This window comes from Pantoea sp. Fr+CA_20 (assembly GCF_024520835.1).
Lineage (GTDB): Bacteria > Pseudomonadota > Gammaproteobacteria > Enterobacterales > Enterobacteriaceae > Pantoea > Pantoea allii.
Map to the genome: position 1 here is coordinate 1 of NZ_JALNPN010000005.1, position 57671 is coordinate 57671.

Genomic DNA, 57671 nt, shown 5'->3' on the forward strand with positions numbered 1-57671 from the left:
GTGGTGGGTGATGACGGGTTCGAACCGCCGACCCCCTCCTTGTAAGGGAGATGCTCTACCAACTGAGCTAATCACCCCCGCTGTGTGGAGTCGCATTATAGGGATAGTTGATTTTGAGTCAACGCTTTTTAAAACATAATTGTGCGTTCGGTTTAATTTTAAACATCCCGTAGCGATTTTATCCAATGTGCTGGTTTTCTTAGCAGAAATATAGGGTTTGCTGGCGCTCAGCTGCCTTGCATGCATTGAGGATTCATCATCAGATGCTAGAATATGCGCACTCTTTTCGCGTCTAACCTGTTTTTTGTCATCCAGACAACGAACCTGCGCATTTAAGGCAATACTGAATGAAAATCAAAACTCGCTTCGCGCCAAGCCCCACCGGCTTCTTACATGTAGGTGGCGCGCGTACCGCCCTCTACTCATGGCTCTTTGCCCGTCATCATCAGGGCGAGTTTGTGCTGCGCATTGAAGATACCGATCTTGAGCGTTCAACACCGGAAGCCATTGAAGCCATTATGGATGGGATGAACTGGCTGAGCCTGGATTGGGATGAAGGTCCTTATTACCAGACTAAACGTTTCGATCGCTATAACGCCGTTATTGATGAAATGCAGGAAGCGGGTACGGCTTATAAATGTTACTGCTCCAGAGAGCGTCTGGAAGCGCTGCGTGAAACGCAAATGGCTAACGGTGAAAAACCGCGTTACGACGGCCGTTGCCGCGACAGCCATGAACATCATGCCGATGATGAACCGCATGTGGTGCGCTTCCGTAATCCACAAGAGGGATCGGTTATTTTTGATGACCAGATTCGTGGCCCGATTGAGTTCAGCAATCAGGAGCTTGACGATCTGATAATCCGTCGCACCGATGGCTCACCGACGTATAACTTCTGCGTCGTGGTCGACGACTGGGATATGGGCATTACCCATGTTGTGCGTGGTGAAGATCACATCAACAACACCCCGCGCCAGATCAATATTCTCAAGGCTATCGGTGCACAGGTACCGGTTTATGCCCACGTTTCTATGATCCTGGGCGACGACGGTAAAAAACTGTCTAAGCGACATGGTGCGGTAGGCGTCATGCAATACCGTGATGACGGCTATCTGCCAGAAGCCTTGCTTAACTATTTAGTACGTCTGGGCTGGTCTCATGGCGATCAGGAAATCTTCTCTGTCAAAGAAATGACAGAGCTGTTTAGCCTGGACGCGGTCAGTAAGTCCGCCAGCGCCTTTAATACCGAAAAGCTGCAGTGGTTAAATCATCACTACATCAACGCGCTGCCGCCAGAATATGTGGCAACACATCTGCAATGGCACATCGAACAGCAGAATATTGATACCCGCACTGGCCCGGAGCTGGCGAAGCTGGTGACCTTGCTCGGTGAGCGCTGTAAGACGCTGAAAGAGATGGCGGCGTCATGCCACTATTTTTATCAGGACTTTTCAGAATTCGATGCCGATGCCGCGAAAAAGCATCTGCGTCCGGTTGCACGTCAACCACTGGAAGTGGTTCGCGATAAGCTGGCTGCATTGACTGACTGGAATGCCGAAACCGTGCATCAGGCGATTCAGCAGAGCGCGGATGAGCTGGGCGTAGGCATGGGTAAAGTGGGAATGCCACTGCGCGTTGCCGTGACCGGCGCAGGTCAGTCCCCAGGACTGGATGTCACGGTGGAAGCGATTGGTCGCACCCGCAGTGTCGCGCGTATTGAAAAAGCGCTGGCCTTTATTGCCGAGCGCGAAGCACAGAACTAATAAAAAAAACCGGAAGCATTACGCTTCCGGTTTCTTACTCTTCACTAATCCCCAGACGGCCGAGTACACCTTTAATCCCTTCCCGCAGAATCAACGCCGTAAGCTGATCTTGTTCATTCTGACTCATTTGCTGGACAGAGCTTATCAATAACGCAGGTAAAGAATTCGCTGGAGGCGTGTAATTTGCCGTGGGTTCATTAAGATTGCGCGTCGACTGAATGAAACTTTTCACGCGTTCATCAATATGAATCAGTCTTGCTTTTCCGCCCTGAACACCCGGCTTTGGCGTGGTCGTCCAGTTCTCGCGTTTGATCCATTTGTTCACCGTCTGCCGACTGTAGCCCGTTTCGATTGCCAGTTCTTCCGGAGTTAGCCATTCCTTTTTCACGATGCTGTCCCTGTTAAATACATTAGCCATACATATTACAGCAAATCGTAACGCGTGAAAGTAACTGGAAACGAAATTGCCTTTTGTCTCTCAACAAAAGGCAAAGAAAGTTTATTGCGCGGTGCGTGGCTGCTCGGCAGCGGGGCGGAAAGCGAGGAAGTAAGCCAGACCAACGAAGACGGCACCGCCAACGGCGTTACCTAAGAATACCGCCACGAAGTTGGGGAAATATTCAGCCCAGCTCATCTGTCCGGCGAAAATCGCAGCAGGGATGATGAACATATTCGCGACAACGTGCTGGAAGCCGATGGCGACGAACGCCATAACCGGGAACCACATAGCGAAAATTTTGCCTACCACATCTTTACTGGCGAATGCCAGCCACACGGCAAGACATACCAGCCAGTTACAGCCGATGCCAGAGATAAAGGCGTGCAGAAAATCGGCATGCACTTTTGCGTTAGCAATAGCCAATGTCTTTTTCAGGTAGTCGCCTTCGGTCATGGCCAGCATATGCCCAAAGAACCAGGCGATAGCGATGCTGCCAAGGAAGTTCGCAATGGTTACCCAGAACCAGTTACGTAATACGCTGTAGCCACTTACGCGGCGTGCAAACCAGGCAACAGGCAACGTCATCATATTGCCGGTTAACAGCTCGCCACCGGCCAGAATGGTCAGGATTAAACCGACCGGGAACACCGCAGCACCTAAAAAGCCGCCAAATGAACCCCAGTCCGCTGGGAGTGAGTTGATAACGTGGACATCCAACAAGAAGCCTGTAGCGATGAAGGCACCTGCCATGAAGCCAAGAATAATTAAGGAACTAATGGAGGCATGGCTTTTTGCCACGCCAGCCTGAATCGCCAGTTGGGCGATCTCTTTGGGTGTATGCAGCGACATATATTCTCTATTGATTTTAGTATTGGAGCGAAAACGCCTGGTTGAAGAACGGTGCGCTGGAGAAAACCATGCAGCCGTATTACATAGCGGGCTAAGTTTTACACGACATTACAGGGAAGACAAGATAATTCCTATAACATATTTAACCGCGTATTAACCTAGCAGCCGATAAAAAATTACTCATCAAACCCAGGCTCCTTTCATGATGTTAACAAGGGCAAGAGAGAAACAAACGCCCGTCATCACGCTGAGTTTGCCGTCTTTTTCAGCGATCAAACACAGAATGTGATTTTGCCGTTGACACTCCATGGGGGGTTTCATATTATGCCGTCCGTCGCTTAACACGACGGTTTTTTCGGTACGGGGCTATAGCTCAGCTGGGAGAGCGCTTGCATGGCATGCAAGAGGTCAGCGGTTCGATCCCGCTTAGCTCCACCAAACTTCTTCCCAAAAGTTTGGCACTGAAAAAACGATTTCCAGATGTGGGGGTATAGCTCAGCTGGGAGAGCGCTTGCATGGCATGCAAGAGGTCAGCGGTTCGATCCCGCTTATCTCCACCAAATCTCTGGCTTTTCAGCCATTATCATTTTGTTCCTAGCGCTTGCTTATAAGCGCATCTGTTATACATATCCCGCTTATCGCCTCCTGACATCTTTCAACTGCACTGCGTTGCGTTCTCACTCCACTTACGCCTGGATTCCGCCCCCGTTCAACCTAATCGCTGCAACAGCCATCGACTGAAATCATTAAGGCGTGAAGTAAATTCCGCAACAGTTGCCTGTGGCGTCTTGCTCTCTGCTAAAAAGAAGGCGATCGCGTCTTCACGTTCCGGATGACGCGCAACGAATCGCACAACATGATCCTCCAGGCTGCGTGGCCAGTCGATATCGTTATCTGTGCGTAACATATTGGTTGAGCGAATCAGTTTTCTGGCCACCGCACGCTGGTATTGCTGCTGCTCACGAGCCTGGCTGGTGCGGGATAATAACGTGGCATAGCCACTCAATACCGCTGCGACATCACCGTTTATTGCCCGTGCCAACGCGCGGGACGGGCGGAAACGTTCAAAGTACACAGAGAGATCCTGGCCATAGAGACAGCGGCAGTGGTGCTTTAACCAGTAGCCCCAGGAAAGGCGGTTTTCCGGCGCGAGTGCCTCATTGACCGTGCCGATATCAAAATCGACTTTACTCACCACAGGATGCTCTTCCGCCAGCGCCTGTTTTAACGCTGACAGTCTGGCTTGCTGCTCTTGCCGGAGTGGATGGCTGAAGAGTAAACACAGATCTAAATCCGATCTGCACTTGACGGCGTTTCCGCACGCCACGCTACCGTAAAGATAAATGCTGTGCAGGCCATCCCGATAGTCAGCGCTCAGACGGGCCACAGCTGCGTTGACGACAGCCTGAAACGCCGGCTGAACGTCAGCTGTCGGCAGCGTGGGAATATAGCCGTCGGGGTCCAGACTCATCATGGCTCCTGTCAAACAAACATAACCGGTTGAAAGAGGGGATTCGCTCTGGATTATAATCGGGGCGCGCTCCCACTAGTCGGGCAGTATTGATGAGGGTGGTAAGCGTGATCAAGCATTGTGTCTGAACACAAGCCAGCAAGCAGGCGGGATAAAGATAAAAAAGGCGAGTCATTTGACTCGCCTTAATGTTTTGCAGAGCGCTAACTCAGAATGCCAGTACCAGGCCTGCAATCGCCGCAGACAGCACGCTGACCAGGGTTGAGCCGTACAGCAGTTTCAAACCAAAGCGTGAAACCACGTTACCTTGCTCTTCGTTCAGGCCCTTAATCGCACCGGCAACGATACCGATAGACGAGAAGTTAGCGAACGAGACCAGGAACACCGACAGGATGCCTTCTGCATTGGGTGACAGCTGACCGGCAACTTTCTGCAGATCCATCATAGCCACAAACTCATTGGAAACCAGTTTCGTTGCCATGATGCTGCCAACCTGCAGCGCTTCGCCAGACGGCACGCCCATTACCCAGGCAAACGGATAGAAGACATAACCCAGCACGCCCTGGAAGGTGACACCGAAAATGAAGTCAAACAGCGCGTTCAGGCCGGAAATCAGTGCGATAAAACCAATCAGCATGGCCGCAACGATAATGGCGACGCGGAAACCAGCAAGAATGTATTCGCCCAGCATCTCAAAGAAGCTCTGACCCTGATGCAGGTCCTGCAACTGCAGATCTTCTTCGCTGTCTACGCGGTAAGGGTTAATGAGCGACAGCACAATAAAGGTACTGAACATATTCAGCACCAGCGCCGCGACCACATACTTAGGCTGCAGCATGGTCATGTAAGCACCCACGATAGACATAGAAACCGTCGACATCGCGGTTGCCGCCATGGTGTACATACGACGTTGTGACATCTTGCCCAGGATATCTTTGTACGCGATAAAGTTCTCAGACTGTCCCAAAATCAGAGAGCTTACGGCGTTAAACGATTCCAGTTTGCCCATTCCGTTAATCTTGGACAACACAGTACCGATACCGCGAATCACCCATGGCAGGATGCGGAAGTGCTGGAGAATACCGATCAGCGCCGAGATGAACACAATGGGGCACAGCACGTTCAGGAAGAAGAAGGCGAGGCCTTTATCATTCATGTTGCCGAAGACGAAATTAGTGCCCTGAGCCGCATATTTCAGAAGATGATCGAAGAAACCGGCAAATCCTTTGACGAAGCCCAGACCGGCTTCCGAGTTCAGGAAGAACCATGCCAGAATGATTTCGATGACCAGAAGCTGTACGATGTAGCGAATTCGAATACTTTTTCTGTCGTGGCTGACCAGCAAGGCCAGCACACCGACAACCACTAGTGCTAAAAGAAACTGCAAAATATGGGACATGATTGCTCCAAATTTGAGGAGGATTGTATTTTGCTGCGTATTCTATGTAACGGCTTACCGAAAAACGAGATCTCTACCACAATATAAGTATTCAATATCGCCAAATTTCTCAGAAAACTCTCACCGATCACGCCCTGTAACCAAATTGTTCACATCATATTCACTTAAATCTATTGTCTGTAATTTACACAACACGTAGAGTGACGGAATTGCGCCTTAAGTTGTAGGGTTTTTACATACCCAGGGTATAGCAAAGGCTATACTTCATAGCACTATCTATTACAGCGATTACCAAAACCAAATTTCACTTGCGCCTGCGTCGCCTTAAGCTGCACAGGTATAACAAAGACAGGGTAGCCACTATGTTTGAAAGCCGTGCCGCCGAGCGCGCCGCTCGCGGAGCCAGAAAAGTCAAACTCGCCCTGTTGGGGCCTGCTTTTATCGCCGCTATCGGCTATATCGATCCGGGTAACTTTGCGACCAATATTCAGGCCGGTGCCGCTTACGGTTATCAACTGCTGTGGGTGGTGGTATGGGCCAACATCATGGCCATGCTTATTCAGTTAATGTCAGCAAAGCTGGGCATCGCAACGGGTAAAAACCTGGCTGAACATATCCGCGATCGTTTTCCCCGTCCGGCGGTATGGTTCTATTGGGTGCAGGCAGAAATCATTGCCATGGCGACCGATCTGGCAGAGTTCATCGGTGCAGCCCTGGGATTCAAACTGCTATTGGGGATATCTCTGATGCAGGGCGCCGTGCTGACCGGCGTGGCCACCGTGCTAATTTTGATGCTGCAAAATCGTGGGCAAAAACCGCTGGAGCTGGTGATTGGCGGGCTACTGCTGTTTGTGGCGGCGGCTTACATTGTGGAGCTGTTTTTCTCACAGCCAAAAGTGAGTGAACTGGTTAAAGGCATGGCGCTGCCGTCACTGCCCAATACCGACGCGGTCTTTCTTGCCGCCGGCGTACTGGGAGCCACCATTATGCCGCACGTGATTTATCTGCATTCCGCCTTAACCCAGGGGAAAAGCGATGACAGTCAGGCTCAGCGCTATTCCTCGACCAAACTGGATGTCGCCATTGCCATGACCATTGCGGGGTTTGTCAACCTGGCGATGATGGCCACGGCCGCTGCCGCCTTCCATTTTAGCGGCCATAGTGGGATTGCCGAACTCGATCAGGCTTACACCACGCTACAGCCTCTGCTGGGGCACGCTGCCGCAACGGTATTTGGCCTAAGCCTGGTCGCGGCGGGGCTGTCTTCAACCGTGGTCGGCACCCTGGCCGGTCAGGTGGTTATGCAAGGGTTTATTAAATTCTATATTCCACTGTGGGTGCGACGTGCAGTGACCATGGTGCCCTCGTTTCTCGTAATCTGGGCGGGCTGGGACCCGACGCGCGTGTTAGTCATGAGTCAGGTGCTGCTCAGCTTCGGTATCGCACTGGCACTCATTCCGCTGCTGGCGTTTACCGGCAACCGTGAGCTGATGGGCGATGCGTTGGTCAATTCACGGCTGATGCAAAATACGGGGCGCGTCATCGTGGTGCTGGTGGTGAGTCTTAACGCTTATCTGTTAATCGGTCAGGCAATGGGAATGTAACGCGCCTGCCTGATAAACGGTCAGGCAGGCGTCTGTTTTCGGTGTGAATGATATTGTCTTGGGGTTTATCCGCATTGGTTTATATTTTCTTCTGTCTCAATGACTCAGGAGCAGAATGATGCGGAAGCCGGATTATCCTTCAGAAGACCACGCAAAATGGGCCGCGGTCGACGACTATTTTTCTCAGTTACTCCTCCCTACCAATCGCCTTGCTCAAGCCGCGCTGGTTGCCAACAGTCAGGCGGGGCTGCCTGCCCACGACGTTTCTGCCCTGCAAGGCAACATGCTTGCACTGTTTATCAAAATGCTAAACGCAGCACGCGTACTGGAAATCGGCACGCTTGGGGGTTACAGCACCATCCTGATGGCGCAGGCGCTGGGCGAAGAAGGGAAAATCACCACCCTTGAAGCCGACGCCCATCATGCGCAGGTTGCCAGTGATAACATCCGCAATGCCGGGTTGTCTGGACGCGTCGATCTGCGCATCGGTGCGGCGCTGGATGTACTGCCTCACCTGCAGGGACCCTTTGATCTCATCTTTATCGACGCGGATAAGAAAAATAATCCCGCTTACCTGAATTGGGCATTAGCCCTGGCTCGTCCTGGCAGCGTGATTATCGCCGACAACGTTGTGCGCGGCGGGGCGGTAACCGATGCCGATTCCGCAGACATCAACGTGCAGGGGGTACGTGCGTTTTTCGAGCTGCTTTCCAGCGATGCCCGTCTGGAGGCCACAGCCATTCAAACCGTAGGTGAAAAGGGCTGGGATGGGTTTGTTATGGCAAGAGTGAAACACCTCTAACTCTAGCGCTATCGCCTCAGGTGATCTGCCGATGCGCGGGCCGACCGACGCGCTTTAGCGATAGCGTTCCGGATAACGGTGGTACGCGCGGCGTTCGTGGTGCCAGTGGCGTCGTTCATGCTCCCAACGACGTTGTCGGTCGCGCGCGTGCCACTGGCGTTCGCGTTCCCACTGCTGATGACGTCGCCACGCTTCGTGTCGCCACCAGCGACGCTCTTTATACGCATAGCGATCGTTAAACCAGCGCGGCTCGCGCCAGCGGTTGCCGTCCCAGTAGTAGCCGCGGCGGTCGCGATCGCCCAGATGAAGCGATACGCCCGGCGCAAGATTAATTGATGACCCTGAGGCCTGAGCGGTGTGCATTGCCAGCGGCGTTAACATGGCTACAAAGGCAGCCAGTAAAATTCCACGTATCATGATTTTCTCCTGACGGCAGCGTGTCTCCGCTGCTGGTTCGCTATTCTGTCGATATTGCGTCTGAGAAACCTGTGGAAACCGTCTGAAAAACCGCAAAAAATCAGGGTTTAAGAGTATTCTGGGACGGCCGCCCGGCGAAGCAGGCGGCGCATGTTACTGCAGGGCAGACTCAATGGCGGCAAGCTCGTCATCCGTGAGAGGAGCCTGATTCAGCATCTGTACTGCATCATCGATTTGTGCCGTTTTACTGGCCCCAATCAATACTGATGTAATGCGTGGATCACGTAACACCCAGGTTAACGCCATTTGCGCCAGCTTCTGGCCGCGCTGTTGAGCAATGGCGTTTAGCTTGCGGACTTTTTCCATTTTTTCATCAGTAAGCTGATTTTCGTTGAGGAACTTGCTGCCGCTGGCAACGCGTGAATCCTGCGGAATACCCTGTAGATAGCGATCGGTCAGGACTCCGCCTGCCAGGGGTGAGAACGCGATACAACCTGCACCATGTTCATCCAGTGTCTGAAGTAATCCCTGCTCTGGCGTGCGTTCAAATAACGAATAGCGAGGCTGATGGATCAGGCAAGGCGTACCCAGATCGCGCAGAATCGCCATCGCTTCAGCCGCCCGTTGCGCGGGATAGTTTGAAATCGCGGCATACAGCGCCTTTCCCTGGCGTACGACATGATCCAGCGCGCGCATGGTTTCTTCCAGCGGCGTCTCCGGATCGGGACGGTGGTGATAAAAGATATCAACGTATTCCAGTCCCGTTCGTCGCAGACTCTGATCGAGGCTGGCCACCAGATATTTGCGCGAACCCCAGTCACCATACGGGCCTTCCCACATGGTGTAACCGGCTTTCGTCGAAATAAGCAATTCGTCGCGGTGTGCCTGAAAATCTTCACGCATGATACGACCAAAGTTCGTTTCAGCTGAGCCAGGAGGCGGGCCGTAGTTATTCGCCAGATCGAAATGCGTGATACCGCAGTCGAAAGCGTGGCGCAATAGCTGGCGACTGACATCCAACTGTGTGCTGTCACCAAAGTTATGCCACAGGCCCAGTGAAATCGCAGGAAGTTTCAGGCCACTACGGCCACTGCGACGCCACTGCATATGCTGATATCGGTCCGGATGAGGGAAAGCTGTCATATAAGGGTCCTGAGTGAAAACGAATAAATGTGCCAAAACCGGAGGAGTGTATACGCTTACACTCAGTATTAATCCGCGTGAAGTCGCATATTTACGGAATAATACACGGTCGTAACGCGGGCTTGCCATGCAATAGATTGGCTAAATCTGCAGCCGTTCTCGCCAAATTTACGCCATGTCAGATACTTATCAGAACAATCCCCTAAAAGGAACGCGCTATGTCCGATTTTACGGTTGGTGACTATCTGTTGGCTCGCTTGCAGGAGTGCAGTGTCAGGCATTTATTTGGTGTGCCGGGCGACTACAATCTGCAGTTTCTCGACCGTGTTATTGCCCATCCGGACATTAGCTGGGTGGGATGCGCTAACGAACTGAATGCGGCCTATGCAGCCGATGGCTATGCGCGTTGCTCCGGCGTAGCGGCGTTGCTGACCACGTTTGGCGTGGGTGAACTCAGCGCGATTAACGGTCTGGCGGGCAGCTTTGCCGAGTATGTGCCCGTTATCCACATTGTGGGCGCGCCTTCGAGTCAGGCGATGCAGCAGGGGGATTGTGTGCATCACACGCTGGGAGACGGCGACTTTGGTCACTTCATCCGCATGGCGCAGGAGGTGAGCGCTGCCACGGCACAGCTTACGGCCGACAATGCCACGGCTGAAATTGACCGGGTCATCCTGGCCGCGCTTCAGCAGCACCGTCCTGGCTATTTAATGCTGCCGGTGGATGTGGCCCAGCGGCAAACCTCAGCGCCTGAGCAGCCGCTAATGCGCCCTACCGCTTCACCTCATGAGGTGCGCATCGCGTTTCAGCAGGCGGCAGAGCGGTTGCTGGCACCTGCGAAGCGTGTATCGCTGCTCGCCGATTTTCTGGCGCAGCGCTGGCAGCAGCAACCGGCACTGGCAGCCTTGCGGGCGGGACGCGCGTTTCCCTGTGCCACCTTGTTGATGGGCAAAGGTGTGCTGGATGAACAGCAACCGGGTTTTGTCGGCACCTATGCGGGAGAAGGCAGTGAAGGTGACGTGCGCCAGCAAATTGAAAACGCGGACGTGACGATTTGCGCTGGCGTACGCTTTACCGACACGATTACGGCCGGTTTTACCCAACAATTCAGCCCGGCCCGGCTTATTGATATCCAGCCGCACAGCGCCAGCGTGGGCGGGCAAACGTTCGCGCCCCTGACGATGGCGGATGCGCTAAGCGCGTTACTGCCTGTATTTGAACGTCATGGTGCAGCCTGGCAGGCCGCCTGTCCGCCGTCGCCCCCAGAGCCGGTTCCGGATGCAGCCATCATCAGCCAGTCTGCTTTTTGGCAGGTGATGCAGGCGTTCCTGCAGCCGGGTGATATTATTCTGGCCGATCAGGGGACAGCGGCTTTTGGTGCCGCGTCGCTGCGGTTGCCCGTCGGTGCGCAGCTTTTGGTACAGCCGCTCTGGGGCTCTATCGGCTATACTTTACCCGCCGCGTTCGGTGCGCAAACTGCCCAGCCTGCTCAGCGCGTTATCCTGATTATTGGCGACGGTTCGGCCCAGTTGACCATTCAGGAGTTAGGTTCCATGCTGCGGGATCAACAGCATCCCATTATTTTTCTCCTCAATAATGAAGGCTATACTGTAGAGCGGGCGATTCATGGTGCCGCTCAACGTTATAATGATATCGCGCAATGGAACTGGACAGCGCTGCCGCAGGCAATGAGTTTGCAATGCCAGGCGCAGAGCTGGCGCATCAGTGAAACCGTGCAGTTGCAGGCACTGATGACGCTACTTAAACAACAGCACAGGCTGTCGTTTATTGAAGTGGTGATGCAAAAAGATGACCTGCCGCCGTTACTGCGTAAAGTCTCAGCCTGCCTGAGCCAGCGCAACGGCGGTTGAGATTCGGAAAGTTGCCTCTGTGCACGCCAGACTAACGCGGTTAGGCTGTTGCACACACGAGTCAGACGCTCACCCATAGCTTCGGTGAGCGTTGTTGTTTTATCGGCAGGATTTTATAGTGTCCTCCAACTCTTTAAGACCCCCAAGCGGAGCACCAGAAGAATGACAACTTATGCCTTGGTCGGCGATGTCGGCGGCACCAACGCCCGCCTCGCTTTGTGTGAGGTGGAAAGCGGCAGCATCTCCCAGGCCAAAACATTCGCAACATCAGACTACGACAGCCTCGAAGCCGTCATCCGCCACTATCTTGATGAACAAAAGCAGGATATCAAAGACGGTTGTATCGCCATTGCCTGCCCGATTACCGATGACTGGGTTGAAATGACCAACCATGACTGGGCTTTTTCCACCAAAAAGCTCAAAGAGAACATCGGTTTTGAACACCTGGAAATTATTAACGACTTCACCGCGGTGTCCATGGCCATTCCCATGCTGGGCGCAGAACATGTAATCCAGTTTGGTGGCAAAGAGCCGGTTAAAGACAAGCCAGTGGCCATTTACGGCGCGGGAACTGGACTGGGCGTCAGTCATCTGGTGCATGTTGATAAGCGCTGGGTCAGCCTGCCTGGTGAGGGCGGCCACGTTGACTTTGCGGCCAACAGCGAAGAAGAAGATCAAATCCTGGAAGTGTTGCGGGAAGAATTGGGCCATGTGTCAGCCGAGCGCGTGCTGTCAGGCGCGGGTCTGGTCAATCTCTATCGGGCAATTGTGAAAGTGGATCAACGCGTTCCCGAGAATCTGAAGCCGAAAGAGGTGAGTGAGCGTGCGCTTGCGGACAGCTGTACAGATTGTCGTCGTGCGCTGTCGCTGTTCTGCGTCATCATGGGGCGTTTTGGCGGTAATCTGGCGCTGAACCTCGGCACCTTTGGTGGCGTGTACATCGCAGGCGGCATTGTGCCGCGCTTCCTGGAATTCTTTAAATCCTCGGGTTTCCGTGCGGCATTTGAAGACAAAGGGCGTTTTCGCGATTACGTTGCCGATATTCCGGTCTATATGATCACCCACGATCAGCCAGGCTTGTTAGGTGCAGGTGCACACCTGCGTCAAACCCTGGGCCGTATTCTCTGATAACCGCCATTGCCCTTCCCCAACGGGAAGGGTTCTCTCCGTCCTGTGGTTTCCCTACAAACGCATGAGCAGCCTGAAGGTTTTTACCTTGCTACGGCTGACGGGCACCTGAAAGTCCTTGTCCCTTAATTTGAGCAGATAGGTATTATTGAACCAGGGTTCAATCTCTCTGATCTTATTCAGATTAACGCAGTACGAGCGGTGACAACGAAAGAATTGCTGCTCGGGCAGGCGTGAGCAAAATTCGCTGATATTCATCGACATGACATAGTCTTCACGGCGGGTATACACGAAGGTTAACTTCTCATGAGCCTCGACGTAGTAAATATCATTCACGTCGGTCACGATGATGCGATCGTCTTTGGTCAGGTTAACCGTAAGGGGGTTTTGCGCGCTGGGTGCCTGGGTAATTGTGTGCTGCTGTTGCCAGCTGGCTTCCAGCTTGTTGAGCATCGTGATAATACGTGACTCATGATAGGGCTTCAGGATGTAGTCAAACGCCTCCAGCTCAAAGGCCTCTACCGCATGTTCTTTCCAGGCGGTAATAAAAACAATCAGAGGTTTATGCACAAACTGATGAATATTCTGCGCCAGTAACATGCCATCCAGCGACGGAATATTAATATCGAGAAATATCACATCCACCCGGTGCTGTTGCAGGTATTTCAGGACGTCGAGTCCGTCATCAAAGCAGGCTTCAATCTCAATGTTGCTGTGCTGCTGAATCATCCAGCTCAGCTCTTGCTGGGCAAGGAACTCATCCTCTACGATGATGGCTTTCATGCAAGATTTCCCACCAGTGGCTGTCCGGTTTTGCTCAGGGTAAAGGCGATTTCTGTCCCGGGTTGATGACGCACGATATGCAGTCCCTGGCCCGACAGCAATTTAACCCGGTGATGCACGTTTAACAGGCCGATTTTATTGCCCGGCATTTCGTTGCGTGCAACTCTGTCAATGACCTCATCGCTGATGCCTTGCCCGGTGTCCCGCACCGCAATGCGCACCCGGTCGCCCAAATCGCGCACGCTCAATGTCACCACACCTTTGCCTTTGCAGGGCTGAATGCCGTGCACAATGGCGTTTTCGACTAAGGGCTGAATAAGCAGGCTGGGCAGAGAAAAATGCAAGTCCTCATCCACGTCGTAAATCATCGTGAGCTTATCGCCAAAGCGGGCCTGCTCAATGGCGATGTAATCCTTTACCTGCCACAGCTCTTTTTTGATATCGATAAGCTCATCGTCGTTCAGTTCGAGGTTGTAGCGCAGATAACGCGATAAATTGATGACTAACTGACGCGCTGTATCTGGATTGAGCCGGATAGAAGACGAAATCGCATTGAGCGCATTAAACAGGAAATGCGGATTTATTTTGCTCTGAAGCGCGCGGAGTTCCGCTTTATTGGCCATTTCACGCAGCTGCTCGGTGCGGGAGACTTCAAGCTGGGTCGAGATAATCTGCGACAGGCCAACGGCCATCTCTTTCAGCGAGCCGGTAATACGGTGCGCGCGACGATAGTAGATTTTTAAGGTGCCGGTGACGTTGCCTTTTTCCCGTAACGGAATCACTATCATGGAGTGAATGTCTTTTGTTCTGTGGGCTTCATCATTGTTTTTAATGATGATTTTACCGCTGTGGATGGCCTGAGCCGTGGTGGGGCTGATGCCGTCATCGCCGTGCTGATAGTTTTGCTCGCCGTAACCGACATAGGCCAAAATTTTCTGCTTATTGGTCATGGCGACGGCATCTGCTTTGATTTCTCGCCGGATAATGTCGCAAATGTTCCGAAGAGAATCGCTGTTTACCTGCCTGAACAGCGGCAGCGTCTGATTAGCAATATCCAGCGCCAGCTTGGCCTGACGTGCCGCGCTGGCCTCTTTTTCACCCTCAACGCTCTGCACCAGTAACACGATTAAGCCAATGCTTGATGCGCCGAGGATCATCGGCAGGGCGATTTCGGACACAATCGCCAGCCCCAGGGCGACAGGTTTCGCCCATAACAGAATGAGCAGCATCGTCAGGCTTTCACAGAACATCCCGCCCAGAATGCCTACCAGCCAGCGTCGCTCGCGCTGCACCCGACGATTGATCCCGCCCGCAACCACCCCGGCAATGATGCTGGTAATCAGGCAGGGCACGGACGTCACGCCGTGAATATCAATCAAAAAACGATGCAGGCCCGCAATCACGCCCGTCACGATCCCCACCCAGGGGCCAAAAAGAATACCGCCCGCCATCACGGCGATAACCCGCACGTTAAGCAATGAACCTTCGACGTTAACACCTGACCAGGTACTGAATAAGGCAAACAGGGAAAAAATGGCAATGACAGCGCTTTTTTCCAGCGAAGTATGCTCATCTTTTTGTAATAACTGACGAAAAGGCCGGGTTCGCGTCAGAAAAAACAGGCAAATCAGCATGAGCGCCGCGCGATCAAAGACGGCCAGGAGCATGTTAAAGTGTGAGGTCACAGGGGACTCTTCAGCTATGTTAAAGAACGCTATGATAAAAAATGTAATGATAATGCGCCAGCGCGCCCAGCGGTCAGCATGACTGTTCATGTTTTAGATCAATTTCTCTAAAACAGCGAAAAGGGGAAATGTTGACCACGATAAAGGGGAACGTTTATTCCCCTCTTTTGGATTCGGGGCGGGGTACTGAAGCCTGACAGGATGATCAGCGCAGTCGTTTTCCTTTGAGACCTGTCTGCCGGGAGCAGAGTATGCATCTGACCACTTCACGTTTGACGTTAACGACATTACGCCCGGAAGACTGGCAACTGTTCCGGGCGGTGCACGAAGATCGCGACACGATGAACTGGGTGAGTGAAATTCCTGACGAAGAGGATATCCGTGAACGGTTCAGCCAGCGTTTGGCACCCTGGCAGGTAGGCAGCTTTCACATGCTGTGCCTGGTTGCCAGGCGGCGCGACAGCGGAGAAGCCATTGGCTTATTTGGCTGTACACCTGAATGGCAGCCCGCTCGCCAGGCCGAAATCGGTTACATGCTGCTGCACCGCTACTGTGGCCAGGGCTTCGGCAGTGAAGCCCTGGGGGCGTTGTGTCAGTGTTTGTTCGACGCCGGTTTCCTCAAGCTCAAGGCGCTGGTGGTGGAGGGCAACTGGGCATCACGGCGGATTCTGGAAAAAAATGGCTTCACGCTACAGCGCACGCTGCAAAATAATTATCTGTTAAATGACCGCTGGGTGAATGACTGGCTGCTTGAACGGCTCAATCCACAAATATAAAAAATTTTCTGCTCCTCTCGACAAAGTTGTTATCTGCAAGTTATGTTCTTGTAGAGGTCACCGCAGTGACCAGCGTCGCTCGGACGGTCCGGGCGCTAACGTTTCCCAGAGGACACCATGGCTGATAACAGCACAACCCGTCGTTTTACACGTATTGAACGCCTGCCGCCTTACGTTTTTAACATCACCGCTGAACTGAAGATGGCTGCGCGTCGGCGTGGCGAAGATATCATCGACCTTTCAATGGGCAACCCCGACGGGGCAACGCCGCCTCATATCGTAGAAAAACTGTGCCAGGTGGCACAACGCGAAGACACGCACGGTTATTCGACCTCACGCGGTATTCCTCGCCTGCGTCGCGCGATTTCTCGTTGGTATGAAGAGCGTTATCAGGTTGATATCGATCCTGAATCTGAAGCTATCGTCACCATCGGGTCCAAAGAGGGGCTGGCTCACCTGATGCTGGCGACGCTTGACCATGGCGACACGGTGCTGGTGCCCAACCCCAGTTACCCTATTCATATCTACGGTGCCGTTATCGCGGGTGCACAGGTGCGATCTGTACCGCTGGTGGAAGGGATCGATTTCTTCAATGAGCTGGAACGCGCTATTCGCGAAAGCTATCCCAAGCCCAAAATGATGGTGCTCGGTTTTCCCTCCAATCCCACATCTCAGTGTGTCGAACTGGACTTTTTCGAGCGCGTAATTGCGCTGGCGAAGCAGTACAACGTCCTGGTGATTCACGATCTGGCCTACGCGGACATTGTTTATGATGGCTGGAAAGCGCCTTCCATCATGCAGGTGCCAGGGGCACGTGATGTCGCGGTAGAATTCTTCACGCTGTCAAAAAGCTACAACATGGCGGGCTGGCGCATTGGCTTTATGGTGGGTAACAAAGAGTTAGTCGCCGCGCTGGCGCGTATCAAGAGCTATCACGATTACGGCACATTTACGCCTTTACAGGTGGCTGCGATTGCGGCGCTGGAAGGCGATCAGCAGTGCGTGCGCGATATTGCTGAGCAATATAAACGGCGGCGTGATGTGCTGGTAAAAGGGCTGCACGAAGCGGGATGGATGGTCGATATCCCGAAAGCGTCGATGTACGTGTGGGCGAAAATTCCTGACCACTATGCCCACCTTGGTTCGCTGGATTTTGCGAAGCACATGCTGCAGGAGGCGAAAGTCTGCGTCTCGCCAGGCATTGGCTTTGGTGACTACGGTGACACGCATGTCCGCTTTGCGCTGATTGAAAACAGCGATCGTATACGTCAGGCAGTCAGAGGGATTAAAGCGATGTTTCGTGCGGACGGCATTTTGCCGGGCAGCGTGAAAAACATGGAAGAACAGATCTAGTCTGCCACTGGGGCGACCGTCTGTCGCCCCCTGCGGAATGCTTGCAGATACTACAGCATCAGCACAAAGGTGCCGACCCAAAGCAGTACGAAGAAAGAAATTCCCATCAAAGCATATTTCACAAGCGAACTCCTCTGAGCGGTTACGATGTTGGCGATCCCGATCCAGCGCAACGCGGACAGATGGGACAAGGTCGCCGTTCAGGTCAACGGTCAACGGTCTCCCGGACGAACTGAATAACTCAGAACAGGATCGGGGCTAATCTACGCGTAATCAGACCGAAAAGAAATAGTTTGGTTCTGAGAGTTTGTTCACATTTTTTACTGAACGTTAATTTCTGGAACCGCAGACATGCCGACGCGTAACTGGGCCAGATTCGGCTGTCCCTCATCCAGCACAATTTTCACCGGTAATCGCTGAACGACCTTAGTGTAGTTGCCGGTAGCGTTATCAGGAGAAATCGCTGAAAACGTCGCGCCCGTGGCGGGCGCAATGCTGTCGACATGACCGGTAAAGACCTGATCGGGCAAGGCGTCGACCTCAATGCGCACGGGTTGCCCCGGACGAACATCCTTCAACTGGGTTTCCAGATAATTTGCCGTGATATAGGTGTGCTGCAAGGGCACCACCGCCAGCAGACGCGTGCCTGCTGACACCCAGGCACCCAGGCGAACGGTACGCTGTCCCACCATGCCGGCCACCGGTGCCACAATGCGGGTATAAGACAGGTTCAGACGCGCCTGATCGACGCTGGCCTTCGCTGCGGCGACATCGGCTTCTGAGGATCTGACCGCCGCCTGCAACACGCCGACCTGCTTAACCGCCGAGGCCAGGGCCGCTTCACTCTGGCGCACCGTGGCGCTCGCGGATCGTTGTGCAGAACTGGCTTTTTGCTGTTCATCTGCGGCCACCGTGCCGCGCTGATAAAGACGGTTATAGCGTTCCGCACTCTGACCGGCATACTGCGCTGTGGCCTGGCTGGCCGCGACGCTGGCCTTCTGCTGCGCAATCACCGATTGCTGCTGCTCCAGCTGTGCCTGACTGCTCAACAGTTTGGCTTCACTGACCTGCAGGTCGGCCTTGGCACTCTCAAGCGCCACCTGATAATCACGATCGTCCAGTGTGGCTAACAGTTCGCCCGCCGCGACCTGCTGGTTATCCTTCACGTTGATACGGGCGATGTAGCCCGACACTTTCGGGGCGACAATGGTGTAATCGGCATTTACCCAGGCATCATTGGTGCGGTGATCGTTACGGGTCATCACCGCCCAGACCGCCAGCGCCATCGCCAGTAAAACCAGCAGCAGGAGGGAAAGCAGCAGGGTTCTTCTCATTGCTAAAGCACGCATATTCAGTTATCCCGACGTGGAGGTTGCAGGTTGGATCAAGGTTTGAGGAGGCCAGACCCGTTTGGGTACCAGAGCCGTCACCAGCAGCAGCAGTAGCGCAAAACCGATCAGCAGCATCCAGGTATCACTCAGGCCGAGTACCAGTGCCTGATGCTTGACCTGCATGGCAAAGCCGCGCATATTTTCGACAGAGCTGGCGCTGCCGTCCGGCAGGAGCGGATAGCTGGCGCTGGCCTGGCTGCTGTCTGGCGCCGTCATCAACCAGGGCCTGCTGGCTGCCTGATTAACCAGAATGTTGGAGTGAAACTGCTCACGGTGGCTGACGAACCACGACACCAGCGTGGAGGCGGCAATGCTGGAAAAACCCCGAACCGTATTAAACATCGCTGAGGCAAACGGGCCTTCCGGTGGGGCAACGACGCTGGTGGCACTCATCAATACCGGCAGAATGACCATCGGCTGACCCACGGCCTGTAAAGCCTGAATCAGCCAAAAGTTGTCCCGCGACCAGCCCGTCGTGATCTGCATACCCAGCAGGCATGAGGCGATAAGAAAGATCAGGCCCAGCGACAGCATCCAGCGACAGTCAATCCAGCGAATACTCAGCAGGGCGGCGATAAACGGCGCAATTACCAGCTGCGGCAAGCCGATAGTTAAAGCCAGCGGCGCAAACTGTCCAATGCGGAATCCGTCGACCTGAGCAAAATAGGTTGAAGGCAGGGCCGAGCCGGATAACGACACAATGAGCACGCCCGCCAACACCAGTAAACCGTGCATCAAATTACGCCGTCTCAGCATCTGCAACTTAAACAGCGGCAGCGGATGAAACCACTCGTTAATCAAAAACACTATCAGGAGCGATAACGCCGCGAAAAGCATTGCTGTGATAAGGGGGGAATCAAGCCAGTCCAGACGTTCGCCCTGGCTGAGAACCAGAATGATCAGCGCCATGCCGCTACAACCGGTGACCATACCAAACAGGTCGATCTGCTGAAAACGTTCAGTACGGAGCGGATCCTGAGGTAATCCCCAGGCCATCAGTAAGATGGCAATCAGCATACCGGGCACGACCTGCCAGAAGACGAACATCCAGTTGACTTCATCTGTCCAGAAGGCAGCCAGAGAAGCCGCCATATTGGGGCCAAAGGTGGCGGTCAGCGCGTAGGCACCCAGGCCGTAGAGCTTAATCGGCGGCGGCAAAAAGCGTAGCGCGACGGTCATCAGCATAGGCGGAAGCGCGCCGCCAAACAAACCCTGTACGACGCGCAACGCCATAAACAGAACAGGGTTGGTCATGAGCGGCAGCAGTATGCCGGACAGTAAAAACCCCGCGGACATGATCAGCGAAAAACGGCGTAGAGAAAACGTGACGGCAAACCAGGGCGCAATCATCATGGCGGCGACTTCGGCAGCCTGATAGACAGAGACAATCCAGCTTCCCTGGTCGTAGCCGATGCCAAGGGCGGCACGAATATCGGCCAGGGCGATATCACTGACCCGATCGTTAAGTCCTGAGGTGAGCGCAGCGATCCACACGCCAAGCAAGCCTAATGCCAGGCGCAGGGTAAAGGGATGCAGCGTCGGCGCATTGCCGGGCCGGGTCGTCATAGCAGGTGGTCTCGTTATTATTATGATTCGATGTATTGCAATGCGATACAGCGCGGCGATATTACATGGCAATATGCTGTATTGCAATGCGGTACATGCTGTAAAAGGTGCGCTTTTCGGGTTACAGTAAGCCAGCTCAAAAAGGACGACGCTATGACTCATCAATCATCCAGCCGCGAGGATGAAAAAACGGGCGGCATTCAGGTTATTGCACGTGCGGCAAAAATTCTTAATGCCTTAGGCGAACATCCCAGTGGCATGAGCCTGGGCGAGATCGCACAGGTGGTTGATCTGCCGCGTTCCACTGTTCAGCGTATCGTTGCGGCTCTGGATAGCGCAGAGCTGGTTCGTAGCAGCGGTGCGGGTGGACTGCGCCTTGGCCCGGCTTTGCTTAAGCTCCTCTCCAGCGTCAACACGGATGTGGTGGATTTAGTCAAACCGCTGATGGAAAAACTCTCTGCGGATACCAATGAAACCGTATCACTGGCCCGCGCCAGCGGTTCACAGCTTGCCGTTGTGCATTACGTGGTGGCATCACGAGAGTTGCGGGTTGTTCCGCGTATCGGGCTGGATCTGCCGCTTTACAGCACCTCAGGGGGCAGAGCGCTGCTGGCGCTGGAAAGTGACGCCGACGTGCAGGCACGGGTGGGCGACGCCTGGCGCGAACTGACCGATAAAACGGTTAAGACGCTGGCCGAGCTCTTACAGATGATTCATGAGGTGCGTAAAACCAGCATTTCCTACGATCGCGGTGAAACGCTTGAAGGTATCTCGACGATGGCCTTTGCGCTGGACACGCTCTTTGGCCGTTTTGCCGTGTCATTACTGGTCCCTACGGCACGTTTTAAGAAACACGAGGCTCGTTATCGTGAGGAAATGTTGCAATGCAAACAGGCGTTGATTCGCGAAATTGGCAAAATTGCCGCTGTTGAAGGATGACTGCTCAATGAAAACAGTGTTGATGGCTATTGATAATTCTCCGGTGGCGAAGAAAGTGGTTTCTTTAACGATTGAACAAGCACAGGCACACCGTGCGGAAGTCGTCGTTTTATGCTGTATCGATCCCGCTTATTCATCCTGCAGCCAACCTATTGATATTGATGCAGGCGAAGATCCGGCGGATTTTGTGGCGGCTCAGGATGAACAAAATACCGCTGAGATGGTGGTACGGCATGCACTGGCCCCGTTGCTGCAGGCTGGCATTAAGGCGCGTGGCATTATACTGGCCGGTGAAGCCGCTGATACCATCGTCGCCCAGTCGCAACAGCTAAACGCCAATATGATTATTATGGGGCGGCGCCATTTGTCACCCTTTAACCGTTTATTAAAAGGATCTGTGAGTGCCGCTGTTGTTGAACGCGCGCATTGCCCGGTACTGATTGATGTGCGTAAGGATTAACAACGTAGTATGACTTCCCTGCTTTTTATTACGCTGGTGGCCTTTGTGCTACTGGCGCTTATCATTGTGATGTTGGTCAGAACCACCCGGTTGCGGGTGTGGCAGGGCGTAGTGCTTTTTATCCTGCCGCTTATCCTGTCGAATATGTTGTGGTTCAACTGGATTTTGCCTCAGCAGCAACAGGAAAAACGCTATGAGCGGGCGGCGGACTATATGGCGCAGGCGACGGTTTATCGCGTGCTGCGCACCCAGGAACCCGCCCTGTGGCAGTTACTGACGCGCGAACTGTCTCACAAACTGCGTGAAGGCGAGCCGATGATTCAGGCCGTCGGTGAACTAAGAGGCTGGCTCACGGATGTGATTAATCAGCGGCTGATGCGCGGCTCAAGTCGCGCCGTCGTTAATTATATTGGCGTTTCCGTCGACGAAATGCAGGCGCTGAATAAGATTGATCCCGGACTCTGTTTTCAATTCCTTTATCCGCAGGTGAAGGGCGGGGTGAATCTGGCCAAAACGCTGCCAGCCGCACTGAATCAAAAGGATGCAGAAGCCACCGAGTATTTACTGCTTAACAGTTTGACCGAAGAACAGCCGATGGATCGCGACCAGGCTCAGCACGACCTGAAAAATATCGTGGATCGCCTTTACCAAAAATGGGGTGATAAGCTGCAACAGCTCAATATGCCTGCAGACACGGCGGTTGACCGCTCATCTATGTGTGCCATGTCCATCGATCTCTACACGGCGATTCTCGCACTCCCTGACAAGCAAGCCGCCAATCTGCTTCGTAGAATGATTGCGCTTTCGGGCGAGGGATAAGCGAAAAAAAGCCCGCTAAACGCGGGCTGAATTGAGAGAGGCTTTTTTTTAGAGTAATGCCTGGTGTTGTGCTTTGAATGTTTTCCGTTGAATGCAGTTTCGCAGTTTAATGGCACATTATGCCAACTGTTTAACCGTATTGAATCAATTGGTAAAACTTCGTAAATACGCAACAGCTCGCGTACTATTCCTATAGATACCCATTTTGCCGCGCCTTACACTGCGACAAAATGTGAGGTAAAAATGAAAAAAATAGTTATTGGTGCACTGGCACTTATTCTGCTGAGCGGCTGTACTGCCAGCAAACCCGGGGCGTTTGAGCGAGTAGATGAAGATGCTCATTCAAACACCGTACAGTACCGTTTCGACCCGTCAAAAGTTAATCGCGACGCGATGGAAATTGATGTGGCGAATTACTGCATGAATAAAGGTTTTGATAAGGTAGAAAATTTACCTGTTCAGGACAGCACAATACCAGGCTTAAAGAAAACCTGGTATCAGTGTAATTATGCGGTGAAGAGTTAACCAATAAAACGAGGTGGGATTTAATCCCACCTTCTTTTTTTTATATTATGCTGTGTGAAATCTTTGCCCTTCAGTGGTTCTCATCTCTGGCAGACCATTTTCCCTGTCGCTGCCTGTCATGCTTATGTCCTGATAGCATTTTTGGCCCGTTTATAAAATAACCCGCTGCGACCATGGGAAGGACTGTTGTACTTATTTCTTTCATACGCCATCTCCTCTTTTTCGATGTTTTAGATATTACGCCGAAATAGTGGAGCAAACATGTAGCGATTGTAGAGTTACCTGCAGAAGTATTTCTTTATATTTCTTTTTCGGCAATGTCGACAAAGCAATTTTAATCTTCCCATCAGAATGGGATGAATAAGCGCAAGCAGAAGTCAGAACCGTCTTAAAAATACGGTGAAAATAGTTCTCCTGGGGCTGGAAATTGGCGCTACATTATTAGCAGGACAATAAATGGAGGCAAACATGGCTCACAAGGTAAAAAATATTCTGCAACTTCAGGCGGAGTTAGGGGAATGCCCGCTCTGGTCGGTCAAGGAACAGGTATTGTGGTGCGTTGATATTTTGGCTCCAGCTATTCATCGTTTTGATCCCATCAGTGGCGAACTGATGACGTTTCCCCAACAGGAAGAGGTGGGGTGCATTGGATTGCGTGAGCAGGGCGGTATCATCGCCGCCCTGCGCGGTGGCGTGTGGCTGTTGGATGAGCAGGGTAAACCGCAGAAGAAAGTGGCTGATAATCCAGGCATCGCGGAGAAAAGCCGTTTCAATGACGGACGTGTCGATCCCTGGGGTAATTTCTGGTGCGGCAGCTTGTGGGAGCCACAGGATAAAAACGGAGGGTTGCTATGCCGTGTGACGCCCGATCTGAAGCTTGATGTCAAAGCGCGTGACATCAAGATTTCAAACGGCGTAGCCTTCTCACCCGATCGTCAGTGGATGTATCACACGGACACGCCGAACGAAGTGCTTTACCGCTATCCGTTGGATGCCCAGGGCGAACCGGGCGAACGTGAGGTTTTCCGACGTTTCGATGCTCGTGGGGGCTTGCCCGATGGTGCAGCCGTAGACAGCGAAGGCTTTTACTGGTCGGCATTATTTGATGGCGGTCGGGTGGTGCGTATCGATCCACAGGATGGCGAAATCGTGGATGAGATCAGTCTGCCGGTTAAGTGGCCAACGATGGTCGCCTTTGGCGGTCGCGATTTGAAAACGCTGTATATCACCAGTTCAAGAGAGAATCTCAGTAAAGAAGATCGGGAGCGCTATCCAGAGTCGGGTGATATTTTTGCGGTTGAACTTGATGTGGCCGGTATGGCGGAACCGCGCTTTCGCGGCTAAAAAAAGGGGCCAGTCTGACCTGGCCCCTCGCGATTACTGACGCTGCAGCAGCGGCTCGCGAACAGACGGGCTCTGCGGCATACGAATTGTCAGTGACAGCAGTAATGACATCACCAATAGCGTCATGATAAGGCTGAACGTTACGGTAAAACCGCCAAACAGTGAGGCGACCAGCGAACCTAAAACGCTGCCAATACCGAATCCCAGATAAATCAGACCATAATTTTTGGTCAAATTATTGAGGCCGAAAAAGTCGCTGACCAGCGAAGGGAAAACGGTAATGGTGCCGCCAAAGCTGAAAGCGATGCAGGCCAGAGACAGGAAAAAGGTGGTTTGATTCATCTGGGTAAACAGTAATACGCTCATGCCAGCTAACGAAATCAGCTGGGCCAGCGAGATAACCCGGATACGAACCATTTTGTCAGACAGTACGCCCAGCACTAACCGACCACTCAGATTAGCCACGGCAATGACAGTCACCGCGTTAGCCGCCGTCTGGGTGCTGAGATGCACTAAGCCTTCCCCGATATCTTTAGCGACGCCAATCACGTACAGGCCACTCATGCAGGCCGTCAGGAACATCAGCGCCAGCATCCAGTACTGCGGCAGGCGCACTGATTCCGCCAGCGTATAGTTGCGGTTTGCCTGGTTTTGCACGGTCGACGGGCTTTGCAATGGCGCATCGCGCATCATCAGCGCCCCGATGATCATCATCGTCATGGCCAATAATCCCCAGATAATGAAGGTCTGTTCGAGCCCAAACTTAGCCAGTAGCGCGCCACAGATAAATTTGAACCCCAGGCTTCCTAGTCCGTAGGCACCAATCGCGCAGGCGGATATCACCCCTTTACGTTCAGGAAACCATTTAACGCAGTTTGACAATGTCATCAGGTAGCCTGCGCCATCAGCCAGGCCCAGCAGAATGCCTGCGCTGAGATACAGCATCATCAGGTTATCGGCATGGGAGGTCAGCCATAAGCCCAGCGCCATCATCACGCCCGCGCCGATAGTCACCTTACGGACGCCAAAACGTTCCTGAAGTTTGCCAGCCAGCGAAGACGCCACCGCCAGCCCCAGGCTCAGCAACCCAAATGAAAAGGCCACCTCGCTGACCGATGCCGACAGTTTTTGCGACAGCTGACCGTTAAACAAACTCCACGTATACACCGACCCCAGCGCAAACTGGGTTATCACCGTACCGATAAGAGTTAACCAGCGTGTACGCTGGCAGACAGCCTGTTGTGGCTTATTCATGATGTTTACTCCCGATGGGAAACTGGAAACTGCGGCCAGAATAAACCTTAGCCTTGCGCGTGCGGGGAGAAAGGGCATGAATGGAATGCAAAATGGAATGAAATGCCGCGAGAGTGGCATGAATGGCAGGAGCGATAAACGTTACCGGTATAGCTATGTGATGACCCCAGGTAAATAGCAGTAAGGGAATGTTACAAACAGTGCTTTTTTCCGGCAGAGTCAGCGTTTTTTTGCCATGCTAAAAGTTCATTCAACAGGAGGAAATATGAAAGACCGGACATATGAATCCGTCACCAGTGAGGATGAGGTTTGCTGCATTATCGGTCAGGCAGTGATTGAATTGAGCGCAGAGCAGCAGCCTGTCACTAAATCTACGCTGGCGCTGAAATTATTGTCAATGGCGGATCGTGACAGTGACGACGAGCGAGTTCTGCTCTACTGGATTGCGCGTAAGGCAATAAATCAACCACAACATCTTGTCAATCAGCAGCAACAATGGGCATGACGCCCGGACAGGAAAGGGTTCCACGCCCGGTACGGTTCAGCCTGTAGCAAGAGCGTGACAGTGGCTCATGCCTAATGTATGAAAACTGACCGTATCATCATGGTAATGCCAGGGATGGCGTCGATATCCTCAACTTTACCTGTCCTCAGTTTTACTTCACCTCTCATCTTTAGCTTCTTAACCGGCATTGCTTTTTCGCCCGCGCTTAATCATAACTGCATCACCTCCCTCGCCCCGGTGGCATTAGCATCGATAAATCCTGCTAACTTTTACGATTACCCCAGATAGCATGCTGGCGATGCGTAACAGTGGGTGACGGTTGAGCGATTGGTTAACCGGCGATTAAGTGCCTGCACGTACCTGAGCGCGTCATACTCAGACATATTCCGCATGCAGACAGTCCCCCCTGTCTTGTGAGAATAATAAATCCCTGTTTATTCTGCCGGAGAGGTTTATGTATTCAGTCAGTCTGAAAAGCCTTGGCGTGCTGATGCTCGCCGCCGCTTGCACGTCATGCAGCCCTTCATCCTCTGGTCACATTTCTCCGGGTAAATGTGATATCGAGGGCACTTACCATGTTAACCTCCCGCGCTTTGATGAAACGGCCCAGCAGTTAGCCCATGCTTCAGGCTGTTTTATTGAGACAGATCTGTCGCGAACCGGCGCTGTCCACGTCAATCCGGTGCAGGGAACCATGACCCTCCGGGAAGCGGTTAGTGACGCGATAAAAGGCACCTCGCTTAAGATCGTGGCGCAAAAACCGGACTCAATTACTGTCGAATAATAATGGCGAATGAAGGCGGTACGTTCATGCATAAGTTAGCTGCTGTAACCGGGATAATGTTGCTTTTATCGGTATCCGCCTGCTACGCCGGGTCGGGTGGTAATGGGGGCGCAGGTGGCAACGGCGGCAGCCAAAATGGACAGCCTGGCGGTGAGGGCCTTGCGGGAAAGAACGGGCAGCGCGGAATGGACGGTTGTCCCGGTGGTACGGCGCGCTCTGCTGATGGTCACTATTATCTGCCGGGCACACATGAGCGGTGTCATCCGCCATCGACCAGAAAACAGCACTGGCACAAACAGATGGGCGTTGAGAGCGTTTAGGTGAGCCAGCCTGAATGTCGCCCGGGCGCTTAATAAGGTGAGGGAAATGGACGCTGACGCTTTTTTGCCCCTTTCGGGCCAGTTTTACCGCTCGGTGTTGTCAACGAATGCGCACGCCGCACTCGCCGCGCCTGGGCCGCAAAGCGCAGGACGTTATCATCGACAGGGGCAGCCCGCACTTTATATGAGCCCCATTCCTGAATGGTCCATCATGGCGGTTTCGGGTTATATGCGGGAAGATGGATTAGCGCGTGTGCTTATTCCGCTTCGCGTGAGCGGTGCCAGGGTCATCGATCAGCGGGATAAGGCAGGTTGCCTGCAAATGGGGATAATCCCCGAGGCATCTAACAGCCCCTGGCGAGCAGCGCTGAAGCAAGGGCTGATGCCGTTGTCCTGGGAAAATGCCGATAAGGCAAGGGCGTCAGGCGCACATGGGATCATTGATTGTTCTCGTATCATCCCCGGCGGTTGGCATCTCTGCCTGTTTCGCTGGAATACGCATGACGCGCCCTGTGTTGAAGTGTGCGGAGAACCTGTAACCATTACGCTTTCATCCGACGGGCCTGAGTGGGGATTGTAGTGGATTTTCGCCTCAGGGCTGCCCAACGCGCCAGCCGAACAGGTTAATTAACGACGATGACCAGGATAGCCGCCATGAGAATGCTATGTTACGCCATGCTTTATCTGATCGCTTTTAGCACCTTCGCCGCGTCGGCTGCGCCAGACTATCCGGGATGCGATCTCAACACGCAACATGATGTGCAGGGCAATGTGGGCGGTGCCATTACCGATCCCCGTCAGGCGCATATCTCCGTACGTGCCAATATTCTTCAGGCCGATATTGCTACTGCCCGCAAAGCCCGTCTTCTGACACAAGCACAGGCGGAAAAAATGTGGCGGCAGGTTGAGCAGGTGCGAAAAGACACCAATCAATTTGTTAAGAAGCAGGGATTCTTGAGTGCTGGGGAACGGGCCAGTTATGACAGAGCGCTGGATCGCGTGGCATCCCAACTCTGCCGGTTCTGATAACGCGGAATAAAACGCCTGCCTCTGGTCTGATGGCGGCGGCTCTTCTTTATTCTGGCATTGTTGCGTGAATATTCGCCTTGCCGGCCGGTTTATTCTCAATGCTTCACGCGCACTCGGCTTCCTGCCAGAACGGGAATATTCACTCCGGCAAACCTGTTTTTCCCCTGTGAAAAGACAGAAACAGAAGCGAGTGGTTTTATTTGTCGGTGCGGACTGCTTTTTCAGGTGGCGGCCGGGATAAACGCGCATCAACCCAGACCGCTCCCGGCGGAGGGGGATATTGAGAGGTATTACAACGCTGGAAACAGAATGGCCACGATAAACACCCTGTTGGACGGCTTCCACTTTACGTTCAGCGGGACAGCGCTTACCGCCCATGGCGACGTGTTTTTAAGCCATGTTAAATCACGCTGAGGTGGCGGTTAAATGCGCTACGATTCCCCGTATCCGGCTGAGCCACATTGTGCAGAACCATGGCGGCGGCACCGAATGCGACGGTATCCGTAGCTGAGATATCCGGCAGGCAGATTTCAGGTTGCACGACATGAGTGCCATTTAAGGTATCTAACGCGGAAAAATCGAGCCAGACAGCAAGCCGTTGACGCACGACCTGCGGCAGTGTGCCCCCAAGATAGATAGCCGCTGGCGCAAGGACAGCGTTTAGCATAAAGCCCAGGCGTGCGATTTCCGGGCCTGTGCGTTCAATCCACCCGTCGAGAACCGATACGTTTTCGCTCAGGAAACGGTGCCAGACAGCTTGTGAACGACCATCCGGTATCTCGCCGAGGTGATTTTTACACCAGGCAGCAAGGTCAGTAAAAGAGGGCCGTGGTCTTTCGAGTGGAAGTAACAGGCCAATTTCGCCCGCATTGCCAAGATGACCGCGATAGCGTTGTTTGCCCAAAATAATGCCGCTGCCGATGCCTTCTGACAGATAGAGATAGACAAAGTCTTGATGATTAGCCGCATTACCGAGCGCCATCTCGCCCATTGCTGCAGCATTGGCATCATTTTCGATCAACACCGGACAGCCCAAAGCCTGCCGGATGGACTCATACAGCCCGGGTTCATCCCAGGAGGTCACTTCGGGGGCCAGATGGAGAGGCGCAATACCGCGTTGAAACCGTGTCGGCATGGCGATGCCTGCACCAATCAGTAAACGATGCGGTATGTGATTTCTCTCCAGCAGCGTTTTGTGACCCTCCTGCATCGCTGACCGAGCCTCGGCAAAGGTTTCATAGAGGCCGATCAGTTCAATTTCATCGACCAATTTGCCTTTGAAATCAAGCAGCATCAGCGTGATAGAAAAGCGGCTGGCATGAATCCCTATGGCATAACCGATTGCGGAATTAAGCGTAAGATCGATGTGCGGTGCGCCCCGGCCAGACGGACGACGAGCCCCTTCGACGACGATACCTCGCTTGATGAGATCGCGGGTCATCATGCTCACCGCCGCCGCTGTCACGCCACAACAATCGGCGATTTCAGCACGCGATGCAGAGTCGTTGCGACGAAGATAACGTAACACGGCAGACTGCGTTGTACCGATTCCTTCCCAATGCTTCGATGAAGTCAATTCATCTTCTCCCGGTCATTTTCACATGGTCATGAACTTGTCATTTAAATAAATTAACTTACTTAAATAATAGGCACAACGGGAATAAAAACCATGTCGAAAAAATTGACTGTCCTCGCCACCTTGGTGATTTCCGCGCTGTGTGGCGGCCTTGCCCACGCCGAAGAGATAACCATCAAACTCTCCACGCTCGCCGAGCGGAGTGCTCCCAACCGCATCACCAATATCGAAGATGCCGCCGACATCATGAACAAGCAATTTAAGGCTGCGGGTGTCGACAAGCATATTGTGGTTCAGGCCAACAGCAGTGCTGTCAAAGGCTGGGACGACTTTGCTATGGACATGCTGAAGGCAATGTCCGTCGGCCAGGGACCGGATATCTATGTGCTGCCCCATGAGTGGATCGGTCAGTTTGCTAAGGACGGTTATGCCATGCAAATGAACGACAAGATCGCCGCTGCACCGTGGGTTTATAGCGATATCCTGCCTGTGCTGTGGGAATCGGCGAAAGCAAAGGATGGAAAGATCTACGGCATACCGCAGGATGCTGAAATACGGATGTTTTTTTACAACAAAGATATGTTGAGAAAAATCGGCAAGGATGAAGCCTTTATTAACGCTATTCCGGCCAGGGTTGAGTCCGGTGATTTTACACTCGACGATCTGACCGCACTTGCCAAAGAAGTCGTGGACGACAAAGCAGCCCAATATGGCATGCTGCACCGCCCGAACGTCGGTATTGATTATCTTATGGTCTTTCAGTCTTACGGCGTGAAATTCATGGATGAGAAGACCGGTAAACTCATGTTTCCTAAGGCTGAAATGGCCGACGCCCTTGGCTGGTATGCACGTAATGCGAAGCAGGGGGTTACCCCTGTCGATAATACGGCGATGAGTTGGGATGCCATTCAGGGGGCATTCAAACAGGAGAAGGCATTTATCTTTCACCAGGGTGTCTGGGCGGTGGCCTGGCAGGTGGGGGACAAAAATGGGGCGGTCTGGCCGTCAGACAAAGAGGGTTATTTTCATAAGATAGGCTGGATTCCGGCCCCGGCGGCCAAAAAGGGCGGTCAGCCTTCAAACCTGTCGCATCCGCTTCTCTATACGGTGAATGCCAAAAGTAAAAATGCCGATATTGCTGCCGAACTCGTCGCACTGGCAACCTTACCCTATTTCAACAACGAGCATGCTGTGACCTCCTATCATACGGCCATCAGCAACGCGCAAACGGCGATGCCGAAATACCGGGATAACTGGGTGCTGTCAGCCGCCTCGCCAATGATGGCGCATGCGAAGTTCGTGCCCAATCACATTCAGTTTGGCAGCTATAACAAGGTGCTGTTCAGCGGTCTTCAGGCCGTTGAGACAGGGAAAATGACCGCAAAACAGGCGGTTGATTTTATCGCTGAAGAGCTTGAACTGCAGTTCGGCGACGATGTTGAGATTCGCGCCTCTGTCGCCAACAAATAGTGTTTAGCCCGTCGGGTGTCGCGCTTAGTGCGATCGTTAATACTTAAGGAGATGAGGTCATGTCTCAGTTCCAGCCTCGGGCGCACCGGCCAGCCCGACCCGTTTTCTATCTCGCGCCCGCTATCGCGTTGTTGGTCGTCTTTTTCCTGGCGCCCATCATCGTCAATACTGTCATCGCCTTTACCGATATGGGCGCGGATCTTCGGGTCGGCCAATTTACACTGCAGAATTTCGAGCGGATCGTGTCACGCGATGCGCGCATTCCTGGCGTGCTCCTGACGACGCTGATCTACGTCACGGCGACATTGTTTATTTTCAATGTCGGGCTGGGTGCCCTGTTGGCCATAACGTCGACGGCCATCCCCGACAGACTCGGTAATCTGTTTCGCGGTCTCTGGCTGTTGCCACGCATGTCACCGGCCGTACTCTACAGTATTCTGTGGATATGGGTTGCCGATCCCACGCCGTCCGGTTTGCTTAATCAGGTAACCGGGTCTTTAGGCCTGCCGCCTGTGAATTTGCGCAATGATTTCCCCTTGTTTCTGATCGTCGTGGCGAATGGGTTGGTGGGAGCATCCTTTGCCATGGTCATTCTGACGTCATCAATTCGCTCCATCCCTTCACATCTCGCCAATGCGGCGCGGATAGACGGGGCGAGCGAATGGGGCGTGCTGCGTTATGTGGTGGCCCCCGCGCTGTCTCAGCCCATTCGATTTATCACGATCTATCAGGGCCTCTCCCTGATGACCACCTACGAATACATTTTGCTCATCACCGGAGGCGGCCCTGTCTACGATTCCACGCCGTATGCGCTCTATATCTACCGTCGTGCCTTTGAAAATGGGGCTTACGCCTATGGCGCGGCGCTGGCGCTTGGTTTGATGGTGATTGGCGTGGCCGCGACCTTAGTGCAATGGCGTGTTAGCAATATGCGCGCGACCTTTGCCGCGCCGAAAATCGAGGTATTGTGATGTCACGCGTACAAACCACAGCGGTTGCCCAATCGAAATGGGCGCGTCTTGAACGTCGAGGCACCGTCAATCGTGTCGGCTTCCTGTCTGCGGTCATTCTCTTCCTGACGATTATTTCGGTCCCGATTCTGCTGCCTTACCTCTGGCTCCTGGCAAAATCCCTGACCACCTCTGATGAGTCCGTCAGCCGGCTTGTGCTTTGGCGTACCAGCGCCATTGCGGGCGTGGCTTATTTCGGGGCGATCGTGCTTGCCTTTCTGGCAGATCGCCTGCGCAGACCGATATTGTCCTGGACTGCGCTCGGTATCATTGTGCTGCTCCTCGTGATGATTTTCCTGATGCCCCATATGACAGTGCACAACTACCGTTTTCTGTGGAACCGGGATATTGCGAATACCGGCACAACGCGCGTGGAGCTGATGCCGTCGGCCTGGACGGCACTGGGTAGCTCCCTGATCTTTGCCGTCTCCCAAACACTGATTGTGACGATCGTCGCGACGCCAGCAGCCTACGCGTTATCGCGCTTTGCCTTTGCCGGTCGGGAAAATTTCCTTCGCGGTTTGCTTCTGTTACATGCTTTTCCCGCGCTGGCCCTGACCATCGCTATCTTCATCCAGCTTCACTATATGGGCCTGCTCAACCATCTCTCCGGCGTGGTGATGGTGATGAGTGCGCTGGAGCTGCCCTACGCGATTTTCGTCCTTAAGGGTTTTTTTGACGGCGTGCCCTGGGATATTGAGATGAGTGCGGTGACAGATGGCGCGACCCGTTTCCAGGCCTTTCGCCTGGTGGTTCTGCCACAGGTGCGTAGCGGGCTGATTGCGATTGCTACCTTTACCTTTTTGCGCGGTTGGGAGGAGTACGTTTTTGTCCAGACGCTACTTATCGACAAAAGCCAGATGACCATGAGCCTCTACCTTTTCTTTGTTGCACAGGATAATACGGGCGCAGATTACGGCATGATCGCCGCCGTCGGCATCATCTACTTACTTCCCGTGCTTGTTCTCTACACCTTCACGCAGAAATACATCACCCAAATGAGTTTTGGCGGTATTAAGGGATAATTGTCATGGCCTCGATCACGCTCAACAATGTCACCAAAAACTGGGGTGAGACCCAGGTCCTAAAACCGATGAATCTTGCCATTGAGAACGGTGAATTCGTTGCCATTCTCGGCCCATCCGGATGTGGTAAGTCGACGACGCTGTTTCTTCTGGCGGGGCTTTATGCGCCGAGCAGCGGTGAGATCGCGTTTGACGGGCACAATGTCAATCGCATCGATGCCCGCGATCGTAATGTTGGTATCGTCTTCCAGTCTTACGCGCTTTACCCAAACCTGACGGTGCGCGACAACATCGCCTTTCCGTTACGTTTTAAAAAAATCGATAAGGACCAAATGGCCCGGCGCGTGGAAGAGGCGGCTACTCTTGTGCAAATAAGCGCGCTGCTCGATCGACGCCCATCGCAGCTTTCAGGTGGGCAGCAACAACGCGTGGCGCTGGCCCGGGCACTGGTCAAGGAACCGAATATCCTGTTACTTGACGAGCCGCTTTCTAACCTTGACGCAACACTCCGTATCACCATGCGCACGGAGCTCAAGAATCTTCAGAAACGCCTCGGCTTCACCACCTTGCTCGTCACCCATGACCAGTTGGAAGCCATCACGATGGCCGATCGGATCATTTGTATGAATCACGGCGAGATAGTCCAGATCGGCACGCCAGACGACCTTTACAGGCGTCCGGACGATCTCTTTGTTGCAGGATTCATCGGCTCACCGCCCATGAACCTTGTGAAGGGACAGGCACTTGGCCGTTTTCTGCAATTAGGACAATCATCCTTTGAACTGAATCACGGATACGATGGCCCCGTTTGTTTCGGTCTGCGTCCGGAGGATATCAACCTGGTTGCCGCCGATCATGCGCCTCTCTGTGGTGACGTTATCACCGTCGAGCCGATGGGACGTGAAGTTTTCTACACGATTGACACGCCAGCCGGCATTCTCCGCGCGCTGGAATATGGTGAAGCGGTGCGTCATGCGACCGGTTCCCGGATCGGTATCGCATGTCAACCCGAACTGACCCTTATGTTCAATGCTTCTGGTAAACGCATCGTCGATCTTCATGCCAACCTCTCTGTATTCTGCCACCCCAGCAAACATGTTTATGCTGGCTAGCTAACAGGAAAATACGTTAATGACCCGAGTCGTATCACACCGTGGTGCCAACCATTTTGCACCAGAGAACACCTTCTTTTCCGCAGACCTGGCGCTTGAACAGGGGGCCGATTACATTGAGCTGGATGTGCGAGAGAGCGCAGACGGTGTGCTCTACGTTATCCATGACGAGACCCTGGATCGCACGACGAACGGCACGGGCCTCGTTGGTCATGCCTTGTCGCGCGATATTGATACACTGGATGCAGGAAGCTGGTTCGACGACCGCTTTAAAGGTGCCATTGTGCCGCGGCTTGATGACTACCTTGAACATCTGCGTGGTCGCGCTGGTGTCTATATTGAGCTGAAATACTGCGATCCACTCAAAGTGGCTGCGTTAGTACGGGATCTCGGTATGGTGCGCGACACGTTCTTCTTTTCGTTTTCCGACGCGATGCGCACTGGCCTTCAGGCCGTGGCACCGGAGTTTCGCAAAATGATGACCCTCGATATCGCCATGTCTCCCTCTCTTGTTGCACCCCTGCATCATGGATCTATCATCGAGGTGAACGTTGAGCAGATGCGTAATCCCGGAATCCTTGAATCAAGCCGTAAGGCTGGCCTTGAGATCATGGTTTATTACGGTGGTGACGACATAAAGGTTCATCAGGAAATAGCGTCTGCGGGGGTAGATTATATCAACCTCAACCGCCCGGATATTTTCAGCACCACACGGCGTTAGTTTGCTGGGGCCCGCTGCCAAATGATACTAATCGCTCGCGTCACCAATGTGATTTGCACGATTTTATCAGGGGATGGATGGGAAGTTTGAAATATTACCTTAATCTGGCTCATCACTATTGAGCAGGCAATGTTACCGAATTCTGTCTGTCGATGATGCCATTCAGTTTATCGATACGTTCAGATCGCTGAAAAGTGAGTTGCGCCGCTCCCTGCATATTGCCGCCTGGACGGTTGTTGTTCCCGATCGTCCAGGCACCTGGTGCCTGAGATTTACCTGTCACAGGCACCGGCATGAAAAAGGTGAAGAGCCCAGTAGTGATCGTTACTCTCCTCCAATAAAAATAAATAACCCCAGGTTAACGAAAAGAGAATTATGAAAGTATGACGATGTCTTCATATTTTCCCGAGTGCAGTCGCATCCTGATTATTATTTTTGTTAAAACTAAAATTAAATATTTTACATTGTGGTCGGGATTTTTAGGGATTCAATCCCTAAGCTAAATTGATCACTTACTGAACACCCTTGTCCCATGCGGCATGAAAAGGTTATTAATTAAAGGTCATATAAATCAAAAAGATGATATAAAAATGTTAAGCCTGATTATTGTAACTTTTTGTTACACTTTTTCATTTACTGTCATGTGTTTAACCTTCTTACACTCTGTCCGTTGGCGTTTATCCGAATGTTTTCCATCGCAGATAAACGCTCAACAATACAGTGTCGACATGCTGGTGAATGGAATGCACCCGCTTTTGATTCCGGGTTTTTATTCTCGTCGGATGACGTGAACCGGGACGTTGTTCTTGCTGGGTTTGCTTTTCTTATTAATTTCTCGCTGGCATTGACCGTTTCTATAACGCAATAGAACAGGGACAGCCATGTCTAATTCTTCCTATCAGTCCGAAATTCCGAAAGCACGTATTAATCTAAAACTTGAACTGCATACCGGTGGCGCGAGCAAGAAAACAGAGCTCCCCCTGAAATTACTGGTTGCGGGTGATTTCAGTCATGGCAAGGAGACCGCACCGTTATCCGAGCGAAAAAAAGTTAATCTGAACAAAAATAATTTCGACGCCGTACTTTCCGAATATTCCCCAGAAGTCAATCTTACCGTTCAAAACACGCTTGCCGGTGACGGTAGCGAAGAAAATATCCGTCTGACATTTCAGAGCATGAAAGATTTCTCTCCGGAACAGGTGTCCCGACAAATACCTCAACTGAAAGCCATGCTTTCCATGCGCAATTTGCTTCGTGATTTAAAGGCCAACCTGTTGGACAACCAGACTTTCCGAAAAGAGCTGGAAAATATTCTGCTCGATCCGGCATTAAGTGCCGAACTTCGGTCTGAGCTGTCTGCTCTGGCCCCGAAACAGCCCTAACGGTCAGAGTGTTTTGACGGATTAATAAGGAAGATGTTGATGTCTGTAAAAAATGAGAAGGCTGCGGGTGGCGAAAGCGTGGTACTGGAACGCCCAGCCGCGGGTGGGGTTTATGCGTCCCTGTTTGAAAAAATCAATCTGAACCCGGTGTCTGAACTGAGCGCACTGGATATCTGGCAGGATGCACAGGCGATGTCGGATGCAACGGCGGATGAACGTCTGACCGCCGGCATGCAGGTGTTTCTGGAATGCCTGACAAAATCTGGCTCAACAGTTGAGAAACTCGACAGAAACCTGATTGACCATCATATCGCGGAACTGGACCACCAGATCAGCCGTCAGCTTGATGCCGTCATGCATCACGATGCTTTTCAGGCGGTGGAAAGTCTGTGGCGCGGTGTGAAATCCCTGGTCGATAAAACCGATTTCCGCCAGAACGTGAAAGTTGAACTGCTGGATATGTCGAAAGAAGACCTGCGTCAGGACTTTGAAGACAGCCCGGAAATTATCCAGAGCGGACTGTATAAACACACTTACATTGATGAATATGACACGCCGGGTGGCGAACCGATTGCCGCGCTGATCTCCGCCTACGAATTTGATGCCTCTGCACAGGATGTGGCCCTGTTGCGCAATATCTCGAAAGTCTCTGCCGCAGCACATATGCCGTTTATCGGCTCCGCAGGTCCGAAATTTTTCCTCAAGGACGCCATGGAGGAGGTGGCGGCCATCAAGGATATCGGCAACTACTTTGACCGCGCGGAATACATCAAGTGGAAATCCTTCCGCGAAACCGATGATTCCCGCTATATCGGTCTGGTGATGCCGCGTGTACTGGGCCGTCTGCCGTATGGCCCGGATACCACGCCGGTCCGCAGCTTCAACTATGTCGAAGAGGTGAAAGGCCCGGATCACAACAAATATCTGTGGACCAACGCCTCGTTTGCCTTTGCCGCGAATATGGTACGCAGCTTTATCAACAACGGCTGGTGCGTCCAGATTCGTGGCCCACAGGCGGGCGGTGCCGTTCAGGACCTGCCTATCCATCTGTACGATCTGGGCACCGGTAATCAGGTGAAGATCCCGTCTGAAGTGATGATCCCGGAAACCCGCGAATTTGAATTCGCCAACCTGGGTTTCATTCCGCTGTCGTACTACAAAAACCGTGACTACGCGTGCTTCTTCTCGGCGAACTCCACCCAGAAACCGGCGCTGTACGATACAGCGGATGCGACCGCCAACAGCCGTATCAATGCCCGTCTGCCCTACATCTTCCTGCTGTCACGCATCGCCCATTATCTGAAACTGATCCAGCGTGAAAATATCGGTACGACCAAAGACCGTCGTCTGCTGGAGCTTGAGCTGAACACCTGGGTTCGCAGTCTGGTCACGGAGATGACCGATCCGGGCGATGAGCTGCAGGCGTCTCACCCGCTGCGTGATGCGAAAGTGGTGGTGGAAGACATCGAAGACAATCCGGGCTTCTTCCGCGTGAAACTCTTCGCGGTGCCGCATTTCCAGGTAGAAGGCATGGACGTCAACCTGTCACTGGTTTCCCAGATGCCGAAGGCGAAATCGTAAGGCGAGGGGAAATCAGGGATGAAAATTCATCGTCCGTTATGGAATGAAGGGGTGCTTCTTTCCCCTCAACAGTTTCAGCAGCAGTCTGAATGGGATGCATTTTCCCGGGCCGGTATTGCCGCCCGCGGAAGCGCCTTTCCCTGGGGCGTCGGTCGGGTAGAGCTGGATGAAGCAATGCTGGCCTCCGGCCGAGTCCAGGCGCAGTCGCTGCGTCTCTGGCTCCCGGATGACACGCTGGTTGATACCCGGTTCAGTGATCTGCCACCGGAGCCCCGTGAAATTGAGGTTCCGGTTTCTGCCAGCAATGCTCCGGTGACAGTGTATGTGGCATTACCGGTGATGCAGGCCGGGATCGTGAATGTGCAGACAGACACGCTACCTGCAGAGCGCCCGCTGCGCTATCGGGAAGCGTGGGAGACAATCGCCGACCGCTTCGGTCAGGAAGAAGAGTCGATGGCGGTGGCCCGGTTTAATCTGGCATTCCGTTTCGGACATGAAGACAACAGCGCCTGGGATTTCTGCGCCATTGCCCGTCTGTTACAGGACGGGCAGGGGGGCTGGTGTCAGGACCCAGACTTTATCCCACCAATGGCGCTGTTTTCGGCAAGTCGCAATCTGTGTGAGCGCCTGGCATTACTGAATCTCCAACTGCGCTCCCGTCGTCAGCGTCTGATGTCCATGCGTCGTGAGAGCAACGACAGGATGGCCGATTTTACGGTCGCTGATGTTTCTCTATTCTGGCTACTGAATGCCCTGAACTCACACGCCCGGGTGCTCTCTGAGTATGAGCGTTTCCCTGACAGGCATCCTGAGCAGGTCTGGGCCGAGCTGGCACGTCTTGCCGGCAGTATGCTGACCTTCTCGCTGGAGCATGATCTGGATGCCATTCCGGGTTATGACCACCGCGCGCCGGAGAAAACGTTCCCGCCTCTCTTCGACCTTATTAGCGAATTACTGGAAGCCAGCCTGCCATCACGGGTGGTGGCTGTCCGTATGGAACGCATGGATCCGGAAACGTGGAAAGCGGTGCTGCACGATATTCGCTTGCGCGATGAAGCCGACTTTTATCTCTCCGTAAGGGCGAACCAGCCAGCCTGGCAAATTGCTGAACGCTTCGCCGAAGTCTGTATTGCCGGGGCTCCGGCTAGTGTGGGGGAAGTGTCCGGCCTGGCCGTCGAAGGTATTGGCCTTATTGCCCTGAGCCGCGTGCCTGCTGCGCTGCCGGTACGTCTGGATAATCAGTACTTCGTGCTGGATATGGAAAGCGATGCCGTCCGTGAAATGCTGGATCAGGGTGTCTGCGTCTTCTATGTCCCGTCCGTGCTCGGCGAGCTTGAGCTGGAACTGTTTGCGGTGCTGCGCTCATGATAAAGGACTTCGATATTGATGCCTTGATGGCGGAAACCTGGTTGACCGTCGCACAGTTGCGTCACGGCGGGCACGTACCGGACGGCCCGGCGCTGTATGCTGCGTGTAAAGCACAGGTGGATAGCGTGCGCAAGACGCTGGACAGGGCAGGGTTTGATGCAGAAAGTATCGATCACATTACCTATGCCCAGTGTGCTCTGCTGGATGAAAGCGTTCTGAACCGCAGGCCAGAGCTGAAAACCGCAGTAGTGGATGCCAGTGGGACTGACGCCACAGAAAGTTCCACTGATGAAATGTCCCGTGATGCACTGAACATAGTTACACTGGACGCGGGGCAGAAAGCCTGGCGCTCAGCGCCGCTGCAGGCGGTGTACTTTGGTTCACTGCGTGCCGGTGAGGCACTGTATGACCGCATCACGGAGATACTCCGACATCCTGCGCCTGAGCCTGCTGTGCTGACCTGCTACCAGCGGGTACTGGCACTTGGTTTTCAGGGGCAGTACCGGCTGTCCGGTGTGGAGCAGTCCCGTCGTGATGAGGTTATCGCCGCACTGAATGAACGCGTGCCACCGCTTGAAACCAGCGCCTCCCTGGTAGTGCAGAAGACTGGACGACGTCGTTACAACCTGTTGCGTTCCGTATGGTTCTGGATTGTGCTGGCGGTGATCCTGACTGGTGCTGTGTGGCTGGGCGGTCATCTGTGGCTGCAGGACCTGCTGCACCAGCAACTGCCGGAGCAGCCCTGATGTGTGGACGAACACTTGTCTGGGCTGCCCTGCCGGTATTGCTGTGCCTTGTCGCTGTGTTGTGGCTGGCTTGGGGGTTTCTCGCATGGCCGGTCGCAGGAAAATCGATCCTGACACTGCTCGTTATGCTGGTTTCCGCTGTCCTTATCCGTCGGCGTTACTGTCAAAAACGGCCTGCGCAGCCGGTCGATGAAGCCGGTCACTTCCCGTCTGAAAGCCATACCGGGCCGATTGTGCTGGTTTGTGGGGATGTGGATGATGCGATGTTTGTGGCAGGCCCGAGTCGGGGCACGGCACAGGGATTGTATCTCCGGATAGCGGAACTGACCGAACTCACGCATTTTGTAAAGCGTTTGCTGACCCGCACCCCAACGATGGCAGGCCAGCTCGCCGTGATGTACCGCTGCCTGCCTGACCAGCATGAGGATGAGGCGTTATTACGCGCTTCCCTGAAGGCACTGCGCCTGCAGATGAAGCAGTTGCGGGAACTAACCGGCAATAGCGTGCCGGTGATCCTGAATACTGAATTCAGCGGTCCGGAAACACCGTGGATAGTGGTGCGGGGCAATTCAGCTCTGGTGTGTCCGGAGGCGGAGCCTGCCATTCCCCTCAGCGAATGGGAGCTGTCGTTAAAGACGGCCCTTATTAAGCCGTACCTGATCCAGGCGACATCGCTGCTTCACGCCGTGATGCTGGATGAACTGGGCAAACCGGACAGGCTATGTCCACCTGTCCGGCCGTTTGCTGTCACCCTGCGCATGGGGTCTGTATCCACCTCGACAGCCGCGCTTTGGCCACAGTTACTGTTTCGCCAGACCCATATTGCTCCAGTCGGTCGTGCCACGGCCTGTGAACCGCGCTGGCATTTTGCCGATGCGGTACTCCCTCTGCTTGCCCCCTATACCACCCCGTTGCAGGGGGGGAATACTGGACGTCGGGTGGTGATGGTCCTGTTGTTATGTGCCCTTGGCGCTATAGCGCTGTCCGTGCGACATAACCAGTCGCTTATCCGTAAGGTTAGCACCGACCTCCAACGCTGGCAGGCTATCCCTATGGGCCACTACGCTCCTAAAGCACAGGCCCTGCATGCCCTGCAGCAGGATGCGCTGCAACTGGAGCACTGGCAGCGTCAGGGGGAACCACACCGCTACGGGCTTGGGTTGTACCCAGGTAATCGTCTGTGGCTGGCTGTGCAACAGGCCATTGATACGTATGTACCCCCGCCGTCCGCGCCGAAACTGACGCCCAAAACCATGCCAAAAATTGTCCGCCTCGACAGTATGTCGCTGTTCGACTCGGGCAAGTACGACCTCAGACCCGGCTCCACCAAAATGCTGGTGAACTCGCTGGTCGGCATCAAAGCGAAGCCGGGCTGGCTGATTGTCGTCGCCGGTCACACGGATAACACCGGCAATCCGCAACGGAACCAGACACTGTCCCTGAAACGTGCCGAAGCGGTACGCGACTGGATGCGTGACACCGGCGACGTGCCGGAAAGCTGTTTTGCGGTGCAGGGCTATGGCGAAAGTCGTCCTGTTGCAACGAATGACACCCCGGATGGGCGCGCGCTCAACCGCCGTGTCGAAATCAGTCTGGTACCGGAGGCGAATGCCTGTCAGATACCGGGCTATACCCAGGCGTCATCTCAGGATGATGGCGCATCACTACACAATGGAGAGTAATTCCATGGCAATTCCTGTTTATCTTTGGCTAAAGGACGACGGCGGCGCGGACATTAAAGGGTCTGTGGACGTTCAGGATCGTGACGGCAGCATCGAAGTGGTGGCTCAGGAGCATAACCTGTATATCCCGACCGATAACAACACCGGCAAGCTGACCGGTACCCGCATCCACACCCCGTTCCTGTTCACCAAGGAGATCGACTCCTCCAGCCCGTATCTGTACAAGGCGGTGACCACCGGCCAGACCCTCAAGTCTGCGGAATTCAGGTGGTACAAGATCAACGATGCGGGCCAGGAAGTGGAGTACTTCAACACCAAACTTGAGAACGTAAAAGTGGTGAAAGTGAACCCTGTGATGCACGACATCAAGGATCCTGATTACGAGAAACACAACCACCTTGAGCGCATTGAACTGCGTTACGAAAAAATCACCTGGACCTACAAAGACGGCAACATCATTCATTCCGATTCGTGGAACGAACGCGCCACGGCGTAAGCCTGATGCGGGCAGGGAGACTTGTCCGCAGTTTTTCTGAGTGCCTGCCCGGCGGGTACTGAGCAAAACATCCTACAACCGAGAAATCTGACCTGATGCGCTTAGGTTCCTGACCACAGGAAAAGCGATGGGCGGTAGCGTGCCTGAAGGTCTTCAGAGAGCGAGTTTAAAAACATGGAAAACCCGGCAATCCTTCTTCGACGTCTCAACCCTTACTGTGCCCGCGCGATGGAAGGGGCTGCCTCTCTGTGTCAGACCCGCGCCCATGCAGAAATTCTGCCGGAGCACTGGCTGCTGAAGTTGCTCGAACAGGGGGAAGGTGACCTGACGGTGCTGGCCCGCCGTTACGAGTGGGACATGGACAGCATCTGGCAGGATTTACTCGGCTGGCTGGATAAACAGCCGCGCTCCGTGCGCCACCGACCGCAGCTCTCCGATAATATCCAGTCTCTGATGCAGGAAGCCTGGCTGATTGCCTCGCTTAACGGTGAAGAACAGATCCGAAGTCACCACCTGCTAATGGCGCTGGTTGAAAAACAGAATTTGGTACGCTGTGATGGTCTGTGGCCGCTGCTGACCCTGGGGCAAAGCCAGCTTGAACGCCTGCGTCCGCTGCTGGACGCACAGTCAGACGAACGCCCGCAAGTGCAGCAGGAAGCCGAACTGGCGCAGAGACACGGCGGGGAGGTTGAATTTGTGGTTCGCCCGGTTGGCAAGGACGTGAAGGAGGGCGAACTGAACCCAGCGTTACAGAACGCACTGGATAAATTCACTCTCGACGTCACTGCCAAAGCCAGAGAGGGTAAAATCGATCCGGTGTTTGGGCGTGATACGGAAATCCGCCAGATGGTGGATATTCTCTCCCGCCGCCGCAAGAACAACCCTATCCTGGTGGGTGAACCAGGCGTAGGTAAAACCGCACTGGTCGAAGGCCTGGCGCTGCGTATTGCCGAAGGCAACGTACCGGAATCACTCAAACCGGTTATCTTGCGCACCCTGGACCTCGGCCTGTTGCAGGCAGGCGCAGGCGTGAAAGGCGAGTTTGAACAGCGTCTGAAAAACGTCATTGATGCCGTGCAGCAGTCACCAGTGCCGATCCTGCTGTTTATCGACGAAGCCCACACCATTATCGGTGCCGGTAACCAGGCCGGTGGCGCGGATGCCGCCAACCTGCTGAAACCTGCGCTGGCGCGTGGCGAATTGCGCACCATTGCCGCGACAACCTGGTCCGAATACAAGCAGTACTTCGAACGCGATGCCGCGCTGGAGCGCCGTTTTCAGAGGGTGAAAGTGGATGAGCCGGACGATGAAACGGCATGTCTGATGCTGCGTGGCCTGAAATCCCGCTATGCCGAACACCACAACGTGCACATCACCGACGATGCGGTGCGTGCTGCCGTTACGCTTTCCCGACGTTACTTAACAGGCCGCCAGTTGCCGGACAAGGCGGTGGATTTACTCGACACCGCGAGCGCCCGTGTGCGCATGAGCCTGGACACTGTACCGGAACAGCTGATCCGCATTCGCTCGCAGATGACGTCGCTCGACATAGAGAAGCAGGCGTTGCTGGAGGATATTGCCGTTGGTCGTCAGAGCCACCGTGAACGCCTGACGGCGATTGAGCAGGAAGAAGCGCACCTGATGGCGGAACTCGAGGAGCTGGAAACCCGGTACGTTGAGGAGCTGAAACTCACTGAACAACTGATGGAATGCCGCCAGGACACTTCCCGTCAGAGCGAGATGTACAGGCTGCAACAGGCGCTGAACGGCATGCAGCACAGTAACCCGTTGTTGACGGTGGATGTGGACGTGCGCACCGTAGCGAATGTCATCGCCGACTGGACCGGCGTGCCATTGTCGTCGCTGATGAAAGACGAACAGACTGAACTGCTGGCCCTGGAAAATGAAATCGGTAAACGCGTGGTCGGGCAGGACGTGGCGCTCGCTGCCATCGCCCGGCGCCTGCGCGCTGCGAAGACCGGGCTGACGTCCGAAAACGGTCCACAGGGCGTATTCCTGCTAGTCGGCCCGAGCGGGGTCGGTAAAACCGAAACCGCGCTGGCGCTGGCAGACGTGCTGTACGGCGGTGAAAAATCGCTGATCACCATCAACCTGTCGGAGTATCAGGAGCCGCACACCGTTTCCCAACTGAAAGGCTCACCGCCGGGCTATGTCGGTTACGGCCAGGGCGGCATTCTCACCGAAGCGGTACGCAAACGCCCGTACAGTGTGGTGCTGCTGGATGAAGTGGAAAAAGCCCACCGTGACGTGATGAACCTGTTCTATCAGGTGTTCGATCGTGGCTTTATGCGCGACGGCGAAGGCCGGGAAATCGACTTCCGCAACACGGTCATTCTGATGACCTCGAACCTCGGCAGTGACCACCTGATGCAACTGCTCGATGAACAGCCGGATGCCACCGAAAGCGACCTGCACGAACTGCTGCGCCCGATATTGCGCGACCACTTCCAGCCGGCACTGCTCGCCCGCTTCCAGACCGTCATTTACCGTCTGCTGGCGGAAGCGGCCATGCGTACCATCGTGGAAATGAAACTGGCTCAGGTCAGCAAACGCTTACATCGTCACTACGGCCTGACCACGCATATTGACGAAAGCCTGTATGACGCTCTCACTTCTGCCTGCCTGCTGCCGGACACCGGCGCCCGTAACGTCGACAGCCTGCTGAATCAGCAAATTCTGCCGGTGCTGAGTCAGCAGTTGCTGACCCATATGGCGGCGGAGCAGAAACCACGCAAACTGGCACTTGGCTGGAGTGAGGAGGAGGGGATTGTGCTGGAATTTGATGCCGCGAAATCATAACGCAGAACGGAATTATTCATTACTGGCAACGGAATGTTGCTGTTACTGCTAATAAAAAGGAAGCAACACATGACGTTTAATAAATTTGTCCCGGTGGCTATTGCTCTGACTTTTACAGCAAATGCTTATGCGGGATTTTTTAGTTCATCCGATGATTTTAAATGTGGCAGAGAAGATGCCTTGAAAGCCCTTTCGGATTCTTTTCGCAGTGATGCTTCAGGCTTGCTGCAAAGTGATTACCTGACAAAATCCAGACACAGTTATGATAAACCCGTTGCTGACTATCAAAATAAGCTTAATAGCCTGGTGATTGGCGTCAGTAATGTTTCTACGTCTGGTCATGGAAGCTATGGTCTGAATTGTAGCGCAAGTATCTCAGTGAAAGTGCCACAGCAAACACTGGATGTGGTGAGTAGCAAACCAGACTATTTGCATTCCATTACAGGGGATTATGGAAAACTGAATGATGGAAGCGTGGTCTGGAGTGATGTCAGTTACAGCGCTAAGCTTGCAGACAACGGTAAGGATGTCATCTTTAGCCATTTTAGCAAGGCTGATTTGTCTGATGCCCTTTTCAATATCAGTGTGTTGTCCGTCAATAAAAGCCAGATTATTCATGCTCAGTTTAAAGGCACTCTGGATTCTGCGAAGGCCGAATATAAAATTTCAGACCGCAACCTGAATTCCGTGTGGCGAGAACTCCCAGACTCTTCGCGAAATGCGTTAAAAAAAGAACAGCTGGCATGGGTAAATGAAAAAGTTACTAAATGCGGCAAATTGTCGGACGCAGAATCGAACAATATCGATATTAGACATCGTATTGAAATTTATCAGTGCCAGATAAGAATGACCAATGACCGCATTGCTTTCCTTAGTGGTGATAATTAATTGACGGTGGCGGGTGTTCTGTAAGGGAGATAAAGGATGAATAGTGATGTTACTAGTCTGGCACAAAAGAAAATAGACGAAGCGGTTAGGCTGTCCCGTTATCGTGTGAATGTCCATGACTGTTCACATTTCCTGGACGTCCTGCGTTTTCGTGCCAGTGAAACCCTGAGCCAGCCATGGCGTTATGACGTTACTGTCACCTGCGCGGCGAATATTGCCAGTAATGAGGTGATGCTGAAACCGGCATCCTTCACTTTCCAGATACCATTGTTTGATGGCACGCCGGCTACGCCGGTGCGTACGGTTTACGGCGTGGTGGATATGTTCCGTCGGGTCTCTGTGTCAGGGGATGAAATTACCTATACCCTGCGACTTGTGCCGCGTATTGCCCTGATGCAGCACACCGAGCGCTGCGCGGTATATCTCAATCAGTCCGTACCGGAAGTGGTGGAGCAGATACTGCGCTCTCACGGACTGGAAGGGGCGGATTTTGAATTTCGTCTGTCGCAGACATATCCGGCCCGGGAGCTCATCACCCAGTGGCGTGAAACGGACCTGGCCTTTGTTCAGCGCCTGCTGGCCGAAGTCGGTATCTTCTGGCGCTTTGAGATGGATGGCCGCATCGAACAGGATGTGGTGATTTTCCAGGACAGCCAGATGCAGTATCAGTTTGGCGTGAAGCTACCCATTATTCCGCCGTCACGCACCAGCGATAACGGTCAGGAGAGCGTCTGGGATATTCGGCCGACAGACCGCGTAGTCACCGGTTGTGTGGTCACCCGCGACTATAACTACCGCGATGCGCTGACCCCACAGGACAGTTCGGTGACCGTTCGTCAGGAGGGCGGGGTGACTACTGGTGAGGTGTATCACTACGCCGAACCGTTCCTCAGTGAAGGGGATACGGAAACCCCTGAAGGCGGGGCCTGGTATGCCCGTCTGCGTCACGAGCGCTACCTCAATGCTCAGCAGACTGTCACGGGACGTGCCAGCAGCCCGGTTCTCGCCCCCGGCGAAGTCCTGGAGCCACAGGGCAGTGGTCTGCCCGATTCGCTGAAGAACGGGATTGTCATCACCGGGGTTCACACCTCAGGTGCACGTGACAAAGGCTTTCAGCTGCGCTTTACGGGCATCCCTTACAGCGAAACGGTCTGCTACCGCCCTGTGTTGCTGAACCGCCCTGTGATGGCTGGCTCCCTGCCTGCACGGGTGGAGAGCGATGAAAAGCATGATATCTATGCTTATCTCGACAACCAGGGGCGCTACCGCGTCCGGCTCGATTTTGACCGTAACAGCACTGAACAGGGTTATGCCTACCTCTGGCTTCGCCTGGCAAAACCGTACGCCGGGGATACCTACGGCTTCCACTCCCCGCTGCTTGATGGTACCGAAGTCTCGGTAATGTTTGACGGTGGTGACCCTGACCGTCCGTACATTGCCCACGCGCAGCACGATTCAGAACACCCGGACCACGTCACTCGTGATAATCACACGCGCAACATCTGGCGCACGGCCGGGGATAACAAATTCCGTTTGGAAGACAAGCGTCAGGAAGAGCATTTCAAGCTGGCGACGCCGTTTGGCAAGACACAACTCAACGGTGGCCACGTTGTGGACAACCAACGTGAGCCCCGCGGGACCGGGTTTGAGCTGCGCACCGATGAATACGGTGCTCTGCGTGCCGGAAGAGGCATGTTCCTGACTGCGGATGCACAGGAAAAAGGTCTGGGGGACATGCTTGAAATGGCCCCGGCCGTGAACCGGATCAAACAGGCTAACCGCGAAATGCAGGCGCTGAACAATGCCGCTGAAGCGGCAAAGGCGCTGGTCAGCGACATCCGGGCGCAAAATAATCTGGTGACGCAGAATATTGCGAATTTGCATTCGGCTGTGATGCTGGCTTCGGCTCCGCAGGGCATTGCATTTACCTCGGGTGAACATCTTCAGCTCACCAGTTCGCAGAATACGATGCTCACTGCCGGGCAGCATATTGACATGGGCGCAATGGGCAATGTCTCTGTCAGTGCGGAGCAGGAACTGGGGCTGTTCGTTCACAAAGCTGGTGCGAAACTGATTGCGAACCTTGGTGAGGTGGAGATGCATTCCCGCCATAACACACTCGACATGAGCGCGCAGAAGCAACTGACCATCACCAGCACCGACGATGAAATCGTCATCAGTACCCCTAAAACACTGACGTTGAATGGCGGAGGCTCTTACCTGAAGCTCAGCGACAGCGGTATTGAACAGGGCTCGAAAGGCGATCTGACGATGAAAGTCGGTAAGTATCTGGTGCCCGGTAACGGCGGCGATATGCCTGTTTCTGCCCCGGATTTCAACAGCACCGAGATAGCTGAAATTAAACGCGTCATCAGCAAACCACTGAGTAACTGAGGGAGCAGACATGCCGGTATTACCAAAATTCAGCTGGCCTGTGCCATCCAACAACCGAGGCAGCGACTTTGCCAGACAGGAAGACCTAATGTCGCACCTGGAAGGTGAAGCTTCCGGCTGGTACATGGTGGGAAGTAACGGCATGTGGCACGGGGGGATTCATATAACGAGTACCACCACGCCGTGGTGTGCGCTGAGCGGTAAGGCGGTTTCCGAACAGCTGGATTTCCCTGCTCCGTTCAAAGGTGAGCAGAGCGTTCGCTGTATGGCGGACGGGGAAGTGGTGGCGTACCGGATTTGCCGTGATTACCTGAACGTTCCCTGGGAAACGGGCCATCTTAGTGTCTCCGGCTCCTTTGTTCTGGTGCGACACTATATTCAGCCGGGCGAGAAAAAAGAAAACGGCCTCCATTTTTATACGCTGTATATGCACCTTGCTCCGTATTCTGCCTATGGCTCCGGAGAAAACGAAACTCACTGGATAGTGAATGATAATCTGTCTGCTTACCGCCCTGAATGGGTGATGAGCGCCAGTACCAATAACAAAGAGGTCAGCGATTCATATCGTGTGGCCACCATCCCAAAAGGTGCCCATGTGGAGTGGGATGCCACAGACAGCAACCTGCATACCATTGGACATAATGACCGTCGCTACGGGCTGGTCACGTTTAAAGGACTGTCCGATAAGGCGAAAACTAAAGGAACAAAGACCAGACTGGAGGAAGGCCAGCAATACTGGATCCTGGCGGACAGAGATAATCTTGTCCCGGCATCAGGGGCTGCTGCGCGTCCGTCGTGGTGGTCGCATCTGCTGCTGCCTTTTGCGGAGCCGATGCAGTTTGATACAGTCGTTTGTCCGACGCCTTATTCAATCAGTGCCGGTGACGGTGTCGGGCACCTGGGATATTTTCAGATCCCCAAAGATGGCGGATATGATGCCCGCTATCAGGTGCATATTGAGTGCCTGAGCATGGACGACAATCTGGAAACCTTTTTGAGAAATCCGGAGAGAGTGGGTGAACGCTCCCCGCTTTATCTGAAGTGTCCGTCGGGGCTGCCGCTGTTCTCGAAAGATCTGAAGACAAAGTCCATGGTCAGTGATGGCAGGATCACCCGGGGCGAAGCTATTCTAAAGCTGAGTCAGGTGAAAACAGAAAAAGATGCGCAGGAGCAGGAATACTGGTTTTTGCCCTATGCGAATGGCTACGTACCAAAAAGCAATAAATCGGCTGAGACGCTGTCGCAATACGATCTCGAAAAGCTGGGGTTCACCACCACAGTGGACGAGGCACCGAGCTTTGATCATCTTGATGGCACAACATCACCTAAAGGCCTGGTTCGCAGTATTCTTAATCGTCTGCTGGACGCATCAGGCGCTGACACGCGGTTAACTCATCGCGCTGTCCCGTACAATTACCAGCGACTGTTGAACCGGATTGACAGTCGTGTCAGCCCTTATTCATCCCGGGAATATCTGACCGCTATCCATAATCCGTCTTATCGCGATGTCAAAAATAAGATGGTAGTGAAGCACCCCAGCGAGTGGTATCACAAAAAGGAAACGTCGATCTGGCAGTCGTTTTTGAACACACTGACGAGTGATGCGCCAGAGTGGAGAGAGTACTGTGAAGACTACCTTGATAAGATGGTGTGGATGCAGGGTGCCAGTAAATTAAAACTGAGTTCGTCTTTGTGGCATATGCACCCAGTGATGTTTTTGGGGGCATTGAAATCCAGTAATAAAATTATTTGGATGAAGAGGTTCTTTGAAAAATTCGGAGCAGATAAGACATCCGCATTTAGGACCAAACTGTTGGATGTTTCAAATGATTTGGGTATTGACCCGAATTATATTATGGCATGTATAGCTCTAGAAACAGGGAAAACGTTTAGAACAGATATAAAAAACCCAGGTTCATCAGCAACTGGTTTGATTCAATTCATGAAGGCAACAGCTGAAGAGCTGGGTACATCCACCTCTCAACTCCGTAGAATGGATCATGTTCAACAAATGGAATATGTAAAAAAATATTTCCAGATGCAGTCATGCAACGTTAATGTTCCTACAGAAGAGTGGTCTCTTGAAGATGTTTATTATTCGATCTTTAGTCCGAAGCTTATAAAGCTGAAGTCGAATGATATTATTTACCAGAAAGGCGATGGCGATAGTTACGATAAAAACCTTTACCATGATGTAAATAAAGATGGAAAAATAACCAAGTCTGAAATAGCTGAAAACATCAGAGTTAATTATAAGCTAGGAATGTCAGAGGCAGAATGAATATGAAATATTATAATCGAATATTGGTGTCGTTACTTATCATTAGTGGTTGTGCTCATTCATCTCAATTACATTCCATCACGACATTGGTTGATGCTAATAAATTAAAAGAATCAGGTTTCACAGATGGTCAAACGGGGAAAGTATATGCTGATTTATATGGTGATGGCTCTAAGGATGTAATTGAATATACATACTCTGATTCTACTCCACCAGGCACCTGTTATCAGGCGGATTGCTCTGCTTCTTTGAATGAATCACCGATAATAACATTCGAAATCAAGATGCATGACGGGAAGTCTTTGGATGCATCATATATGTGCACATCTTTAGGTGTCGGAAAAAATAAGCATAAAGGAATGAGAGATATTTTCTGTGGTCCTAAGTACATACTTAAATGGAGTGGGAGTGAATATGATATAGGTGATGAATGAATTTTTAGTCAATCTCTTATATTGACGAATTTTTCTCAGAGCCTCTGAAAAATGGAAAATACTCAGCAGGAATATGTGGGCTATCCAACAAGTAACGATAATCACCACAGTGGACGAGGCACCGAGCTTTGATCATCTTGATGGCACAACATCACCTAAAGGCCTGGTTCGCAGTATTTTTAATCATCTGCTGGACGCATCAGGCGCTGACACGCGGTTAACTCATCGCGCTGTCCCGTACAATTACCAGCGACTGTTGAACCGGATTGACAGTCGTGTCAGCCCTTATTCATCCCGGGAATATCTGAGCGCTATCCATAATCCGTCTTATCGCGATGTCAAAAATAAGATGGTAGTGAAGCACCCCAGCGAGTGGTATCACAAAAAGGAAACGTCGATCTGGCAGTCGTTTTTGAACACACTGACGAGTGATGCGCCAGAGTGGAGAGAGTACTGTGAAGACTACCTTGATAAGATGGTGTGGATGCAGGATGCCAGTAAATTAAAACTGGGTTCGTCTCTGTGGCACATGCACCCAGTGATGTTTTTGGAGGTTATTAAGGGTATTCCAGAACATGAAATTACAGTTGAGTTAATAGAAAAGTTATTAGGGCATACAAATCCATGGTTTACAGGTAAAAGGGGAGGTAAAGCTTTCGCTACTCACTTTAAAAAAACCTACCCTGATTTTCATCAATTTGACAAGCAAACCTTTGTCAATCTGCTTAATGAGCAACTGGCTGAATACGGGATTAGCACTCCTTATCACAAAGCTCACTTTCTTTCTCAATGCCTCCATGAATCTGCACATTTAGATACTACAATTGAGTTTGGAGCTGGACGAAACTATGATCCAGGTCAGCATAAAGATGCTGTTAAGAATGATAATTCGGTAGTTGGTGATGGGCCTCGATATAAAGGTGGAGGGCTAATGCAGCTTACATGGAAGAAAAAAAATACCAACATTTTTATAAATATTCTGGAATTGATTGTGTTAGCAACTCAGAATTAGTGGCTTCAGTAATTGTTGATGCTATTAAAGCATCTTGTTGATTTTGGTGAAATAATATTGGTGTTCACAAGACGTATGATGCCAAGGGCGATATTAACATTTTAATTGATAATGAAAAAATGTGGAGTTGGTAACCCTTGCTGTTAACGGTGGGCAGAATGATTTATCTGAAAGAAAATATTATTTCAACTTAATAAAAAGAATGGGGTTTAGATTAATGGCGACAAATAAAATAGCTTTGTTAGTCTAGTTGAGTGCTTCAACGTTAAGTATGTTTGCCAAGTCGGCAGGGAAAATTCCAGCATCATTTGATGGGTTGACATATCGCTGAAGTAGCGAAGGAATTGATATATAAAGGTTAGTCTGATGTCTCCATTAACTCTGTAAATAACGTTAAGCACTTCTATCTAAGTAGTGCGGGTGATGTCAATAAATGTTCGGTTGTTTTTAAAGTTGATAATGGTCGTGTAGAAAATACGCCTTTTGCGGGTTCGGATGGAAAGCTATGTAATATCTCGGATAGAAATGGTAACGTAATTACTTCAAGAAGAGAACAAAGGGTTTGGTACAATGATGTTTATCTAGTTTCATCTGAAGATTAGTGGCTTTTACTTTATACAGATTCTTGCGCCGATTTCCAGCAAGTGAAAATAATCTACTATAAAAATGGTCTAAGAGTGAAAGGGGGTTATTGTCTGGGTACGGTGATTATAAAAATAGAAGGCCATTAAATGGTGGGGTCTCAGTTCAGAAAGCATTCTTAAATTCAAGCCCTAATGAATCAAAAAATCTGAAGGAATATTTAATTAAAGATAATGCATTTCCACTTATTGACATGTCCGATGCTGGTTTTTTATCAGGTTAATTACAAGTCCACTGATAGGGAGAGTAAGTTATACTGGATGAAATATGATGATTTCGAACTTAAATAATGAAGTGTGATGCCAGTGGTGAGCTGAATCTTTACAACTAATTTATGGTCTGAAAATGATTATTTTGATGTGAGGGAATATGTTAAAAGTAATTCGTAAAGGGGATAAGACAACTCACGGTGGTTCAGTATTAACTGCCTCGGCCACCATGAAATTTGGCGGGATTGGTGTTGCCCGTAAAGGGGATAAAGTCTCCTGTCCTGAGCATGGTAATACGATCATTGTTGAAGGTAACCCCAATTACCTTGATGAAGGCGGCATCCCTGTGGCATTTGAAGGCCATAAGTGTGGCTGCGGTTGTACGCTTATCAGTTCGTTTTCTGCGGCAAAGGTTGGTTGACAATGCCGATTTATCTGGATGAAGTCCCTGAAAACTTCGACCGAGTTTCACGTCCGTCGACATTTCGTTGGATCATTATTCTTGTTGTCATCCTGCTGGCCGGTATGGTGCTGACCCTATGGCAATGGACCGGAGCTCCGCGAGGGATTTCATTCTGGTTTACCGCGCTCGGTCTATCTTTTTATCTGTGGGGCCTGCTGGCCGTTTTTCGTCATATCGGCTACCGGCTTGAGCTCAAGGGTGAAGCAGGCTGGAACTACGAGTGTGATGACATGGAAGAGACCGAAATCTCACGCGGCAGGCGTTTTTCCTGGGTCCTCGATACCTGGGTACAGACCTCGGCCGGTCGGGGAACGGGAAGCCTGAGCGCGGCAATGATATTCGGCACGCCGCTCCTGAAAACCGGCAAACCGCGAGCTGGTGGAGAGGCCATCAGACATGCCCGAATAAGAGAGTTCGATACCGATCCGGAGGCTTTGACAAAAGCCATCGAAAAAGCCGCGCTGCGCATAAACAAAACGCTAGACCGTCTGCCTGAGAAGCTGCCGTGCTGGTTGATGTTCGATTGCGATGCAGACCTTTCGGTGGAGAAAGAAGCCGAACTGCTGCAACTGGTCATTAAGAAATCCGGGAGAGCACTACGCCAGATACCAGGGCAGGGCATGAATGCCCTGGATTACTGGCTGGATAATCACTGGATCAGGCCGTCCGCATTGGTTGTTCTGACGCTCACATTGCGGCCCTCACCGCAGGAAAATGATGCGGAAGCCATAGCTTCAATGGTGCTGTGTAACCGAAAGAGTCACCAGTATCCGGATGCGGTCAGGCTGCACCGCCCGCAAAAGAGCAGCCCGGAAACACTGACGCACAACATAGCGCACTCTCTTCGCTGGGCTGAGCTATCCCCTGAAGCTATCAAAGGTATCTGGATCGCCGGTGAAGCCGTCACTGACAGGCCGGGTCTAAATCAATCTTGTGAAGACAATAAATTAAAACTCAGCCTGACGGACGGTATTAAGAATATCGACGCCACGCTCGGGTATGTTGGCCAGGCATCGCCATGGATAGCAGTGGCGCTGGCCACGTGTAAGGTTTCGGAGCAGGGGGCACAGCTGGTTGCTGCACAACCAGACCCCCGAAGTGACGATATCTGGCTGACATCAATTACGGCAGAAGAACGAGAGAAGGACGTTATCAGGGAATGAGCAGCGATAAAAAAGAAAACTCCAAAACAAAACCAAAATCCTTGCTTGGACTCGCTGTTCTGGCGCTGATTTTCGTCTCTGCAATCATTATTTTTGCGCTGAAAATTGGCAGTAATTTTGTCGCCAGAATATTTGGTTTCGGCCCTTATCCCACTGAGTGGATAGTGACGCTCTGCGCGATTGTCAGCGTCATTCTGTTGACTCTTCTCTGGGCGCTGGAACAGCTGTTCTTCATCTCAGGAAGGAAAGGAGCACGACGGACCTGGTGGCGCAATAAAGCGTCTTCAGCCGCCCTCACTGACAGCAACGCCGCGAATACCTTTGTTGATGAAAAAGAGCGCGCAGAGAAAAGCTTCAGTGCCGAATCCCTGATCGATCACCTGCGCCTGCGCTACCGTCGTCGCTGGAAGGCAAAAGTTCGCCTGCTGCTGGTACAGGGCAGTGACAAAGATATCGAAAAGGTGGTGCCGGGACTCAAACGCGACCACTGGCAGGAAAGTGACAGGATTGTGCTTATTCACGGCGGCCTGCCGGAAAGCGTGCCCGATGATGAGTTCCTGTCCGTTCTGAAAGACGTGCGCCCACAGCGGCCGCTGGATGGCGTGGTGCAGGTGATGAACACGGCTGTACTGCCCGATACGGCGAAGCAGGATACCCTGGTACGTGTGCGGCAGAAGACCGATGCGTTGCTGGGCTGGCACTTGCCGGTCTGGTTGTGGCTTGTCCGGGAAGACACCTGGTCCCATGACGGGGAGGGTGTGCCACCGACGGGAGTCCTGTTCGGCCCGGGGGCGACAACGGAAGAGGCCCGTTCGACATTGGCCACGCTCTCGTCAGACCTGCAAACTCCCGGCATGGCGGCGCTGCTGGAGAATTCACAACACCACTGGATGCTGAGCCTGTCAAAGGCCCTGCGCGGTTCATTGCGATGCTCCGTGGACCCGCTCCTGACCACGTTGATGTCCGGGCCAGCGCCTTATCGTCTTCGAGGCGTGATATTCAGTCCGGTATTGCCGGGGACCGAAACGGTGCCGCATGCGCGCCTGTCACCGCCGGTCTGGCAGGCGCTCGAAAACGACAGTCTACAGGTGTATGCCCGTAAAATCGGCTTCCACTGGCAAAAGGTGCTGCGCCTGGTGCTGCTGTGTCTGGTACTGTTCTGGGGCGCGGGTACGCTACTGTCCCTGTCCGTCAACCGCACCCAAATCTGGCTGGCCCAGGATACGGCCCGGGTTGCCGCTGACACTAAACAGCCTCTGTCGGAGCGCCTGCGTAACCAGTTAGCGCTGCAGCAGACCATCGCGCGCCTGCAGAACCGCGAAGTGCACGGTGCACCGTGGTATACCCGCTTTGGCCTGAACCAGGACAGCGACACGCTGAAGATGCTCTGGCCATTCTATGCCCGTAACAACCAGCAACTGATGCGCGATGCGCTGGCTGATGAACTTCACCGCCAGTTAAATGCTTTTGTACAACTGCCACCGGCAAGCGATGCGCGTACCTCTGCCACCCAGAAGACTTACGGTCTGCTCAAGGGCTACCTGATGCTTGCGCGTCCCGATAAAGCGGATGCGAACTGGCTTGCCGGTAATATGTTGAAAGTCTGGCCGCACCGCAGCGGTGTGCCGGACAGCGTATGGCAAACTCAGGCACCGAAACTACTCGGCTTCTGGGCGCAGAACCTGCCAGCACACCCGGAGTGGAAAATTACCCCTGATCGCGAACTGGTAGGCACGGTACGCCAGATTTTACTCAAGCAGATTGGTCAGCGTAACGCCGAATCCGGTCTGTATCAGGAGATGCTCGGACGCATTGCCCGTAACTGGCCGGATTTAAGCCTAGCGGATATGACCGGCGATACGGATGCGTCAACCCTGTTCTCCTCGGAAGAGGTGGTGCCGGGGATGTTCACCCGTCAGGCGTGGGAAGAGCAGGTTGAAGATGCGATTGATGAGGTAGTGAAGACCCGCCGTGATGAAATCGACTGGGTGCTCACCGACAAAACCCATCAGCCGGGCAGCGACGTCTCGCCGGAAGCGCTCAAACAGCGCCTGACTGAGCATTACTTCACCGATTTTGGCAACGCCTGGCTCAACATGGCCAACAGTATCCAGTGGCACGAAGCGGCATCGCTCTCTGAAGCCATTGCTCAACTGAATCTACTGGCGGATGTGCGTCAGTCACCTCTGGTAGCGCTCATGAATACGCTTGCCTGGCAGGGACAGACCGGGGCAAAAGGAGAGGCTCTGGCTGACACCCTGGTGGACTCGGCGAAAAGACTGGTGGGGCGTCAGAAGAGTGCAAAACAGTTTATTGAACAGGCGCAGGGGCCGAAAGGGCCGCTGGACGGCGTGTTTGGCCCGCTCACGGGCCTGATGGACGGGAAGGACGGAACCAGCACGAACGGTAACCTCAGCTTCCAGTCCTGGCTTGCCCGTGTAACCCAGGTGCGCCTTAAACTCCAACAGGTGACCAGTGCTCCCGATCCGCAGGCGATGGCCTGGATGCTGGCCCAGACCGTCTTCCAGGGCAAAGCCATCGATCTGACCGATACCCGTGACTATGGCTCTCTGGTGGCGGCAAGTCTCGGGCAGGAGTGGAACGGTTTCGGGCAAGCATTGTTTGTGCAACCGCTCGACCTGGCCTGGCGTCAGGTGCTGGCTCCGGCGGCAGGCAGCCTCAATGCCCGCTGGCAGAGCACCATTGTTTCGCAGTGGAGCGCCGCCTTTGCCGGACGCTATCCATTTAAGGCCACCGGCAGCGATGCTTCACTGCCA

General features: G+C 53.0%; 50 protein-coding genes and 3 tRNA genes (1 of these 53 running past the window's edge). 39 read left to right on the forward strand and 14 right to left on the reverse strand.

Features of this window, described 5'->3' with window-relative positions:
* Position 1 precedes the first annotated feature (1 nt).
* A tRNA-Val gene (locus tag NR177_RS08355) sits at positions 2-77 on the reverse strand.
* Between the two features lie 270 nt (positions 78-347).
* Here NR177_RS08355 and gltX point away from each other — a divergent pair.
* Entirely contained in the window at positions 348-1763 is a 1416-nt protein-coding gene (gene gltX / locus NR177_RS08360) for a glutamate--tRNA ligase (RefSeq protein WP_256852653.1), read from the forward strand.
* A 34-nt stretch (positions 1764-1797) separates the two neighbouring features.
* Here gltX and NR177_RS08365 read toward each other — a convergent pair whose 3' ends face one another.
* On the reverse strand, positions 1798-2151 hold the full coding sequence (locus tag NR177_RS08365) for a YfeC-like transcriptional regulator (protein WP_063880457.1): 354 nt from the start codon (positions 2149-2151) through the stop codon (positions 1798-1800).
* A gap of 111 nt (positions 2152-2262) precedes the next feature.
* Positions 2263-3051 (reverse strand): formate/nitrite transporter family protein, encoded by a 789-nt coding sequence (locus NR177_RS08370; RefSeq protein WP_063880456.1) that lies wholly within the window; start codon positions 3049-3051, stop codon positions 2263-2265.
* A gap of 362 nt (positions 3052-3413) precedes the next feature.
* Here NR177_RS08370 and NR177_RS08375 point away from each other — a divergent pair.
* Both NR177_RS08375 and NR177_RS08380 read left to right on the forward strand, forming a co-directional pair.
* A tRNA-Ala gene (locus NR177_RS08375) sits at positions 3414-3489 on the forward strand.
* Between the two features lie 46 nt (positions 3490-3535).
* A tRNA-Ala gene (locus NR177_RS08380) sits at positions 3536-3611 on the forward strand.
* A gap of 149 nt (positions 3612-3760) precedes the next feature.
* Here NR177_RS08380 and NR177_RS08385 read toward each other — a convergent pair.
* The gene (locus tag NR177_RS08385; RefSeq protein ID WP_256852654.1) at positions 3761-4525 is read right to left on the reverse strand and encodes a nucleotidyltransferase domain-containing protein; all 765 of its coding nucleotides are present in this window, start codon (positions 4523-4525) and stop codon (positions 3761-3763) included.
* 205 nt (positions 4526-4730) lie between these two features.
* Positions 4731-5921, reverse strand: coding sequence for a NupC/NupG family nucleoside CNT transporter (locus NR177_RS08390; RefSeq protein WP_063880451.1), 1191 nt, complete (start codon positions 5919-5921; stop codon positions 4731-4733).
* Between the two features lie 329 nt (positions 5922-6250).
* Between NR177_RS08390 and NR177_RS08395 the strand changes: the two genes are divergently transcribed.
* The gene (locus tag NR177_RS08395) at positions 6251-7525 is read left to right on the forward strand and encodes an Nramp family divalent metal transporter (protein WP_256852788.1); all 1275 of its coding nucleotides are present in this window, start codon (positions 6251-6253) and stop codon (positions 7523-7525) included.
* Positions 7526-7643: 118 nt separating this feature from the next.
* The gene (locus NR177_RS08400; RefSeq protein ID WP_256852789.1) at positions 7644-8327 is read left to right on the forward strand and encodes an O-methyltransferase; all 684 of its coding nucleotides are present in this window, start codon (positions 7644-7646) and stop codon (positions 8325-8327) included.
* 54 nt (positions 8328-8381) lie between these two features.
* Here the strand turns inward: NR177_RS08400 and NR177_RS08405 are convergent, their stop codons facing one another.
* Both NR177_RS08405 and mgrA read right to left on the reverse strand, forming a co-directional pair.
* Positions 8382-8744 (reverse strand): DUF2502 domain-containing protein, encoded by a 363-nt coding sequence (locus NR177_RS08405; RefSeq protein ID WP_256852655.1) that lies wholly within the window; start codon positions 8742-8744, stop codon positions 8382-8384.
* Positions 8745-8897: 153 nt separating this feature from the next.
* Complete coding sequence (gene mgrA, locus NR177_RS08410) at positions 8898-9887, reverse strand: L-glyceraldehyde 3-phosphate reductase (protein ID WP_096012881.1); 990 nt, start codon at positions 9885-9887, stop codon at positions 8898-8900.
* A gap of 218 nt (positions 9888-10105) precedes the next feature.
* On the opposite strand from mgrA, the gene NR177_RS08415 reads away from it, so the two are divergent.
* Both NR177_RS08415 and glk read left to right on the forward strand, forming a co-directional pair.
* Positions 10106-11758, forward strand: a complete 1653-nt coding sequence (locus tag NR177_RS08415) for a thiamine pyrophosphate-binding protein (protein WP_256852656.1) — start codon at positions 10106-10108, stop codon at positions 11756-11758.
* A 162-nt stretch (positions 11759-11920) separates the two neighbouring features.
* Positions 11921-12886, forward strand: a complete 966-nt coding sequence (gene glk / locus NR177_RS08420; protein WP_063880445.1) for a glucokinase — start codon at positions 11921-11923, stop codon at positions 12884-12886.
* Positions 12887-12940: 54 nt separating this feature from the next.
* Here the strand turns inward: glk and NR177_RS08425 are convergent, their stop codons facing one another.
* Positions 12941-13669, reverse strand: a complete 729-nt coding sequence (locus tag NR177_RS08425) for a LytTR family DNA-binding domain-containing protein (RefSeq protein ID WP_063880444.1) — start codon at positions 13667-13669, stop codon at positions 12941-12943.
* Positions 13666-15336, reverse strand: a complete 1671-nt coding sequence (locus NR177_RS08430) for a sensor histidine kinase (RefSeq protein WP_063881224.1) — start codon at positions 15334-15336, stop codon at positions 13666-13668. The genes NR177_RS08425 and NR177_RS08430 overlap by 4 nt, the downstream gene beginning before the upstream one ends.
* A 269-nt stretch (positions 15337-15605) precedes the next feature.
* Here NR177_RS08430 and NR177_RS08435 point away from each other — a divergent pair, with 269 nt between their 5' ends.
* Together NR177_RS08435 and alaC are read left to right on the forward strand one after the other, a co-directional pair.
* Positions 15606-16130 carry a GNAT family N-acetyltransferase gene (locus NR177_RS08435; RefSeq protein WP_256852657.1) on the forward strand — a complete coding sequence of 175 codons (525 nt, stop codon included), beginning with the start codon at positions 15606-15608 and terminating at the stop codon, positions 16128-16130.
* Positions 16131-16247: 117 nt separating this feature from the next.
* Positions 16248-17483, forward strand: a complete 1236-nt coding sequence (gene alaC / locus NR177_RS08440) for an alanine transaminase (protein WP_256852658.1) — start codon at positions 16248-16250, stop codon at positions 17481-17483.
* Between the two features lie 50 nt (positions 17484-17533).
* Here the strand turns inward: alaC and ypdK are convergent, their stop codons facing one another.
* The 3 genes from ypdK to NR177_RS08455 form a co-directional block, all read right to left on the reverse strand.
* Positions 17534-17605 (reverse strand): membrane protein YpdK, encoded by a 72-nt coding sequence (gene ypdK, locus NR177_RS08445; protein WP_006120362.1) that lies wholly within the window; start codon positions 17603-17605, stop codon positions 17534-17536.
* Positions 17606-17803: 198 nt separating this feature from the next.
* Positions 17804-18832, reverse strand: a complete 1029-nt coding sequence (locus NR177_RS08450) for an HlyD family secretion protein (protein WP_256852659.1) — start codon at positions 18830-18832, stop codon at positions 17804-17806.
* A gap of 6 nt (positions 18833-18838) precedes the next feature.
* Positions 18839-20440 (reverse strand): MFS transporter, encoded by a 1602-nt coding sequence (locus NR177_RS08455; RefSeq protein ID WP_256852660.1) that lies wholly within the window; start codon positions 20438-20440, stop codon positions 18839-18841.
* Between the two features lie 153 nt (positions 20441-20593).
* On the opposite strand from NR177_RS08455, the gene NR177_RS08460 reads away from it, so the two are divergent.
* The 5 genes from NR177_RS08460 to NR177_RS08480 all read left to right on the forward strand — a co-directional run bounded on the left by NR177_RS08460 (position 20594) and on the right by NR177_RS08480 (position 24527).
* Positions 20594-21379: an IclR family transcriptional regulator gene (locus NR177_RS08460; protein WP_096012887.1), complete on the forward strand. Its 786-nt coding sequence runs from the start codon at positions 20594-20596 to the stop codon at positions 21377-21379.
* A 7-nt stretch (positions 21380-21386) separates the two neighbouring features.
* Positions 21387-21839, forward strand: a complete 453-nt coding sequence (locus tag NR177_RS08465; protein ID WP_063880438.1) for a universal stress protein — start codon at positions 21387-21389, stop codon at positions 21837-21839.
* Between the two features lie 9 nt (positions 21840-21848).
* The gene (locus NR177_RS08470) at positions 21849-22658 is read left to right on the forward strand and encodes a hypothetical protein (RefSeq protein ID WP_096012888.1); all 810 of its coding nucleotides are present in this window, start codon (positions 21849-21851) and stop codon (positions 22656-22658) included.
* A gap of 243 nt (positions 22659-22901) precedes the next feature.
* Positions 22902-23183, forward strand: coding sequence for a lipoprotein (locus NR177_RS08475; protein ID WP_145394037.1), 282 nt, complete (start codon positions 22902-22904; stop codon positions 23181-23183).
* Positions 23184-23651: 468 nt separating this feature from the next.
* Entirely contained in the window at positions 23652-24527 is an 876-nt protein-coding gene (locus NR177_RS08480) for an SMP-30/gluconolactonase/LRE family protein (protein ID WP_145394036.1), read from the forward strand.
* Between the two features lie 33 nt (positions 24528-24560).
* Here NR177_RS08480 and NR177_RS08485 read toward each other — a convergent pair whose 3' ends face one another.
* Positions 24561-25781 carry an OFA family MFS transporter gene (locus NR177_RS08485; protein ID WP_096012889.1) on the reverse strand — a complete coding sequence of 407 codons (1221 nt, stop codon included), beginning with the start codon at positions 25779-25781 and terminating at the stop codon, positions 24561-24563.
* A 265-nt stretch (positions 25782-26046) separates the two neighbouring features.
* Between NR177_RS08485 and NR177_RS08490 the strand changes: the two genes are divergently transcribed.
* The 5 genes from NR177_RS08490 to NR177_RS08510 all read left to right on the forward strand — a co-directional run bounded on the left by NR177_RS08490 (position 26047) and on the right by NR177_RS08510 (position 28416).
* Positions 26047-26286, forward strand: coding sequence for a hypothetical protein (locus tag NR177_RS08490; protein WP_063880433.1), 240 nt, complete (start codon positions 26047-26049; stop codon positions 26284-26286).
* Positions 26287-26740: 454 nt separating this feature from the next.
* Positions 26741-27070: a hypothetical protein gene (locus NR177_RS08495; RefSeq protein WP_063880432.1), complete on the forward strand. Its 330-nt coding sequence runs from the start codon at positions 26741-26743 to the stop codon at positions 27068-27070.
* Positions 27071-27096: 26 nt separating this feature from the next.
* On the forward strand, positions 27097-27390 hold the full coding sequence (locus tag NR177_RS08500; protein WP_145394035.1) for a hypothetical protein: 294 nt from the start codon (positions 27097-27099) through the stop codon (positions 27388-27390).
* 46 nt (positions 27391-27436) lie between these two features.
* Entirely contained in the window at positions 27437-27970 is a 534-nt protein-coding gene (locus NR177_RS08505; RefSeq protein ID WP_109717602.1) for an RES family NAD+ phosphorylase, read from the forward strand.
* Positions 27971-28044: 74 nt separating this feature from the next.
* On the forward strand, positions 28045-28416 hold the full coding sequence (locus tag NR177_RS08510; RefSeq protein ID WP_256852661.1) for a hypothetical protein: 372 nt from the start codon (positions 28045-28047) through the stop codon (positions 28414-28416).
* Between the two features lie 403 nt (positions 28417-28819).
* Here the strand turns inward: NR177_RS08510 and NR177_RS08515 are convergent, their stop codons facing one another.
* Positions 28820-29995, reverse strand: coding sequence for an ROK family transcriptional regulator (locus tag NR177_RS08515; RefSeq protein ID WP_256852662.1), 1176 nt, complete (start codon positions 29993-29995; stop codon positions 28820-28822).
* 93 nt (positions 29996-30088) lie between these two features.
* Here NR177_RS08515 and NR177_RS08520 point away from each other — a divergent pair, with 93 nt between their 5' ends.
* From NR177_RS08520 to NR177_RS08615, 20 genes are all read left to right on the forward strand, one after another.
* Entirely contained in the window at positions 30089-31465 is a 1377-nt protein-coding gene (locus NR177_RS08520) for an ABC transporter substrate-binding protein (protein ID WP_256852663.1), read from the forward strand.
* Positions 31466-31524: 59 nt separating this feature from the next.
* On the forward strand, positions 31525-32436 hold the full coding sequence (locus NR177_RS08525; protein WP_096012896.1) for a carbohydrate ABC transporter permease: 912 nt from the start codon (positions 31525-31527) through the stop codon (positions 32434-32436).
* The gene (locus NR177_RS08530; RefSeq protein WP_063880425.1) at positions 32436-33500 is read left to right on the forward strand and encodes a carbohydrate ABC transporter permease; all 1065 of its coding nucleotides are present in this window, start codon (positions 32436-32438) and stop codon (positions 33498-33500) included. The genes NR177_RS08525 and NR177_RS08530 overlap by 1 nt, the downstream gene beginning before the upstream one ends.
* Positions 33501-33505: 5 nt before the next feature.
* On the forward strand, positions 33506-34612 hold the full coding sequence (locus NR177_RS08535) for an ABC transporter ATP-binding protein (RefSeq protein ID WP_256852664.1): 1107 nt from the start codon (positions 33506-33508) through the stop codon (positions 34610-34612).
* Positions 34613-34631: 19 nt separating this feature from the next.
* A complete protein-coding gene (gene ugpQ, locus NR177_RS08540; RefSeq protein ID WP_109717606.1) occupies positions 34632-35333 on the forward strand; it encodes a glycerophosphodiester phosphodiesterase in 702 nt (233 codons plus the stop codon).
* A gap of 881 nt (positions 35334-36214) precedes the next feature.
* Positions 36215-36715, forward strand: a complete 501-nt coding sequence (gene tssB / locus NR177_RS08545; protein WP_063880421.1) for a type VI secretion system contractile sheath small subunit — start codon at positions 36215-36217, stop codon at positions 36713-36715.
* 33 nt (positions 36716-36748) lie between these two features.
* Positions 36749-38296, forward strand: a complete 1548-nt coding sequence (gene tssC / locus NR177_RS08550) for a type VI secretion system contractile sheath large subunit (RefSeq protein WP_256852665.1) — start codon at positions 36749-36751, stop codon at positions 38294-38296.
* Between the two features lie 18 nt (positions 38297-38314).
* Entirely contained in the window at positions 38315-39664 is a 1350-nt protein-coding gene (gene tssK / locus NR177_RS08555) for a type VI secretion system baseplate subunit TssK (RefSeq protein ID WP_256852666.1), read from the forward strand.
* The gene (gene tssL / locus NR177_RS08560; protein ID WP_256852667.1) at positions 39661-40410 is read left to right on the forward strand and encodes a type VI secretion system protein TssL, short form; all 750 of its coding nucleotides are present in this window, start codon (positions 39661-39663) and stop codon (positions 40408-40410) included. Before tssK ends, tssL begins: the two co-directional genes overlap by 4 nt.
* The gene (locus NR177_RS08565) at positions 40410-42092 is read left to right on the forward strand and encodes an OmpA family protein (protein WP_256852668.1); all 1683 of its coding nucleotides are present in this window, start codon (positions 40410-40412) and stop codon (positions 42090-42092) included. Before tssL ends, NR177_RS08565 begins: the two co-directional genes overlap by 1 nt.
* 4 nt (positions 42093-42096) lie before the next feature.
* Positions 42097-42588: a type VI secretion system effector Hcp gene (gene hcp / locus NR177_RS08570; RefSeq protein ID WP_256852669.1), complete on the forward strand. Its 492-nt coding sequence runs from the start codon at positions 42097-42099 to the stop codon at positions 42586-42588.
* Positions 42589-42762: 174 nt separating this feature from the next.
* The gene (gene tssH, locus NR177_RS08575; RefSeq protein WP_256852670.1) at positions 42763-45408 is read left to right on the forward strand and encodes a type VI secretion system ATPase TssH; all 2646 of its coding nucleotides are present in this window, start codon (positions 42763-42765) and stop codon (positions 45406-45408) included.
* A gap of 69 nt (positions 45409-45477) precedes the next feature.
* Positions 45478-46296, forward strand: a complete 819-nt coding sequence (locus tag NR177_RS08580) for a lysozyme inhibitor LprI family protein (RefSeq protein ID WP_256852671.1) — start codon at positions 45478-45480, stop codon at positions 46294-46296.
* Positions 46297-46332: 36 nt separating this feature from the next.
* A complete protein-coding gene (locus NR177_RS08585; protein ID WP_256852672.1) occupies positions 46333-48690 on the forward strand; it encodes a type VI secretion system Vgr family protein in 2358 nt (785 codons plus the stop codon).
* Between the two features lie 88 nt (positions 48691-48778).
* Positions 48779-50971 carry a hypothetical protein gene (locus NR177_RS08590; RefSeq protein WP_256852673.1) on the forward strand — a complete coding sequence of 731 codons (2193 nt, stop codon included), beginning with the start codon at positions 48779-48781 and terminating at the stop codon, positions 50969-50971.
* 2 nt (positions 50972-50973) lie between these two features.
* Positions 50974-51405 carry a hypothetical protein gene (locus tag NR177_RS08595; RefSeq protein WP_256852674.1) on the forward strand — a complete coding sequence of 144 codons (432 nt, stop codon included), beginning with the start codon at positions 50974-50976 and terminating at the stop codon, positions 51403-51405.
* Positions 51406-51478: 73 nt separating this feature from the next.
* Positions 51479-52417 (forward strand): hypothetical protein, encoded by a 939-nt coding sequence (locus NR177_RS08600; RefSeq protein WP_256852675.1) that lies wholly within the window; start codon positions 51479-51481, stop codon positions 52415-52417.
* A gap of 1011 nt (positions 52418-53428) precedes the next feature.
* A complete protein-coding gene (locus tag NR177_RS08605; RefSeq protein WP_256852676.1) occupies positions 53429-53689 on the forward strand; it encodes a PAAR domain-containing protein in 261 nt (86 codons plus the stop codon).
* 2 nt (positions 53690-53691) lie between these two features.
* Positions 53692-54894 (forward strand): hypothetical protein, encoded by a 1203-nt coding sequence (locus tag NR177_RS08610; RefSeq protein WP_256852677.1) that lies wholly within the window; start codon positions 53692-53694, stop codon positions 54892-54894.
* Positions 54891-57671: the 5' portion of an ImcF-related family protein gene (locus NR177_RS08615; RefSeq protein ID WP_256852678.1), read on the forward strand. The gene runs 639 nt beyond the window's last position; the window shows 2781 of its 3420 coding nt (coding positions 1-2781); it begins with the start codon at positions 54891-54893; its stop codon lies beyond the right edge, outside the window. Before NR177_RS08610 ends, NR177_RS08615 begins: the two co-directional genes overlap by 4 nt.

Bases quoted from the DNA above. Each gene is read 5' to 3' on its own strand.
- NR177_RS08415 (WP_256852656.1), top strand. From the start codon at position 10,106: ATGTCCGATTTTACGGTTGGTGACTATCTGTTGGCTCGCTTGCAGGAG.
- NR177_RS08585 (WP_256852672.1), top strand. From the start codon at position 46,333: ATGAATAGTGATGTTACTAGTCTGGCACAAAAGAAAATAGACGAAGCG.
- NR177_RS08400 (WP_256852789.1), top strand. From the start codon at position 7,644: ATGCGGAAGCCGGATTATCCTTCAGAAGACCACGCAAAATGGGCCGCG.
- NR177_RS08520 (WP_256852663.1), top strand. From the start codon at position 30,089: ATGTCGAAAAAATTGACTGTCCTCGCCACCTTGGTGATTTCCGCGCTG.
- NR177_RS08405 (WP_256852655.1), bottom strand. From the start codon at position 8,744: ATGATACGTGGAATTTTACTGGCTGCCTTTGTAGCCATGTTAACGCCG.
- gltX (WP_256852653.1), top strand. From the start codon at position 348: ATGAAAATCAAAACTCGCTTCGCGCCAAGCCCCACCGGCTTCTTACAT.
- mgrA (WP_096012881.1), bottom strand. From the start codon at position 9,887: ATGACAGCTTTCCCTCATCCGGACCGATATCAGCATATGCAGTGGCGT.
- NR177_RS08535 (WP_256852664.1), top strand. From the start codon at position 33,506: ATGGCCTCGATCACGCTCAACAATGTCACCAAAAACTGGGGTGAGACC.
- NR177_RS08435 (WP_256852657.1), top strand. From the start codon at position 15,606: ATGCATCTGACCACTTCACGTTTGACGTTAACGACATTACGCCCGGAA.
- NR177_RS08385 (WP_256852654.1), bottom strand. From the start codon at position 4,525: ATGATGAGTCTGGACCCCGACGGCTATATTCCCACGCTGCCGACAGCT.
- NR177_RS08485 (WP_096012889.1), bottom strand. From the start codon at position 25,781: ATGAATAAGCCACAACAGGCTGTCTGCCAGCGTACACGCTGGTTAACT.
- NR177_RS08480 (WP_145394036.1), top strand. From the start codon at position 23,652: ATGGCTCACAAGGTAAAAAATATTCTGCAACTTCAGGCGGAGTTAGGG.
- tssC (WP_256852665.1), top strand. From the start codon at position 36,749: ATGTTGATGTCTGTAAAAAATGAGAAGGCTGCGGGTGGCGAAAGCGTG.
- NR177_RS08500 (WP_145394035.1), top strand. From the start codon at position 27,097: ATGCATAAGTTAGCTGCTGTAACCGGGATAATGTTGCTTTTATCGGTA.
- NR177_RS08370 (WP_063880456.1), bottom strand. From the start codon at position 3,051: ATGTCGCTGCATACACCCAAAGAGATCGCCCAACTGGCGATTCAGGCT.
- hcp (WP_256852669.1), top strand. From the start codon at position 42,097: ATGGCAATTCCTGTTTATCTTTGGCTAAAGGACGACGGCGGCGCGGAC.
- NR177_RS08595 (WP_256852674.1), top strand. From the start codon at position 50,974: ATGAAATATTATAATCGAATATTGGTGTCGTTACTTATCATTAGTGGT.
- NR177_RS08565 (WP_256852668.1), top strand. From the start codon at position 40,410: ATGTGTGGACGAACACTTGTCTGGGCTGCCCTGCCGGTATTGCTGTGC.
- alaC (WP_256852658.1), top strand. From the start codon at position 16,248: ATGGCTGATAACAGCACAACCCGTCGTTTTACACGTATTGAACGCCTG.
- NR177_RS08465 (WP_063880438.1), top strand. From the start codon at position 21,387: ATGAAAACAGTGTTGATGGCTATTGATAATTCTCCGGTGGCGAAGAAA.
- NR177_RS08525 (WP_096012896.1), top strand. From the start codon at position 31,525: ATGTCTCAGTTCCAGCCTCGGGCGCACCGGCCAGCCCGACCCGTTTTC.
- NR177_RS08495 (WP_063880432.1), top strand. From the start codon at position 26,741: ATGTATTCAGTCAGTCTGAAAAGCCTTGGCGTGCTGATGCTCGCCGCC.
- NR177_RS08600 (WP_256852675.1), top strand. From the start codon at position 51,479: ATGTGGGCTATCCAACAAGTAACGATAATCACCACAGTGGACGAGGCA.
- NR177_RS08505 (WP_109717602.1), top strand. From the start codon at position 27,437: ATGGACGCTGACGCTTTTTTGCCCCTTTCGGGCCAGTTTTACCGCTCG.
- NR177_RS08450 (WP_256852659.1), bottom strand. From the start codon at position 18,832: ATGCGTGCTTTAGCAATGAGAAGAACCCTGCTGCTTTCCCTCCTGCTG.
- tssB (WP_063880421.1), top strand. From the start codon at position 36,215: ATGTCTAATTCTTCCTATCAGTCCGAAATTCCGAAAGCACGTATTAAT.
- NR177_RS08425 (WP_063880444.1), bottom strand. From the start codon at position 13,669: ATGAAAGCCATCATCGTAGAGGATGAGTTCCTTGCCCAGCAAGAGCTG.
- tssK (WP_256852666.1), top strand. From the start codon at position 38,315: ATGAAAATTCATCGTCCGTTATGGAATGAAGGGGTGCTTCTTTCCCCT.
- NR177_RS08460 (WP_096012887.1), top strand. From the start codon at position 20,594: ATGACTCATCAATCATCCAGCCGCGAGGATGAAAAAACGGGCGGCATT.
- NR177_RS08610 (WP_256852677.1), top strand. From the start codon at position 53,692: ATGCCGATTTATCTGGATGAAGTCCCTGAAAACTTCGACCGAGTTTCA.
- tssL (WP_256852667.1), top strand. From the start codon at position 39,661: ATGATAAAGGACTTCGATATTGATGCCTTGATGGCGGAAACCTGGTTG.
- NR177_RS08530 (WP_063880425.1), top strand. From the start codon at position 32,436: ATGTCACGCGTACAAACCACAGCGGTTGCCCAATCGAAATGGGCGCGT.
- NR177_RS08490 (WP_063880433.1), top strand. From the start codon at position 26,047: ATGAAAGACCGGACATATGAATCCGTCACCAGTGAGGATGAGGTTTGC.
- NR177_RS08390 (WP_063880451.1), bottom strand. From the start codon at position 5,921: ATGTCCCATATTTTGCAGTTTCTTTTAGCACTAGTGGTTGTCGGTGTG.
- NR177_RS08580 (WP_256852671.1), top strand. From the start codon at position 45,478: ATGACGTTTAATAAATTTGTCCCGGTGGCTATTGCTCTGACTTTTACA.
- NR177_RS08510 (WP_256852661.1), top strand. From the start codon at position 28,045: ATGAGAATGCTATGTTACGCCATGCTTTATCTGATCGCTTTTAGCACC.
- NR177_RS08455 (WP_256852660.1), bottom strand. From the start codon at position 20,440: ATGACGACCCGGCCCGGCAATGCGCCGACGCTGCATCCCTTTACCCTG.
- NR177_RS08470 (WP_096012888.1), top strand. From the start codon at position 21,849: ATGACTTCCCTGCTTTTTATTACGCTGGTGGCCTTTGTGCTACTGGCG.
- glk (WP_063880445.1), top strand. From the start codon at position 11,921: ATGACAACTTATGCCTTGGTCGGCGATGTCGGCGGCACCAACGCCCGC.
- NR177_RS08605 (WP_256852676.1), top strand. From the start codon at position 53,429: ATGTTAAAAGTAATTCGTAAAGGGGATAAGACAACTCACGGTGGTTCA.
- NR177_RS08430 (WP_063881224.1), bottom strand. From the start codon at position 15,336: ATGCTCCTGGCCGTCTTTGATCGCGCGGCGCTCATGCTGATTTGCCTG.
- NR177_RS08475 (WP_145394037.1), top strand. From the start codon at position 22,902: ATGAAAAAAATAGTTATTGGTGCACTGGCACTTATTCTGCTGAGCGGC.
- tssH (WP_256852670.1), top strand. From the start codon at position 42,763: ATGGAAAACCCGGCAATCCTTCTTCGACGTCTCAACCCTTACTGTGCC.
- ugpQ (WP_109717606.1), top strand. From the start codon at position 34,632: ATGACCCGAGTCGTATCACACCGTGGTGCCAACCATTTTGCACCAGAG.
- NR177_RS08590 (WP_256852673.1), top strand. From the start codon at position 48,779: ATGTCGCACCTGGAAGGTGAAGCTTCCGGCTGGTACATGGTGGGAAGT.